Genomic DNA, 55894 nt, shown 5'->3' on the forward strand with positions numbered 1-55894 from the left:
AATTCTTGAAGAAAGAAAAGGGCTTTGCCGAACTTCTGTCGGCAGGGCCCTTTTCGTGTTTTGTGCGTCCCATAGGCGGCCATGCCGGCGCGCGATCCGATCCCTTTCCGGCGCCCACTGCCGACCCCGTGCACGCTGGGTGAGTGCTGCCGGGTAGGGTCAGGGGGTAGCGTCGGCACGGTTGCTCAGGAGGCCCACGGGTGGAGGTCCAGGAGACGCGGGTCCAGACGGATCGGGTCCTCACCATCCCGAACGTCCTCAGCATGGCTCGCCTGGTGGGCGTGCCGGTGTTCCTGTGGCTGATTCTCTGGCCCGAGTTCGGCGGCCCCAACCGCGATCTGTGGGCGCTGCTCATCCTCGCGCTGAGCGGAGTGAGCGACTACCTGGACGGCAAACTGGCCCGCAGGTGGAATCAGATCAGCAGTCTCGGCCGTATTCTCGACCCGGCCGCCGATCGGTTGTACATCCTCTCCACTCTGGTGGGCCTGACGTGGCGGGAGATTTTGCCGCTCTGGCTCACCGCCACTCTGCTGGCCCGAGAGCTGTTGCTGTTGGTCATGGTGTGGATCCTCGACCGCCATGGCTATGCCCCGCCGCAGGTCAACTTCCTGGGCAAGGCCGCGACCTTCAACCTGATGTATGCCTTCCCGCTGCTGTTGCTCAGTGACGGAAGTGGCTGGGTTTCATCACTGGCAGCGATTTTCGGATGGGCCTTCGCAGGTTGGGGTACTGCTCTCTATTGGTGGGCAGGGATCCTCTACGTGGTCCAGGTCCGCCGTCTGGTCAGGGCTGACACCGAGACGACCGACTGAAACCCGCCTTTCCTCGCTCCGGAGGTCGGTTGCCCTGATTACGCCTTTGTAGGTCATCCTGGAGGGGTCATGGTCGGGATGACCGTCGTCTGTACGAGGAGGACGCTTCCGAGATGAAGGCCGTCGTAATGGCTGGCGGCGAAGGCACACGCCTTCGCCCGATGACCGCGAGCATGCCCAAGCCGCTCCTGCCGGTGGTCAACAAGCCGATCATGGAGCATGTGCTGAAGCTGCTCAAGCGTCACGGGCTCTCCGAGACCGTTGTGACCGTGCAATTCCTGGCCTCGCTGGTCAAGAATTACTTCGGTGACGGCGAGGAGCTCGGCATGGAGCTCACCTACGCCAACGAAGAGAAGCCACTGGGAACGGCCGGCAGCGTCAAGAACGCCGAGGAAGCCCTGCGGGACGACTCGTTTCTCGTCATCTCCGGCGACGCGCTCACCGACTTCGACCTCACCGACCTCATCCGCTTTCACCGGGAACGCGGTGCGATGGTGACCGTCTGTCTGACCCGGGTGCCGAACCCGCTGGAATTCGGTATCACCATCGTGGACGACGACGGGAAGGTCGAGAGGTTCCTGGAGAAGCCGACCTGGGGCCAGGTCTTCTCCGACACGGTGAACACCGGCATCTATGTGATGGAGCCCGAAGTCTTCGACTACGTCGAGCCGGATGTGCCCGTCGACTGGTCCGGTGATGTCTTCCCGCAGCTGATGAAGGAAGGCAAGCCGATCTACGGCTATATCGCCGAGGGGTACTGGGAGGACGTCGGCACCCACGAGAGCTATGTGAAGGCTCAGGCCGATGTGCTCGAGGGCAAGGTCGACGCGGAGCGGGACGGCTTCGAGATCTCGCCCGGAGTCTGGGTCGCCGAGGGCGCCGAGGTGCATCCGGACGCCGTGCTGCGCGGTCCGCTGTACATCGGGGACTACGCGAAGGTGGAGGCCGGCGCCGAGATCAGGGAGCACTCCGTCATCGGCTCGAACGTGGTCGTCAAGAGCGGCGCCTTCCTGCACCGGGCCGTCGTCCACGACAACGTCTACATCGGGCCGCAGAGCAATCTGCGCGGCTGTGTCATCGGCAAGAACACCGACATCATGCGCGCCTCGCGGATCGAGGACGGCGCCGTCGTCGGCGACGAGTGCCTGATCGGCGAAGAATCGATCGTCCAGGGGAACGTGCGGATCTACCCCTTCAAGACGATCGAGGCCGGTGCGTTCGTCAACACCTCCGTCATCTGGGAGTCGCGTGGGCAGGCGCATCTGTTCGGGGCGCGCGGTGTCTCCGGCATCCTGAATGTGGAGATCACCCCGGAGCTGGCCGTGCGGCTGGCGGGCGCGTATGCGACGACGCTCAAGAAGGGCTCCACCGTCTGCACCGCGCGGGACCACTCCCGAGGCGCGCGCGCTCTCAAGCGGGCGATCATCTCCGCGCTCCAGGCCAGCGCCATCGATGTGCGCGACCTGGAGAACGTGCCGCTTCCGGTGGCCCGCCAGCAGACGGCGCGCGGCAGCGCCGGCGGCATCATGATCCGTACGACGCCCGGGGTGCCGGACTCGGTCGACATCCTGTTCCTCGACGAGCGGGGAGCCGACCTGTCCCAGGCCGCGCAGCGCAAGCTCGACCGGGTCTATGCCCGTCAGGAGTACCGTCGAGCCTTCCCCGGCGAGATCGGTGACCTCAGCTTCCCCTCCAGCGTCTACGACTCGTACACGGGCTCCCTGCTGCGTGCCGTGGACACCACCGGGGTCGCCGAATCGGGCCTGAAGGTCGTGGTCGACGCCTCCAACGGGAGTGCGGGGCTGGTCCTGCCGAGCCTGCTGGGCCGGCTCGGTGTGGACTCGCTGACGATCAACCCGGGGCTGGACGAGTCACGTCCCACGGAGTCGGCGGAGTCCCGGCGTGCCGGGCTGGTGCGGCTCGGGGAGATCGTCGCTTCGGCCCGTGCGGCGTTCGGGGTGCGCTTCGACCCGGTGGGGGAGCGCATCTCGCTGGTGGACGAGCACGGCAGGATCGTGGAGGACGACCGGGCGCTGCTGGTGATGCTCGACCTGGTCGCGGCCGAGCGGCGCAGCGGCCGGGTGGCGCTGCCGGTGACCACGACCCGGATCGCCGAGCAGGTCGCCGCCTATCACGGCACGCAGGTCGAGTGGACGACGACCTCGCCCGACGATCTCACCCGGGTCAGCCGGGACGACGGGACCGTCTTCGGCGGGGACGGGCGGGGCGGTTTCATCGTCCCCGAGTTCAGCTCCGTCTTCGACGGCGCTGCCGCCTTCGTACGGCTGATCGGACTGGTGGCGCGTACCCAGCTCACCCTCAGCCAGATCGACGCGCGCATCCCGCGTGCGCATGTGAGCCGGCGCGATCTGGCAACGCCGTGGGCGGTCAAGGGACTTGTGATGCGTACGGTCGTCGAGGCGGCGGGGGACCGGTCGGTGGACACCACGGACGGGGTGCGCGTGGTCGAGTCCGACGGCCGGTGGGTGATGGTGCTGCCCGACCCGGCGGAGGCGGTCACCCACCTGTGGGCCGAGGGTCCCGACGAGGCGTCGGCGCAGGCGCTGCTGGACGAGTGGGCGGCCGTGGTCGACAGCGCCGGTCACTGAGCAAGCGCCGGTCACTGGGCAAGGGTCGGGGCAGGTGCCGGCCACTGGGCAAGGGCCGGTCACGGAGCACCGCGGCGGGGCTCGCCCTCCTGGCGAGGGCAAGTCCCGCCGCTGGGCGCTGGGGTGGGTGCATTCGGCGCCGGGGATCTCGACGTGCGACGATGTGCGGCATGTCGCAGCAGCACCCCACCCGGAGCACCCCGCCGCGGTCCCCGCGGCCAGACGCTTCCATGTCGCTGCTGACCAACGTGATGGAGCACAGCCTCGACGACGGCTATGCGGAGGCGGCCGCCCGTAGGGGTGAGGTGGGGCGCTCGAAGATGCCGCGCACGCTGCGGGCCAAACTGGGGCTGGCGTTCGGACTGGTGCTGGCGGCGCTGGTGGTGACCGTGGGCGCAGCGCAGGCGCAGATCTCGGCGCCGAGCGTCGCCAAGGAGAAGCAGGAGCTGATCGAGCGGATCGAGTCGGGGGGCCACCGGGCCGACCGGCTCCAGAAGGACGTGGACAAGCTGCGGACCACGGTGGAGCGTCAGCAGCGGAAAGCCCTGGAGGAGCACGGCGACGAGCGGGGGAAGACCACGGCGCTGCTCTCCGGCGCGACCGCGGTCAAGGGGCCGGGCCTCAAGCTCGTGGTGGACGACGCCAAGGACACCGAGTCGGGCGACGGTGACGGGCCCCGGAAGACGGACGGGTTCTCCGACACGGGCCGGATCCGCGACCGGGATCTGCAGCGGGTCGTCAACGGGCTGTGGGCCGCCGGTGCCGAGGCCGTTTCGATCAACGGCCAGCGTCTCACGTCACGCTCGGCCATCCGGGCGGCCGGCGATGCGATCCTGGTCGACAACAAGCCGCTGGTCCCGCCCTATACGCTGCTGGCGATCGGTCCCGGGCAGCGATTCTCCCGGACCTTCCAGGACAGCGTCGACGGCCAGTACCTGTACATCCTGCACAAGGATTACGGTGCCAGGACCAGCATTTCCGTCCAGGACGAGGTGCGGCTGCCTGCTGCGCCGAGTCTGATTCTGAGAACAGCGAAACCTGTGCGGACAGGGAAGGGCAGCACATCGTGATCGCCGTACTGGGCCTCGTAGTGGGAGTCGTGGCCGGACTCGTCGTCCGGCCCGTGGTGCCGCTGGCGGTCGAACCGTATCTGCCCATCGCTGTCGTCGCCGCGCTGGACGCGGTCTTCGGCGGGTTGCGCGCGATGCTGGACGGTATCTTCGACGACAAGGTGTTCGTCGTCTCGTTCCTGTCCAACGTGGTGGTGGCCGCGCTGATCGTCTTCCTCGGTGACAAGCTCGGGGTCGGCGCTCAGCTCTCGACCGGTGTGGTTGTCGTTCTGGGGATCCGGATCTTCTCCAACGCGGCCGCCATTCGTCGCCATGTGTTCAGGGCGTGAGGCCGATGAGTGACGACAACACGCCGGAGAACGGACTTCCGCCGGAGCGCGGGCTGCCCCCGGAGCGCAGGCCCCCGGAGAACGAGCTGCCTCCCGAACGTGAGCGCCCTCCGGAGCACTCGTCCGCGCCCCGGGAGGCGTCGCAGGAGCGGGGGGAGGGTGGCGGCCGGCGGCTCACGGGACGGCAGCGGCTCGCCCAGGCCGTATGGCCCCCGCGGGTGACGCGCGCCCAACTCATCGTGGCGCTCCTGCTCTTCGTCCTCGGCCTCGGGCTGGCCATCCAGGTGCGCTCCACCAGCGAGAACAGTGCTCTGCGGGGTGCTCGGCGCGAGGATCTGGTCCGCATCCTGGACGAGCTGGACGACCGCACCAAGCGGCTGGAGGACGAGAAACGGAAGCTGGAGGGGCAGCGAACCGAGCTGGAGACCTCCTCGGACCAGGCCGAAGAGGCCCGTAAGCAGACCAAGGAAAAGGAGGCCCAGCTCGGTGTGCTCGCCGGTACGGTGGCGGCCGAGGGGCCCGGAATCCGTATGACGATCAAGGACCGGGCGGGAGCGGCCGATTCGGATACGCTGCTCGACGCGGTCCAGGAGCTGCGGGCCGCGGGAGCCGAAGCCATGGAGGTCAACGGTGTCCGGGTGGTCGCCAGCACGCATTTCACCGACAGTGGCGGCGGAGTCGACGTGGACGGGCATAGGATCAAGCAGCCTTACCGTTTCGAGGTGATCGGCAAGCCCGCCGATCTGGAGCCGGCGCTCAACATTCCCGGCGGTGTCGTGCAGACGCTGAAGAACAAGCAGGCCACGGTGGATGTGACCCGCTCGGGGAAGGTCACCGTGGACGCCTTGCGACAGGCGAAGCGGCCTGACTACGCTCGGTCGTCATCGCGCTGAGATGGTGATAGGAGTTTCGGGGGGTCGGCGGGCGAGTTGGGCACCGCGTGGTGGAAACTGTCTAGGGGTCACGGACGTTATCCCGGCGTCGAGAGTGACCAGTGAGAGCATCGAGGGTCTGTCCTGCCCCACGGGCGGGTCTGTTTCGTGCGAGGGGAATCGCCCGTGAGTTTTTTTTCGAAGTTGTTCGGCAAGGGCCGTCGGGGCGGCGACACGGGAACCGCACGGCACCGTGCCCACCAAGGCACCGACACCCCGGGCGGCGCCCCGGAGAGCGGCACCGAGCGCCCACTGTTCCGCGATGAGGTGGCCGGACCCGGAGGGGACAATTCGGGTGGTCACGGCGCGGTTTCTGTTGACCCTGGCACACAGGGACGCATAGGTTCCCAGGCACCGCCAACCTCAAATTCGGGTGGAGGTTCTGCCTTGCCGGTGTGTAACAGGTGTGGAGCCCGCGTCGCGGAAGCGAGCCGGTTCTGCTCCAACTGCGGCGCTCCACTGCGGGGCGGCGTGCCCGCGGAAGGGTCGTCCGAGACGACGTCCACGATCTCCATCTCGGGGCTTGAGGCGTACGACTCCGAATCGACCGGCCAGCACGCCTCCCCGGTGCTGCCGCCCGAGGCGCAGGCGGCGGTGGATGCGCTGCCCATGGGCTCCGCGCTGCTGATCGTGCGGCGCGGCCCCAACTCGGGCAGCCGGTTCCTGCTCGACGGTGAGCTGACCACTGCCGGGCGCCATCCGGAGAGCGACATCTTCCTGGACGATGTCACCGTCTCGCGCCGCCACGTCGAGTTCCGGCGCGGCCCGGACGGGGTCTTCACCGTCTCCGATGTCGGCAGCCTGAACGGCACCTATGTCAACCGCGAGCGGATCGAGACCGGAGTGCCGCTCAGCAACGGCGACGAGGTCCAGATCGGAAAGTACCGGCTGGTCTTCTACGCGAACCAGCGCACCTACTGACAGTCCCGGCAGGGAGGGTCATGCTGCACACGCCGTCCGGCGGTGCCCGAACGGGCACCGCCGCCGGGCCCGAGAGCGCTTCGATGAGCATCGGGGCCGTCCTCCAGGCGCTCCGTGCGGAGTTTCCCGAGGTCACCGTCTCCAAGATCCGGTTTCTCGAGGCCGAGGGGCTGGTCGAGCCGGCGCGCTCACCGTCCGGATACCGCAAGTTCCGGGCCGAGGACGTCGAACGGCTGGCCTATGTGCTGCGGATGCAGCGTGACCACTATCTGCCGCTGAAGGTCATCAGGGAGCACCTCGAAGCGGGCGGCGAGGCCGCCGCCCAGCCGCCCGCGCCGGTGGTGGGACCCCGTGACCCGGAGGGACCGGAGGCGATCCCTCCGGCTCCGGTCGTCCGCACCGGGCGCAAGGAGCTGCTCGGGCTCGTGGGCGCCGAGGAGTGGGAACTGGCCGAGTGGGAGGAGTACGGGCTGCTCGCCCCGGCCGAGGACGGCACCTACCGGCTCGGTGAGGTGACCGTGGCCCGGCTGGTCGCTGAGCTGGGCAGGCACGGAGTGGAGGCGCGTCATCTACGGGCGGTGAGGGCCACGGCGGACCGCCAGCTCGATCTCGTCGAGCAGCTGGTCGCCCCCCTCCGGCGCCATCCGGACCAGCGGACGAGGGAGCGTGCCGAGAGCACGGCGGACGACCTGGTCGATCTCTCCGTACGGCTCTACGGGGCCTTTGTGGAGTCCGCGGTGCAGGCAGCCGGCACGCGGGGTGACTGAATCAGCACACGGATGCCGGTGCCGGACGGCTGCCCGACTACCCAAACAGGCGCGGCACGGCCTAGGGTTGCTGTGTGAATGAGCTCGACGTCGTGGGTGTCCGGGTGGAAATGCCCACCAACCAACCGATCGTGCTCCTGCGAGAAGTGGGAGGCGACCGTTACCTCCCCATCTGGATCGGCCCTGGGGAGGCGACCGCGATCGCCTTCGCCCAGCAGGGCATGACCCCCGCACGCCCACTCACCCATGACCTGTTCAAGGACGTCCTGGAAGCAGTGGGTCAGGAGCTGACCGCGGTCCGCATCGTGGATCTGCGGGAAGGCGTGTTCTACGCGGAACTGGTCTTCGCCAGTGGTGTGGAAGTCAGTGCCCGCCCGTCCGACGCCATAGCGCTCGCTCTGCGCACCGGCACGCCGATCTACGGCAGTGACGGTGTGCTGGACGACGCGGGTATCGCGATTCCGGACGAGCAGGAGGACGAGGTGGAGAAGTTCCGCGAGTTCCTCGACCAGATCTCTCCGGAGGATTTCGGCACCAGCAGCCAGTGACGCTCCGCCGGGAGCCGCCGCCGGACCGGATGCCCGGGCCGGAGGCCGGGGAGGAGTGTGCGGTGCGGAGTGGCGCCGCTGACCATTCGGCCAGCAATTCCCCGGCCGGGGGTACGCGAAACCACCCTCTCGGGGAATATCACTCGCCGTGCCGAGTGTGGCGATCGTTGACGCACTCGGAGTGACTGCCTACCTTCATGTGGGCAGGTTCCGGGGGTAACCCGGGATGTGAAGGACGGAGGTCGGCGTGACAAGCACCGGCGGCGAAGGTACGGCGGCTGGCGACTCGTCCCTACTCGACGGCCCACCCCCGGCCTCCGGCCGGGAGGTCGCCCCAGGGCGGCCGTCCCCCGCACCGTCCCCCGGCCCGCTGCCGGGTGGCGCTTCGGGGCCCACGGCTGAATCCCCGGCCGAGCAGGTCGGCTACCGCGGCCCGACCGCCTGCTCGGCGGCCGGGATCACCTACCGCCAGCTCGACTACTGGGCCCGTACCGGGCTGGTCGAGCCCAGCATCCGCCCCGCCTACGGCTCGGGCACCCAGCGCCTCTACAGCTTTCAGGACATCGTCGTCCTCAAGATCGTCAAGCGGCTGCTGGACACCGGCGTCTCGCTGCAGAACATCCGCGCCGCTGTCCGGCACCTGCGCTCCAGGGGCCGTACCGATCTGGCGCGGATGACGCTGATGAGCGACGGGGCCACCGTCTACGAGTGCTCCTCGCCCGACGAGGTGGTCGATCTCCTGCAGGGCGGCCAGGGTGTCTTCGGCATCGCTGTAGGGGTGGTCTGGAAGGACGTCGAGGGCGCTCTCTCACAGCTGCACGGGGAGCGCGTCGACACCGGCGAGACGCTGGTCAGGGACCACCCCGAGGACGAACTGGCGCGGCGCAGGAACCGCGCCGGCTAGCGGGGCGGCCCCGCGCCGAACGAGGCTGCCCCTGGCAGGGCGCGGCCCCGTGCCGGGTGGCGGGCGGCCCGGTTGTCAGTGGTGTGCGGCACCATCAATGGCGTGAGAGCGTCGCCGACCATCCTGCATCTGGACATGGATGCCTTCTTCGCAGCCGTTGAGCAGGCATCCAAGCCCAGCCTGCGCGGGAAGCCGGTGGTGGTGGGTGGCCTGGGGCCGCGCGGAGTGGTCTCCACAGCCTCCTACGAGGCAAGGCGGTTCGGGGTGCACTCGGCCATGCCCACGGCGCAGGCCAGAAGGCTGGCGCCGAACGCGGCGTATCTGGGTTCGCGCTTCGGCCTCTACCGCGCGGTCAGTGAGGTGGTGATGGAGTTGCTGCACGAGCTGTCGCCGCTGGTGGAGCCCCTGAGCCTCGATGAGGCTTTTGTGGACCTGGAGGCCGGGGAGGCGCTGAAAGGGGCGCAGAGCGGCGCCGAGGGGGCGCGTCAGGTCGGTGAGCGGCTCCGGCGGGACATCAGGGCGGCGACGGGGCTGACCGGCTCGGTGGGGCTCGCGGGGTCCAAGATGCTGGCGAAGATCGCCTCGGAGCAGGCCAAGCCGGACGGCTTGGTGCTCATCCCGGTGGGCACGGAGCGCGGGATGCTGGCGCCGCTGTCCGTGCGGACGCTGCCGGGGGTCGGCCCCGCCACCGCGGAGGTGCTGCGCAAGGCCGGCATCACCACCGTCGGGGAGATCGTCGAGGCGGGAGAGGACGAGTTGCTGCGCCTGCTCGGGAAGGCCCATGGCACCTCGGTGCACGCGATGGCCCACGGCATCGACGACCGTCCGGTGGTGGCCGAGCGGGACGCCAAGTCGGTCTCCGTCGAGGACACCTACGACGTGGACCTCACCGACCGCACCCGGGTACGGCTCGAGGTGGAGCGGCTGGCCGAGCGCTGTGTGACGCGGCTGCGCGCCGCCGGCAGATCCGGGCGCACCGTGGTCATCAAGGTGCGCAGCTACGACTTCTCGACCCTCACCAGATCGGAGACCCTGCGGGGCCCGACCGACGACCCGGGGGTGGTCAGGGAGGCGGCGCTGCGGCTGCTGGACGGGGTGGACACCACGGCCGGAGTGCGGCTGCTGGGCGTGGGTGTCAGCGGGCTCGCCGACTTCACGCAGGAGGACCTGTTCGCTCAGGCCCAGGCGGCGCTGAGCGAGGAGCGGGCCGAGGGGAGGACGGAGGGGAGGACCGAGGGCGTCGGGCCGGCCGGGGCGGAAGAAGCCGAGGAAGGCCACAGCGGGGCCGAGGGGCAGCCGCGGGCGGCCCGCGCCGCGCTGGAGCCCGCCTCCGCCGTGGAGGAACCGGGCGCGGCCGTGCCCGCCGACCGGCGCTGGATTCCGGGTCAGGACGTGTGCCACTCCGTGTACGGCAGAGGCTGGGTGCAGGGCAGCGGAGTCGGCAAGGTCACGGTGCGCTTCGAGGAGCCGGACACGCCGCCGGGCCGGGTGCGCACCTTCTCCGTCGACGACCCCGATCTGCTGCCGGCCGAGCCGAGGATGCTGGACGCGGACGTGGCCGCTGTGCTGGCGGCCCAGCTCCCGGCGCCGGCTCAGTCCCCGGTGCCGGCTCAGTCCCCGGCGCCGGCGATCCGCCCGAAGTCCAGGTCCGGCGGCGGGGGAGTGTCCTCGTCCGCCGGGACGTCGAGCCCGTAGTGGCGGTAGAGCTGGAGCTCCTGCTGCGGGGAGAGATGCCGGCCGACGCCGAAATCGGGGGCTCCCTTGATCAGCGCGCGCTCGAACGGGACGCGCAGTCCTGTCTCGTCCAGGCTGGAGGGCTCCAGCGGTACGAAGGCGTCGCGGCTGAAGATGCCGGTGCGCAGCGCCGCCCACTCCGGCTCGCCCGTGGCGTCGTCGAGGTACACCTCGTCCACCGTGCCGATCTTGACACCCTCGCTGTCGAACGCTTTACGGCCGATCAGGCTCCGCGGATCTATCTCGGTCTGCACGGGTCTCCTCCCACAGGGTCGCAGCGTGCTCGCCACGCTCGTCCTCACCAAGCTCGGGCTCACCACGCTCGGGCTCACCACGCTCGTAATCTCCACGAAAAGCCACTTTTCGACGGATGGCTACTTGAGCGCACACCGGGTTACCACTCAAGGGGGCGCTGATACTCTCGAAGTGGCTGTCGACCCCGTGCGGGAGAGTCCTCCGGTGCAGCATCCGGAGGCGCCGAAGGAGCAACTCCTCCCCGGAATCTCTCAGGCTCACGTACCGCGCGGACGAGGTCACTCTGGAAAGCAGGGCGGGCCCCGGACCAGCGCCGAAGCCCCTCCTCACCGACGGTGTAAGCCGAGCGTCCCGCACCTGGGCGGCTCGGTGAAACTCTCAGGTCGAGATGACAGAGGGGGAGGCCGTCCGGGCACCCGTGGAAGGTGCCCCTCGCAGGTCGCAGAGACCAGGAGGCCCCCGCAGATGACTTCCCATCGCACCCCGCTCTCCGAGCTGGAGAGCGGCACTCCCTTCGAGAGCCGCCACATCGGACCCGACGCCGGCGCCCAGGCCAAGATGCTCGCGCAGGTCGGCTACGGGTCGCTCGACGAGCTGACCGCTGCCGCGGTTCCCGAGGTGATCCGCAGCACCGAGCGGCTCCGGCTCCCCGAGGCCCGGAGCGAGGCCGAGGTGCTGGCCGAGCTGCGCTCCCTCGCGCGCCGCAACCAGGTGCTGCACTCCATGATCGGCCTGGGCTACTACGGCACCGTCACACCGGCGGTGATCCTGCGCAATGTGCTGGAGAACCCCGCCTGGTACACGGCCTACACCCCCTACCAGCCGGAGATCTCCCAGGGCCGGCTGGAGGCGCTGCTCAACTTCCAGACCGTCGTCTCCGACCTGACCGGGCTGCCGACGGCCGGTGCTTCGCTGCTGGACGAGCCCACGGCCGCCGCCGAGGCGATGGCTCTCTCGCGCCGGGTCGGCAAGGTCGGCAAGAGCGGCGGGGACGTCTTCCTGGTGGACGCCGACTGCCTGCCGCAGACGATCGCCGTGCTGCGCACGCGCGCGGAGCCGACCGGTGTGGAGGTCGTGGCCGCCGACCTGAGCGACGGCATCCCCGAGGAGCTTGCCGGGCGCGGCGGTGTCTTCGGCGTACTGCTCCAGTACCCGGGCGCCTCCGGCGCGGTCCGCGACCAGCGCCGGGTGATCGAGCAGGCGCACGAGCTGGGCGCGGTCGTCACGGTCGCGGCCGACCTGCTGGCGCTCACCCTGCTGACCTCGCCGGGTGAGCTCGGCGCCGACATCGCCGTCGGGTCCAGCCAGCGCTTCGGTGTCCCGATGGGCTTCGGCGGGCCGCACGCGGGCTATATGTCCGTCCGAGAGAAGTTCGCCCGCAGCCTGCCCGGCCGGCTCGTCGGTGTCTCCAAGGACGTCGACGGCGAGCAGGCATACCGTCTCGCCCTGCAGACCCGCGAGCAGCACATCCGCCGCGAGAAGGCCACCAGCAACATCTGCACCGCGCAGGTGCTGCTCGCAGTGATGGCCGGGATGTACGCCGCGTATCACGGTCCCGACGGGCTGGCCGCCATCGCCCGGCGCACCCACCGCTACGCGACGCTGCTCGCCGCCGGGCTGCGGGACGGCGGCGTCGAGATCGTCCACGAGCGCTTCTTCGACACCGTCACCGCACGCGTCCCCGGCCGCGCCGCCGAGATCACCGAGCGGGCCCGCGAGGCCGGGATCAATGTGCGGCAGGTGGACGCCGACCACATCGGTATCGCCTGCGACGAGACCACCGGGCGCGAGCAGCTCACCGCGGTGTGGCGGGCATTCGGGGTGACCGTGGCCGGCGACCTGGACGCGCTGGACGCCGCGGTCGGGCAGGACGTGCTCCCCGACGATCTGCTGCGCACCGACGAGTACCTCACGCACCCGGTCTTCCACGAGCACCGCTCCGAGACGGCGATGCTGCGCTACCTGCGCCGCCTGGCCGACCGCGACTACGCGCTGGACCGCGGCATGATCCCGCTCGGCTCCTGCACGATGAAGCTCAACGCCACCACGGAGATGGAGCCGGTCACCTGGCCCGAGTTCGGCGCGCTGCACCCCTTCGCGCCCGCCGAGCAGGCCGAGGGCTATCTGACGCTGATCCGCGAGCTGGAGGAGCGGCTGGCCGAGGTCACCGGCTACGACAAGGTCTCCCTCCAGCCCAACGCCGGCTCCCAGGGCGAGCTGGCCGGGCTGCTGGCCGTACGCGCCTACCACCGGGCCAACGGCGCGCCGCAGCGCACCGTCTGCCTCATCCCGTCCTCGGCGCACGGCACCAACGCGGCCAGTGCCGTGATGGCGGGGATGAAGGTCGTCGTGGTCAAGACCAGCGACAACGGCGACGTGGACGTGGCCGACCTGCACGCCAAGATCGAGCAGCACGGCGACGAGCTGGCCGTCCTGATGGTCACCTACCCCTCGACGCACGGCGTGTTCGAGGAGCACATCACCGAGGTCTGCGCCGCCGTGCACGACGCGGGCGGTCAGGTGTACGTGGACGGCGCGAACCTCAACGCGCTGCTGGGGCTGGCCAGGCCGGGCCGGTTCGGCGCTGATGTCTCGCACCTCAACCTGCACAAGACGTTCTGCATCCCGCACGGCGGCGGTGGCCCGGGTGTGGGTCCGATCGGGGTGCGCGCGCACCTGGCGCCGTACCTTCCCAACCACCCGCTCCAGCCCGCCGCCGGCCCCGAGACGGGCATCGGGCCGGTCTCCGGGGCGCCGTGGGGCTCGGCCGGGATTCTGCCGATCTCGTGGGCGTACGTGCGGTTGATGGGCGCCGAGGGGCTGCGCAGGGCGACGCAGGTTGCGGTGCTCAGCGCCAACTACATCGCCAAGCGCCTGGAGCCGCACTACCCGGTGCTCTACACCGGGCCGAACGGCCTGGTGGCGCACGAGTGCATCATCGACGTACGGCCGCTGACCAAGCAGACGGGTGTGAGCATCGACGACGTCGCCAAGCGGCTGATCGACTACGGCTTCCACGCTCCGACGATGTCCTTCCCCGTCGCAGGCACGCTGATGATCGAGCCGACCGAGAGCGAGGACCTGACCGAGATCGACCGCTTCTGCGAAGCGATGATCGCCATCCGTGCGGAGATCGAGAAGGTCGGCACGGAGGAGTGGGACGCGCAGGACAATCCGCTGCGCAACGCCCCGCACACGGCCGCGATGCTCACGGGCGAGTGGCGGCAGGGGTACGGACGTGAGGAGGCCGTCTTCCCGGTAGGCGTCCGGGCCACCGACAAGTACTGGCCGCCGGTGCGCCGCATCGACGGCGCCTACGGTGACCGCAACCTGGTCTGCTCCTGCCCGCCGATGGCGGAGTACGAAGCGGGGTAGTCGGGCGCCGAACGTTTCGGCTGAGCCCGCCGGGAGGGCCGCCGGACTCTCGCGGCAGTGGTTGCGAGCTGTTGCGGCGGAGATGGTTCTGGGGGGGGTCACCCCCAGAACCATCACGTTCGGCCGGCCCGCAACCGCGGGCTACGCCGCGGTGATGACGTGGCGCGTGCCGAGCGGCTTGTGCGGAGCGATGATCTGGCCGTCCGGCAGCAGCTCTCCCGTGTCCTCGAAGAGCAGAACTCCGTTGCAGAGCAGGCTCCAGCCCTGCTCTGGGTGGTGGGCCACGGGCTGCGCGGCCTCCCGGTCTGCTGACTCCGCTGTCGGGCACGGTGGCTGGTGCTGGCACATTGTCGGTGTCGTCTTCCGTCGTGTAGTGGTGTCTGTTCTGCGGCTCTTGCTGTGCATGGCCGTTCCCCCGTAACCACGTACGTGCGTACGTTCCGGTCATCTCCCAGTGTTCCGCTGCTGGCTCGAATCCGCAGGGATTTCGCGTCAGCTCGTACCCAACCGCACAGACGCATCACCCGGGCGGGCGGTTGCGCCCAACTGCACGGTCATTCCGGGGGGTTCGGCTCTCGCGAAGACTAGCCCATCCGGAGGGGCGCACAGCGGTGAAAGGGCGAGTCGCAGGGCAGCCGCCGGTCGCACGACGGTCTCGGACGCCGGTTGCCCACCCCGCTCAGGCGGTGCGCAGCAGGGGAGCCGGCTGCGGGTCCGTCCCGGGGCCGTGCCCGGTCGCCGGGGTCGCGGAGGCGACCAGCCTGCGGGTCAGCACCGGCAGCAGCGCGTCCACGCGGTGCGCGGTGTGCGGGGCGATGCCGGGCGGCGCCGGGGCGAGCGGGATCAGCAGGTCGGCCGGATCAGGCGTGCCGCCGCAGGGGTCGGCCGCGGTGTCCGCGTGCAGCCACAGGGTGAGCATGTACAGCTCGGGCATCGACAGCAGCCGCGGCTGGTACGGCGCCGGCAGCAACTCGGCCTGGCGCATGGCCCGGACGGTCGAGAGGACGTAGGGGCCCTGCCGGAACTGGCCGAAGGCCCAGCCGTCCGCCGTCAGTACGGCTTCAGCTGTCCCGACGTACGCTCCCTGGGCCCCGTCGCCGCCTATGCCCTCGTCGGACAGCAGAAAGCGCCAGCCCGTCAGCCGGGTGCGCGGAGAGGCGGCCGCCGGTTCGTCGGCGCGTCCGGTGGAGCGCTCGCCGGCGTGTTCGGTAGTGCGCGGCGCGACGCGCGCCATCTCGTACGCCGGGAGCGGAAGTTCGGGACGCAGGGGGCCCTGAGCGGTGCGCAGTGTCATGGGGGCTCGGGAGCTCCGGACCGCGCTCGGGGAGCCGAGGGCGGTCAGGACACTGCGCAGGGCGGGGGCCGGGGCCGAGGGTACGTGCAGCGGCATGGCGGGTCGCCTCTCTTGGGAGACACAAGGTGCTGGCGGGGGCGCGACGGCTGTGTCGGCGCGGGAAGGCCGCGGAAGCGGCAGGAGGGGTCGACGGGGGCGGGCCGGGAACGCCAAGTCTCTGCCTCGTTCGCGCAGTTTATACGAGATGTGTTCGAGAGGTGTTTCTGCTAACGTGCCCCTTTGTTTCCCGTAAGGTCATATCCGGCCGAATCGGCAGGCTTTTCACCTGCGCCGATGGCGAGGGTGCGCGGATGACCTCGGATACTGGGGGAAACGCGGTCGGCCGGATGGCGTCGATGGATTTCCGGAGACCTGTCAGGAGATCGGTGCCGCGCGGGCTGGACGCCGCCGTATGCCTAGGGAATGTGCCGTGCGCCGTACGCCAGCCTAGCGGCAGTTACCCGCCGCGTCAGCCCTGCCAGGCGTTATCCGGGGCGCGGCAGGGCATCATCGGTGCACGCTCGGCCGGGACCTCCGGCAGCACCCACCAGCAGGGAGGAAGCCTCCGATGGGAGAGAAGGTCGTCGCCGACAGGTTCGACCTGTCCGATCGACGGCGATACCGGCAGAAGCTGCACAAGTGCCTCCAGGGACTGTGGCAGCTCCTGGAAGAGAAGAGGTTCGACCGGCCCAGGAATCTGATGGGGCTGGAGATCGAGCTGAATCTCGCGGACGCCCAGGGTCAGCCCCTCATGGTGAATGCGGAGGTACTCCAGCACATCGCCAGCTCGGATTTCCAGACCGAACTGGGGCAGTTCAACCTCGAAGTGAATATCGTGCCGCACACGCTGTCCGGTAGAGTTCTCGATCAGCTCGCCGAAGAACTCCGCACCGGGCTGGCATACGCGGACCGGCAGGCCAGTGAGGTCGACGCGCGTATTGTCATGATCGGCACCCTGCCGACGCTGACAGCTCGCGACCTGACCCTGGCCAACCTCACCGAGGGCGACCGCTACCGGCTGCTCAACGACCAGATCATGGCGGCAAGGGGCGAGGAGGTGGCCCTCGACATCGAGGGCGTCGAACACCTGGTGAGCACCTCGGAGTCGATAGCGCCGGAGTCCGCCTGCACCTCCGTGCAGCTCCACCTCCAGGTGACGCCCGGCCGGTTCGCCGACGTATGGAACGCGGCGCAGGCCGTCAGCGGTGCGCAGATCGCCATGGGCGCCAACTCCCCCTTCCTGTTCGGGCACGAGCTGTGGCGCGAGTCGCGCATCCCGCTCTTCCTCCAGGCCACCGACACCCGCCCCCCGGAGCTGACCGCCCAGGGCGTACGCCCGCGCACCTGGTTCGGGGAACGGTGGATCTCCTCCGCGTACGACCTGTTCGAGGAGAACCTGCGCTACTTCCCCGCCCTGCTGCCCATCTGCGACGAGGAGGACCCGCAGCGGGTGCTGGCCGCAGGCGGAGTTCCCGCGCTGCCGGAGCTGACCTTGCACAACGGCACCATCTACCGCTGGAACCGGCCCGTCTACGGAGTGATGGACGGCGCCCCGCATCTGCGGGTGGAGAACAGAGTGCTGCCGGCCGGTCCCACGGTGACCGACGTGCTGGCCAACACCGCCTTCTACTACGGGCTGGTGCGCGCCCTGGCCGACGATCCGCGGCCGGTGTGGAACCGGATGCCGTTCGAATACGCCGAGCGGAACTTCGACGCGGCCTGCCGGTACGGGATCGAGGCCGAGCTGTGGTGGCCGCGCTCGGGCCGGGGGGCCGGGCTGGTGCGGCAGCCCGCCACCCGGCTGGTGCGCGACGAGCTGCTGCCGCTGGCCGCCGCCGGGCTCGAAGCCTGGGGCGTGGAGGCAGCGGACCGCGACCGGTACCTCTCCGTCATCGAGGAGCGCTGCCGGCTGCGGGTCAACGGCGCCTCCTGGCAGGCGGCGGCCTACCACCGGGCTGTCGATTCCGGCCTCGACCGGGAGAAGGCGCTGGCCGCCGTGGCCCGCGCCTACTGCGACCGGGCGGCGGACGGCGCCGCGGTGCACACCTGGACGGAGGGGCCGTAGCGGAACACCAGCGAAGGGGCGACCAGGTGGCCGAGTCCGTCGCCGCGCCCGCCGTCCCTGCTGCCGGGACGGCGGGCCCCGCGTGTCCGGTCCGCCGGAGTCATCGGGCAAGCTGTGCCGTGGCATGACGGCTGTACTGCGGCCCGTGTGCCGCCAGTCGGCAGCGGGCCGGGGCCGGTGGGGGTGACAGGAGGAGACGGGATGGACACGGCGTTCGCTACGGGAGGTTCGCGTGCGCGCACAGGCGCCTGACGACCCACTGCCCGCACCGGCAGCCCCTGCCGACGGGTTGTCGCGACGGGGGCTCCGCACCGAGCTGCTGCTCGTCCTCGCACTCTCGCTGGGGGCCAGCGCCGTCTCGTCGCTGATCAGCTTCCTCGGAGCACTCACCCGGCCGGGCGGGCTGGCCGACCAGGCGGCCCGGCTCAACTCCTCGCAGGCGCCCGGGCGGCCCTGGCTCGACCTGGCCTGGCAGCTGTTCGGGATCGCCACAGCGCTGGTGCCCGTGGCGCTGGTGGCACATCTGCTGGTCCGCGAGGGCGCTGGCGGGCTGCGCGTACTCGGCTTCGATTTCCGTAAGCCGGCCTTCGACCTGAGCCGGGGCGCGGTGGTGGCGGCGGGCATCGGCGGCTGCGGGATCGGCCTCTACCTGCTGGCACAAGCCGGCGGCTTCAACCTCACCGTGGAGCCGGAGTCACTGCCTGCCGTGTGGTGGAAGTACCCCGTGCTGATCGCCTCCGCTGTGCAGAACTCCGTGCTGGAGGAGGTGATCGTCGTCGGCTATCTGCTGCGCCGGCTCGACCAACTGGGCTGGTCGCCGCTCGCCTCGCTCTCCACGAGCGCCGTGCTGCGCGGCTCGTACCACCTCTACCAGGGCATCGGCGGATTCTTCGGCAATCTGGCGATGGGCCTGGTCTTCGGTCTCCTCTACCGGCGCTGGGGCCGCGTGGGGCCGCTGGTGGCGGCCCACGCGCTGATCGACATCGTCGCCTTCGTGGGATACGCGCTGCTCGCCGGCCGGGTGGACTGGCTGCCCACGCCGTGACCAGCGGCTACAGCCCGGTGCGCAGCTCCGCGTCCAGCACGGTGATCGCCTGCCCGTTCAGCAGGGTCCGGTCGCCGCGCAGCGTCGTACGGACACGGCCGGTGCGCCGCGACGCCTGAAGGCCCATCAGCGTGTCGCGGCCGAGCCGCCCCGACCACAGGGGAGCGAGCGCGGTGTGCGCGCTGCCGGTGACGGGGTCCTCCGGCAGCCCCTGGGACGGCGCGAAGACCCGCGAGACGAAGTCGTGCCCGGGCTCGCCGGAATCGGACCTGTTCCGGGCCGGCTCTGCCGCGGCAGCCGTCACCACCACGACCGGGGCCGGGAGGGCGGCGACGGCGGCGGAGACGGGGGCCAGTTCCCACAGCGTCTTCTCGTCGGCGAGCTCCAGCACCAGCATGCCCAGCGTGCCGGTGTCCCAGGCCGCCACGGCCTCGGCACCCAGCGCCTGCCCGGCGCCGTCCGGCACCGGGACCCGTGTCAGCTCGGCGGTCGGAAAGTCCAGGGTGAGGGTGGAGTCCGGCTCGCGCGACGCGCTCAGCACCCCGCTGCGGGTACGGAAGCGCACCCGCTCGCCCTCGCGCAGCAGACCGTCCTCGGCGAGGAGTTGGGCGGTGGCGAGTGTGGCGTGGCCGCACATGTCCACCTCCGTCGTCGGCGTGAACCAGCGCAGCGCCCAGTCGGCGTCCGGGGCACCGGGCAGCGGATGGGCGTAGGCGGTCTCGGAGAGGTTCAGCTCGGCCGCGACGGCCTGGAGGCGGCTCTCCTCCGGGAAGCCGTCCCCGTCCAGGAGCACGACAGCGGCGGGGTTCCCGGTGTAGGGGCGGGCGGCGAAGGCGTCAACGGTACGGATTCTCATGCTCTGGCACGCTACGGCGCCGGGGCCGCCAACTGCAGGTCCAATCGGCACCGAGTGGCGTGGTGGCACCGCCCGCACACTGTCGGTCGGCTCAGCACCTGGGTATCAGCACCTCTTGTATCAGCACCTCTTGTAGAGGTACCCGTCCTCACCTTCGGGCCTCACGTCCAGGTCCCGGCGGACGATCGACAGCCGCTCGCCCCAGTTGCGGCACGCCGCCGCCAGCCCCTTGGCCGTGTACTCCACGTCCAGCACCCGGCCGTCGTACGCCTTCGCGTACTGCCCGCACTCCTTGTACTGCCCGCACTCCTCGGTCACCGCGAAGTCGAACCCCATCGCGGAGCGCCGCTCCAGCAGTTCCTGGCCGTTCTTCTGGCCGGCTGCCAGGCCGCTGCGGTGTGCGCGCCGGGTCAGCAGCGCGGCGAACTTCACGTTGTCGCCGCGCGTGAGGCGCTTGCCCGAGCGCTCGTAGGAGTCGAGGTTGTCCAGCTCGACCGCCTGGAACCCCTTCTCGGCGCAGCCCTCGATCCAGCGCCCGACGATACGGGCCAGCGCCTTGCGGCGGGCGGCGGTACGGGTGTCGAGCAGCGCCTCGTTCCAGTCGGTGTCCATCACCGGCTCGCCGTCCGCGTCGTGCAGCACCAGGTCGGGGTGGTTCTCCTGCCACCAGTCCAGGGCGCTCGGCTGGGCCTGGAATCCGTTGACGTAGCAGATGCTGTACCGCCCGGCGGCCGGCTTGTCCGAGCGGTCCCTTGACACCACCCGTACGCCGTCGGGCGGGGTGTAGCCGCCGCCGATCTGGTAGTCGAAGCCCGCGTGCACCGGCGGCAGGGCGGGCCGGTCCGCCGTGGACGCGCGTTCGTGGTCCGGGGTGCCACCGTCCGGGCCGCCGCCGCACGCGGCGAGGGCAGCCACTGCGAGGAGGGCGGCGACGAGCGCGTGGACCCGACGGCTGCGGGCTGCCGAGGCGACGGGCGTGGACATGCGGGTGGCTCCTGACAGTGCGCGGAAGGCGCCGACCGCCCCCCTGCGCACAGCTTACGGAGCCGTTCCTGGCGGCTGAGCCCCTGGTCGGCGCGGTGGCGGGCACGGTCGTGGCCGAGGGCGCTACGAGCGATGCCCGCACGTCACCGTGCGGGGCAGAGGAGGACTGAGCCCTGGTCTCCGCTCGCCGGCGTCCCTCGTCCGCTATGGCGGGCGGAGGTGAGCCGCCGTAGCGGACGGGCCGTGTCTCCTTCCCAGGGAGGAGACGTCCGACCTCCGTGCCCACCTTTGGGGGGACGGGCATATGCCACGGCACGTTGATGAATTCTCACAGGTGCGTGTGATGTGGTGGTTCGGTGCACAGCTCTACACCGCCCAGTCTCTCGGCCGAAGCGGGAGTCGACGCCGCCGTCGACCCGCAGGTCAGTGCTGCGCTGGCTGATGTGATCGCCACCGCGCGCCGCCGTGCGGCGCGGGACGGCGACCGGCAGATCGACACGGCGCACCTGCTGCACAGCCTGCTGGAGTCCGACGGCGGCACCTGGGAGCTGCTGGACGGCGGTGGCCCGCAGCTCGGCAAACTGCTCGGCTATCTCGTGCAGCGCAGCATCGGCTACGGCCTGCGCTGGCAGAGCACCGTGGAGGACTCCGGCGCCGTGCCCGCCGTATCCGACCAGCCCGGCGGTGTGCCCGGCTGGTCGCCCAGCGCGCAGGCGGCGCTGGAGCTCGCGGCGTACCGCGCCCGGCGGCTGTCCAAGGAGTGGACCGAGGGCGTCGACCTGTTCGCCGGGGTGGTGGCCGACCCGGAGTGCCGGGCGGTCGAGGTGCTGCGCCGCGCCGGAGTGGACGTGGCCCGGCTGGCCGGCCGGCTCGGGACGGGCGACGAGACCTGAGGCGGCGACACCTGCCCGGGGCTGCGATACCGGGCGCGGTGCTGATTGCAGCGCCGCTCGGGGCGCCGATCGCAAAGCGTCAACCTCAATGTCAGGGGTCTCGGGGATGACACTCCTGTCGTCCGCTGAGATGATGCGGCGATGCGAACCGACTCGTCCGCCATGGACGTCTCCCGCGCCCGGACCTCGGGCCTCGTGCTCGCCCTGGTCTCAGCCTGCGCGTTCGGCAGCTCGGGCGTCGCGGCGAAGCCGCTCATCGAGGCGGGTCTGGAACCTCTGCACGTCACATGGCTGCGGGCCACGGGCGCTGCGCTGGTGCTGCTGCCGCTCGCCTGGCGGCACCGCGCCCTGGTGCGGGAGCGGCCATGGCTGCTGCTGGGTTTCGGGCTGCTGGCGGTCGCTGGGGTGCAGGCTTTCTACTTCACCGCGCTCTCCCGTATCCCGGTCGGTGTCGCGCTGCTGATCGAATATCTCGCCCCGGCCCTGGTCCTGCTGTGGGTGCGGTTCGTCCAGCGCCGTGCGGTGACCCGGGCCGCCGCCGTCGGCATGGTGCTGGCGGTCGGCGGCCTCAGCTGTGTCGTCGAGGTATGGGCCGGGCTCCGGCTGGACGGACTCGGGCTGCTGCTGGCGCTGGGGGCGGCCTGCTGCCAGGTGGGCTACTTCGTACTCGCCGACCACGGCAGCACGGCCGAGGAGGGCGATACGGCCAAGCCGCCCGCCGACCCGATGGGGGTCATCGCCTACGGGTTGCTGTTCGGTGCGCTGGCGCTGACCGTCGTCGCCAGGCCGTGGGGCACCGACTGGTCGGTGCTGACCGGGAAGGCCACCCTGCACGGAACGCAGGTGCACGGGCTGGGACTGCTGGTCTGGATCGTGCTGGTGGCCACCGCCACCGCGTATCTGACCGGGGTGGTCGCGGTGCGGCGGCTCTCACCGGCGGTGGCGGGTGTGGTGGCCTGTCTGGAGGCCGTCGTCGCGACGGTGCTCGCCTGGGTGCTGCTCGGGGAGCACTTGAGCGCCGTCCAACTGGTGGGCGGCGTCGTGGTGCTGCTCGGTGCCTTCATCGCGCAGCGCTCCACGCCCAAGGCGCGGAGCGGCGAGGCCGCGACCGAAGGCTGCGCGGACCCCGCGGGTGCCGGTACCGCACCCGGAACCGGCGGTGCGGCGGAGGACGTCAGCGCGCGGTGAGGTAACCGGGGACGGGGGTGCCGGGTGCCAGGTCGTCCGCCGGTATCGGCGTGCCGTAGACGGGGGAGACGGGCAGAACGCCGCTCCAGTACGGCAGGCCGAGGTCTTCGGGCTCGTCGTTGGGTCCGCCCGCGCGGGACTTGACCGACACCTCCTCCAGGCCGACGCGTACGACCGCGGTCGCGGCCAGTTCCTTCGGGTCGGCCCTGCGCGAGTCGGCCGCCCGGCCCGGGATGGCGTTGTCCACGATGGCGTCCAGCGCCATCAGCCGCTCCTGGTGGTCCGTCACCTGGTGGGCGAGGCCGTGTACCACCACCGAGCGATAGTTGACGGAGTGGTGGAAGGCGGACTTGGCCAGCACCAGCCCGTCCAGGTGGGTCACCGTGACGCACACCGGCATCCCGCCGTCCTCCCGGCCCGCCTCGCGCAGCGGCCGGGACCCCGTGGAGCCGTGCACATACAGCCGGTCGCCCACCCGTGCGTACAGCGTGGGCAGGACGACGGGCGCACCGTCGCGGACGAAGGCGAGGTGGCACAGGTAGCCGTCGTCCAGCACGGCGTGCACCGACGCGCGGTCGTACGACATGCGGTCGCGAGCCCTGCTGCCGGTGGTGCGCGGGGTCCGGGGATAGGTGTCCGCACCGGAGGGCGAGTCGGTCATTTGCACTCCTTTTGAACTAGTGCATAATCTTGTTTGTGCTAGGAGACTACCGGATCAAAGGCCGGGGCGCAGCAGAGATCGCCGACAGCGTGGAGCACGGCGTCGGCAGCGGCGCCCTGCCGCCGGGCGAACCGCTGCCACCCCTGCGGGAGTTGGCGGCCGAACTGGGTGTGAACCCGAACACCGTCGCGGCGGCTTACCGCACACTCCGCGACCGCGGCGTCATCGAGACCGCCGGCCGACGGGGCAGCCGTGTGCGGCAGCGACCGGCCACCGCGCCGCGCGAAGCCGTTCGGGTCGAGCCGCCCGTCGGCGGCGTGGACCTCTCCACGGGCAATCCCGATCCCGCGCTGCTCCCTTCCCTCACCGAAGCCCTCGCCGTCTCGGCCGACCTGGCGGCACGCGCCCCGGTGCTCTACGGCGCCCCGGACGCCGACCCGCGGTTCGCGGCCCTGGCCCGGGAGGCGCTGGAGGCCGACGGGGTGCGGGCCGGGCCGCTCGCCGTCACCTCCGGTTCGCTCGACGCCATCGAACGCGTGCTGTCGACACACCTGCGGCCCGGCGACGCCGTCGCCGTCGAGGACCCCGGCTGGGGCTCCCTGCTCGACCTCGTCCCGGCGCTCGGGCTGCGCCCGCTCCCGGTGCCCGTGGACGACGACGGGCCGCTCCCCGCCGAGCTGGAGGGCGCGCTCGGCCGGGGGGCGCGCGCCGCAATCGTCACCGCCCGCGCGCAGAACCCGACAGGCGCCGCCGTCTCGGCGGCGCGCGCCCGCGAACTGCGCACCGTGCTGGCGGCACACCCCGGAACGGTGCTGATCGAGGACGACCACGGCCACGGCATCGTCGACCTCCCGCTGCATTCCCTCGCGGGCACCACCAGCCGGTGGGCGCTGGTGCGCTCCACGGCCAAGGCGTACGGGCCCGATCTGCGGCTGGCCGTACTGACGGGTGACTCGCTCACCGTCGACCGGGTACGCGGCCGCCAGCGGCTGGGCCCCGGCTGGGTCAGCCACCTGCTGCAGCGTGCCGTCGCGCACCTGTGGGAGACCGGCGCTGCCGACCCGGCGCGGGTGGCCGCCGCGTACGGTGCCCGCCGGACCGCACTGGTGGACGCGCTGACGGCGCGGGGCGTCCCGGCGCGAGGACGCAGCGGTATGAATGTGTGGGTGCCCGTGCGGGACGAGACCGGACCGGTGGCGCGGCTGCTCCAGACGGGCTGGGCGGCGGCACCCGGCGCCCGCTTCCGGCTCGCCTCGCCGCCGGGGTTGCGGCTGACCGTCTCACCGCTGTCCCCGGCCGACATCGAGTGCCTCGCCGACGACGTCGCCGCGGCGCTGCGCCCGGCGGAGGCTGCGCGGTACGACTGACGCCGGGACGGTCAGGGGCGGGGGCCGGGGGCCACCGCCCGGGCGGCCGGTTCACAGTTTGCGGAAGTCCCAGGAGACCACCGACTCGGGGGCCAGCCTCAGCCAGGCGTGCCGTCCGTCGTACGGCATCCGGTCCATGCCGAAGTACTTGGCCGGGAACAGCCGCTCCACCTCATAGAGTTCCGGACACGGCTCGCCCGTGCGCGGGGCCTCGCCGACGAACTCGGCGCGGCCGGACAGCTCGACCCCGCGCAGCTCCCCGTACTCCTCGCCGTCGTCCACCAGCACGGCCAGCCGCGGATCGTGGCGCAGCTGCGCCCATCTCCTGCTGCGGGTGAGCGAGTACATCCACAGCGCCCGGCCGTCCCAGCAGAACCACAGCGCGCCCACATGGGGCGCGCCCCGCCGGCCGACCGTGGCGACCCGGCAGGTGCGCCGGGTGCGCAGGAAAGCGTCCCGCTCCTGCGGCGTCATCATGATCCGGCGACCCCGCCGCTGCTGTACGTCGGCCATCTGTCCTCTTTCGTCGAGGCGAGTCGGTCTGACCGGTTGCTCATGACTGATTGACCGTCAGAAAACTATGAAGGGTCTTCTCGTGTCGCGCAATGCTCCCTATCCTGCGGGCGCTTCTCCTGCTGAGTGCTCCCGACTGTTCGCCCGCTGGGTGCTCCCACTGATGGTGTTCCGACGACGGAAGGGAGGGCGCATGTCCTCGCCCGACCCGCTCGCCGCCCAACTCGCCCCCGCCTCCACAGCGCTGCTGACCGTCGAATGCCAGCGAGGCGTGGTCGGCGCCGACAGCGCCCTGCCCGAACTCGCCCACCAGGTACGGAGCACGGGAGTGCTGGACCGTATCGCGGAGCTGACCGCCACGGCGCACCGGGCGGGCGTACAGGTCCTGCACGCCCTCGCCGAGCGCCGCCCGGACGGCAGGGGCGCCAACCGCAACGCGCGGCTCTTCCGCGCCGCCGAACGGCTGCCGGTACGGCAGTTGGCGGGCTCGTCCGCCGTACAGGTCGCCGAGCCCGTCCCGGTCGCGGAGGAGGACCTGGTCGTGCGACGGCTGCACGGCCTCTCGCCGCTCGCCGGCACCGACGTGGACGCCCTGCTGCGCAACCTCGGCGTGCGTACGCTCGTCGTCACGGGCGTCTCGGCGAATGTGGCGGTGCCGAACGCCGTCTTCGACGCGGTCAACCTCGGCTACACCGCTGTGGTGCCCGCCGACGCCATCGCCGGCGTCCCCGCCGACTACACGGCTGCGATGATCCGGCACACGCTGGCGCTCGTCGCGACGGTCACGACCGCCGACGAGGTGCGGGCACGCTGGACGGACTGACCCGCCGCGTCCGCCATCATGCCTCCCGGCAGACGGGCTCCGAACTACACGGTGGTGTAGCAGTAGGAGACGAGGGTCTTGCCCGGCTTCGCCTTGGTGACTTTCTGCTTCACGACCTTGCCGTTGACGAGTACCTGGCAGCCGATTTCCGCCTTGGGTTCCGAGGACGACGTCTGCATGTTCACCATGCGGCCAGACTCCAGCTTGAACTTCTTCGACCAGGGCGTCTTGATCCCGTCGATGTCCAGGTCCTCCCTGTCGACTCCCTTCCCGAGGACGCCCGGAACATAGACGTTTGCCGGGGAGTCGCCGGTCACCTTGATCTCGACGGTCACTGTGCCGTCGCCGCCGTCCGCTTTCGCATCGCTGCCACCGCTGCTGCTACTGCCGCCGCCACGCGCGGACTTCTTGCTGCCGTCACCGTCATCGGAGCAGCCCGCCAGCAACAGTGCTGTCGCGGAGAGAAGGCAGGCCGCGGCCCTGTGAATACGCATGGCGGGAATCGTGGCACGGGGAGATCACCGATGCCGGTGAATCCGGGAAAGTACTCCGCAGAACATCCCCACTGACCTGGGGATTCCCGCGGTGTTGCCCCGCCCTCGCGGCAGGATGCCCGCCCTTACGACGCCGCCACCGGGGGCGGGCAGGCGGACAGGTCACAAGCTTGCCAGCAGATCATCGAGCGGAGTCGGCACCTGCCCGGGGGCCAGGGCATCCACGAGGAGGTGGCCGTAGCGGATCTTGCGGCCTTTCTTCGTACCGAGGAACCGCCGCAGCTGCTGCTGCCGGGGCCGACCGTGCTGTGCGGGCTGGCGGACGAAGGTCTGCCAGGCGCGGAGGTCGCCCTCCGCTCGGATGATCTCCTCCACTTCCGCGGCGCCCAGGGCACGGATGAGCTCGTCCTCCAGGTCGGCCACGCATACGAAGAAACCCCGCTGTGGCACCCGTGCACGTCTCAGCCCCCGGTCGTAGAAGCCCTGTTCGCCCTCGTCGCACAGCCCCGTCAGACGCAGGCCGAGGCCGGGCGGTCCGAGGATTTCGGCGTACCGGCCGACGCTCATCGCCCCGCCCATCGGTACGACGCACACCCCCTCGGCGGCCAGGTCCCGCCCCCGCCGCGCGGCCAGCGTCTCAACGGCGGCGAAGTCGCTCGCTCCCTCCAGCAGCACGGCCGTCCGCACCCCGAGCCGCTCGGCCAACTCGCCGGCCGGCCCGCCGGAACCACCGCTCGCCCAGCCACCGACCGCGTCCCGGAACGCCCCCATGTCCGCCATGCGCCAAGTCTGCCCTCCCTCCTCACACCCGGCACCCGATATTCGACTGCTCCCTGTACGGCCCAACTGCACGGCCCGTGCCCGCTGCTGCGACCCGCGCTCACGGCGTGGGACCGGCCAGCGCGCCCACGCGTTCGGCTGTGCTGCGGGCCCAGCGGGTGGAGCCGATTGCGCCGAGGGCCACGATGTTCGCGCCGAGTGCGAGGGTCATCCACCACACGCCGTGCGCCGAGCCTGTGAACGCCGTTCCGCCGCGTGCGATCTGCGGTCCGATCACTGTGCCGGATATCGCGACGCCCAGCGTGGTGCCGGCCTGGCGGCCGGTGGACGCCAGGGAGCCGGCCAGCCCGGCCATCGAGCGGGGCATCCCGGAGATCGCCGAGTTGCTGATCGGCGGGTTGACAGCACCGAGGAAGACGCCGAACAGCAGGTAGACCGCCAGCACGGCCGGGAGGGGGGTGTCCGGCCGCAGTGTGAGTGACACGCCGCCGCCGAGGGCCAGGACGCTCCCGGCCGCCACCAGCGGCAGCCGCGGGCCGCGCCCGCCGACCATCCGCCCGGCGAGCGGGGAGACCACCACGACCGGCAGCCCGACCGGCAGCGGGCACAGCCCCGCCGCCACGGGCGGCAGCCCGCGTACGTCCTGCAGGTACTGGGTGGTCACGAACAAGAACGCGCCGAAGCCGCACAGGGCGCACAGCGCCGCCACGATCGCCGAACTGAACGGCACGCTGCGGAAGAGACGCAGCTCCAGAAGCGGGTCGGTACGGCGCGAGGACCGCACGAGCGGCGGCCGCCGCCGGTACCGGGCACTCGACCTCAAGTGGATCGTCGTCTGCACCAAACTGCGCGCCACCGGCATGCCCATCAGAGGCATTCGCCGCTACGCCGAACTTGTCACCGCGGGACCGGGCAACGAAGCCGAACGGCTCGCCCTGATGGAAGCCCACCGCGCCGATGTCCTGGCCGAACTGGCCGAGACCCAGGAGAACTTGCAGACGATCGACCGCAAGATCGAGACCTACCGGAAGAGCGTGGCCAAGGGCGACGCCGACCGGCTGTGGGCACCGGTGGAACCCGCTGAGCAGCGCTCCGCTTATGATTTCCTTCGGGAAACCAATAACGGAGAGGGCCGGGGGCCCGGGAGGGACCGAGCAGTTGTGTCCGAAGGTGAGAAGGTGGTCGCTCTCGCGGCGGGAGAGCCGGTCACGCCATTGGAAGACGCGCTGTCGCGTCTGCAGTGCGTGCTGGTCGCCCGGCGGTCGCACGACAACCCGGAGCAGGTCACCTGGCAGCAGTGGGACGCGCTGGAGACGCTGCGTATCCACGGTCCGATGAAGCCCTCGCTGCTCAGCGACTCCCTGGGGGCCTCCAGGCAGACCATGTCGAAGATCCTTCGGGTGCTCAAGGGCCTCGGACTTGTCGAGCAGACCACGGACGAAGGCGACCGTCGCGAGCACACCACGGCGCTCACCGACCGGGGCAGGGAGTTTCTCGCGCGTACCGCCCGGGGCAGGCGGCGGAACGCCGATGTGGCAGCCGACGCCCTCTCCCCGGGCGAGCAGGCGCTGTTCGCCGAACTCTGCCAGAAGGTCTCAGGGGCCCTGGAGGCGACGCTGCGCGGCCACTGACCCCTCGCTCGCCGATTCCGCTGCGGCACCTTGCGCCGCATCGGGCGCGGCCAGGTAGCTCCGCAGGTGGTCGGCGGTGAGGGACGAGGTCCGGTCCAGCAGCGCTGCCAGGGTGCCGCTGTGGACGACGCGACCGCCCCGGTCGCCCGGTCCGGGGCCGAGGTCGACGACCCAGTCCGCGTGCCGCACCACCTCGAGGTCGTGCGTGGCCACCACCAGACTGTTACCCGCGTCCACCAGGCGATCCAACAACCGCAGCAGCACCGCGGTGTCGGCCAGATGCAGGCCACTCGTCGGATCGTCGAAGACGAACAGCCTCCCGCTCTCCTTGAGATGGGCGGCCAGCTTGAGACGCTGCCGTTCCCCGCCGGAGAGGGTCGAGAGCGTCCTGCCCAGGGTGAGGTAGGACAGACCCACCTCCCCGAGGGGCCGCAGCGCTCCCGCCAGGGCCGGTGGCGAGGTGAAGGTCTCCAGAGCCTGCCCGACGGTCATGCCCAGCACCTCGGCGACGGTGCGCCCGTGCAGACGGTGCTTCAGGGCCTCCGGGCGGTAGCGGCTTCCCCCGCAGACCTCGCAGGTGCGTGAGACCGGCTCCAGGTATGCCAGGTCCGTCTCGACCTCGCCGCGTCCCCGGCACTGAGGGCAGGCGCCGGAAGAGTTGGAGCTGAACAGTCCCGCACCCGCTCCGCTCGCCTTGGAGAAGAGCTTGCGCAGCGCATCCATGGCGCCCGAATAAGTGGCCGCGGTCGCTCGCGGGGAGGCTCCGATCTCCGCCTGATCGATGAGTACGGCTGCGGGGTGCTGTTCGACCAGCGCTGTCAGAAGGCTGCTCTTGCCGGCCCCCGCGACGCCGGTGACCACGCACATCACACCCTCGGGCAGTTCGACGTGTTCTTCTCGCAGATTGGCGCGCCCTGCGCCGGAGACATCGAGGAACCTGTGGGGCGTTCGCGGACATTCCTTGTGGACGCGTGCGGCGCGCAGCGCTGCACCGGTGGTGGTGCGGGCCGCACGGAGCTGTGCAGGAGTGCCGGTGAAGACGATCTGCCCGCCGTGGGCACCAGCACCGGGCCCGAGGTCGATCACATGGTCGGCCAGGTCCATCACCGCGGGGTCGTGAGTGACGGCGATGACAGTGTTGCCGTTGTCCCGCAGCGCCAGGAGCACCTCTGCCAGCGCCTCCACGTCGGCCGGGTGCAGCCCGGCGGTGGGTTCGTCGAACAGGTAGGTGACATCGGTGAGGGAACTGCCGAGGTGGCGCACGCACTTCAGACGCTGCAACTCGCCTCCGGAGAGGGTGGTGGTGGCACGCGCCAGGCTCAGGTACCCCAGGCCGACCACCTGGATTCGGCGCAGCACCGTGAGGGCCTCGTCCGCCAGTGGTCCGGCGTCCGCTGCCCGGGCCCGGGTCAGGAGGGGAACGAGTTGGTCGACGGGCATGTCGGCGCACTCGGCGATGGTGTGTCCGGCCAGCCGGGAGGCGAGCGCCGCCGCGTTCAGCCGGGCCCCTCGGCAGACAGGACAGGTCTGCACACGGGTGACGCGGGCGAGCGCGACGCGCTCCCGTTCGCTGAGCGCGTCGGTTTCGCGGCGCAGGAAGCGGCGTTCGAGGCGGGGGACCACGCCCTCGTAGGCGTTCCGGTAGACCCCCGCGCCCGTACGGCGCTTGACGTGGAACCCATGCCCGTACAGCAGGAGTTCCCGCTCCTGACCGGTGAAAGCGCCCAGTGGCTTGTCCGCGTCGAACAGGCCGGATTCCGCGTACAACTGCCAGGTGGCGCTGCCCGGAGAGAAGGCGGGGAAGTCGATGGCGCCCTCGTTCAGGCTCCGGTCGCCGCGCAGCAGCCGATCGAGATCGAGTTCGCGTGCGGTACCGAGGCCGTGGCAGCGTACGCACATTCCGAGTGGGTCGTTGAAGGAGTAGACCTGCGCGGGCCCCGCGCTCGGAGTGGCGCAGCGGGAGAAGAGCACACGCAGCGCCGTATGCGCTTCACTCGTCGTTCCCACCGTGGAGCGGGTGTTCCCCGCTGGACGGCGCTGGTCGATGACCACCGTCATGGTCAGGTTCTCCAGCCGTCGGGCCCGCGGCCGTTCGCGCCCGGGGAGCCGATGGCGCACGAAGGCCGGAAAGGTCTCGTACAACTGCCGCTGCGCTTCGGCGGCCAGCGTGCCGAAGACCAGGGAGGACTTGCCCGACCCGGAGGGGCCGGTGACCACTGTGAGGGCGTGCTTGGGCAGCGTCACCGACACATCGCGCAGGTTGTTCTGCGCCACCTCGTGCAGGACGATCCGCGCACCGGCGGCACAGGATTGGGGAGAGGTGGTGACCACGGCGTCCTCTACTTCGCGTTGTGTTCCCGACGGCTTGTCGACGGCTTGATCCCGACAGGGCGATCGTAGCAAGTAGTTGCCGATGGTTAATCAAAATCCCTCCGCTGGGACCGCAGGAGTTGTCGTTGCCGAGGACCGATGGGATGTCAAGCGTCCAGTTATTTCTGATCGGCAACCACATCGGCCAGGATGTCGGGCTGCTGACCGCGGGGGCCGCCCGCCGGGAGCGGACACGGCACGGGGTCCGGCCCGTGTCAGCGCCTCCGACCCGATCGTCCCGGATGGCCGTATAACCTGGGGAAATGCTCCCCGAAGTCACAGCCACGCGCTACGTCACACCACTGCGCGAGGGCGGTTCGCTCCCCGGTCTGGTCGAGGCAGACGATCTGGGGACCTATGTCATGAAGTTCACCGGCGCAGGCCAGGGTCGCAAGACGCTGGTGGCTGAGGTGTTGTGCGGGCGGCTCGCGCAGCGGCTCGGTCTGCGGGTGCCCGAGCTGGTGCGGACCTGGCTCGATCCGGTGATCGGTCTGTCCGAGCCCGACGAGGAGGTGCAGGAGCTGCTGAAGGCGAGCGGCGGACTCAATCTGGGGATGGACTTTCTGCCCGGTTCGTTGGGCTTCGACCCGCTCGCCTACCAGGTGGGCTCCGGAGAGGCCGGCCGGGTGGTGTGGTTCGACGCGCTGGTCAACAACGTCGACCGCTCGTGGCGCAACCCCAACATGCTGGTGTGGCACGGCGATCTCTGGCTGATCGACCACGGGGCGACGCTGATCTTCCATCACAACTGGCCGACGGCGCGGGCCGCCGCCGAGCGGCCCTACGACGCGTCCGACCACGCGCTGGCCCCCTTCGCGCCGGACGTCGAGGAGGCCGCCGCAGCGCTGGCGCCACGGGTGACCGCTGAGCTGCTGGCCGAGTGTGCCGCCGAGATCCCCGACGAGTGGCTCGTCGACGAGCCCGGTTTCGCCGACGCGGACCAGGTGCGCGCCGCGTACACCGAGGTCCTGGCCTCCCGCGCCCCTACGATCCATGAGCGGATCGCGCTCGGCGAGCCGAGCAAGGACGGGCCCTCGCAAGCGCCGGGGTGGCTCACCGGGAAGGGCGGCGGTGCCAAGTGACGCGGATTCGTACGGCGGCAGGGGCGCGCGGGGCGCGCGGCGATCTCGATGTGTTCGAGTACGCGCTGCTGCGTGTCGTTCCCCACATCGAGCGCGGCGAGCTGATCAACGCGGGGGTCCTGGTCTACTGCCGGGCGCGTTCCTTCCTCGCCGCGCGCACCCATCTCGACGAGGACCGGCTGTTCGCCCTCGATCCGTGCGCCGATGTGCGGGGCGTACGAGCCGCGCTGCACGCCGTTGAGGGCGTCTGCAGCGGCGGTCCGCAGGCCGGGCAGGCGGCCGGGGAAGAGGTGGGGCGGCGCTTCCGGTGGCTGGTGGCGCCGCGCAGTACGGTCGTCCAGCCCGGCCCGGTGCACACCGGACTGACCGCCGACCCGGAGGCCGAGAGCGAGCGCCTGCTGGACCTGCTGGTGCGGTGACGGCCGCACGGGGCCGAGGGCTCACCGGCTGCTCGCCGGGGCGGGCGTTGACACCACATCGCCCGCCCCATAGCGTCACGACTGCTAAAGGTACTAAGCGGTTGCTCATCCACTCAGGCCGAGGAGAGACCAGCATGTCCAGCACCGAGCAGCGAGTCGCCATCGTGACGGGCGCCGCCCGAGGGATCGGCGCAGCCACGGCCGTCCGCCTGGCGGCGGAGGGCCACGCCGTCGCCGTCCTCGACCTCGACGAGGCCGCCTGCGCCGGGACCGTCGAGCAGATCACCGAGCAGGGCGGCAAGGCGCTCGCCGTCGGCTGTGACGTCTCCGACTCGGCGCAGGTCGAGACCGCTGTCGCACGCGTCGCGGAGGAGCTCGGCGCCCCCCTGGTGCTGGTGAACAACGCCGGGGTGCTGCGCGACAACCTGCTGTTCAAGATGAGCGACAGCGACTGGGACACGGTCATGAACGTGCACCTGCGGGGCGCGTTTCTGATGTCCCGCGCCTGCCAGAAGCACATGGTGGACGCCGGCTACGGCCGCATCGTCAACCTCTCCTCGTCCTCGGCGCTCGGCAACCGCGGCCAGGTCAACTACGCGGCGGCGAAGGCCGGTATGCAGGGCTTCACCAAGACCCTCGCCAAGGAGCTGGGCAAGTTCGGCATCACGGCCAACGCGGTGGCCCCGGGCTTCATCGCCACCGATATGACCGCTTCCACCGCCGAGCGCGTGGGCATGGGCTTCGATGACTTCAAGGCGGCGGCCGCCACCCAGATCCCGGTGCAGCGCGTGGGGGAGCCCGAGGACATCGCCAACGCCGTCGCGTTCTTCGCCGACGAGAAGGCCGGCTTCGTCTCCGGCCAGGTGCTGTACGTCGCAGGCGGACCCCTCAACTGACGGCCGGCGAGGAGCGGAAGAGATGACGGAGCAGACAGCGGGCGGACCGCGCCCGGACACCGGGAAGGTCGCCCTGGTCACGGGCGGCAGCCGCGGTATCGGCTACGGCATCGCCGAGGCGCTGGTGGCGCGCGGCGACCGGGTGTGCATCACCGGCCGGAACGAGGCCGCGCTCAAGGAGGCGGTCGAACGGCTCGGCGCGGACCGGGCGATGGGCGTCGCAGGCAAGGCGCACGACCCCGACCACCAGGCCGCCGCCGTCGAACGGGTGATGGCGGCCTACGGGCGTGTCGACCACCTGGTCAACAACGCCGGAACCAACCCGGTCTTCGGCCCCATGGCCGAGCTGGACCTGGCGGTGGCGCGCAAGGTGTTCGAGACGAATGTGATCTCGGCGCTGGGCTTCGCGCAGCGCACCTGGGCGGCCTGGCAGCAGGAGCACGGCGGGACGATCGTCAATGTCGCCTCGATCGCAGGCCTCTCCGCCTCGCCGTTCATCGGCGCCTACGGCATGAGCAAGGCCGCGATGATCAACCTGACGCAGCAGCTCGCGCACGAGTTTGCGCCGAAGGTCCGGGTGAACGCGGTGGCGCCCGCCGTGGTCAAGACGAAGTTCGCCGTCGCGCTCTACGAGGGGCGTGAGGAGGAGGCGGCCGCCCGCTACCCGATGGGCAGGCTCGGCGCGCCGGAGGACGTGGCGGGTGCCGCGCGGTTCCTGACCTCCGACGACGCGGGCTGGATCACCGGCCAGACGCTGACCGTGGACGGCGGCCTGTTCCTCAACGCCGGCGTCGAATAGTCGCTCTGGCTCGCCTGTTGCCCGGTCCGGCTTCGCACGTCGGGTGCCGGGCGGGCGCCGCCTTTCCTCCCGGTGAACGTCCTCTGGGCCGGATGTCCGGGTGCCGGACCGCAGGTACCGGCACCCGGACATCCGGTTCGGCTCCCTCACGGCTGTGGCTGGGGTAATGTCCAAACGTTTTCCCGCAGTTGGGTGACGCCCGAACACGGGCGCATCCCATGGGCACCGCACCAGCAGCACAGGCACCGCCGACTGAGGAGCGCATGTGTTCGACCGGAACGGGCTGACGAGAGCCGCAGCGACCATACTTTCCCTCGCACTCGTCTCCGGGTGCGGTTCGCTCCCCGGTGGTGGAGGGGACGAGGAACGCAAAATCGTGGTCGGCACCACCAGCGCGCCCAGTTCCCTCGATCCGGCTGCCGCCTGGGACGGCTCCTGGGAGCTGTACCGGAACATCTTCCAGACCCTGATGACCGTTCCCAACTCCGGAACCACGCCCGAGCCGGAGGCGGCCAAGGAGTGCGGCTTCACCGACTCGGCCAGCCGGGTCTACCGCTGCGTACTGCGCAAGGGACTGAAATTCTCCAGTGGCAGGCCGCTGGACGCACAAGCGGTCAAGCACTCCTTCGACCGCGTCACCTCCATCGACTCCCCTTCGGGCCCGGCGGCGCTGCTCGCCAACCTCCAGCAGGTCGAGGTCAAGGGCAGCCGTGTGGTGGTCTTCCGGCTCGAGAAGCCGGACGCGACCTTCCCCTACATTCTCTCCACCCCCGCGACGTCCCTCGTCGATCCGGAGGACTATCCGGACGCCACTCTGCACCCGGGCAACACGGCCACCGGCTCAGGTCCGTACGAACTCACCAGCTACGAGCCGGGCGAGCGGGCCGTGCTCACCAGGAACGACGACTACAAGGGCACCGCGAAGATCCGGAACGACACGGTCACCATCAGGTACTACAAGCGGTCGACGCAGATGGTCAGCGACTTGAAGGCCGGCCGGACCGACCTCACCTACCGCGGTCTGACCTCCGAAGAGATCCTGGAGTTCCAGGACGCCGCCACCGAGGGGGACACCTCCATCGACCTGAGTGAGATGACCGGCTCCGAGGTGCACTACCTGGTCTTCAACCCGAAGGACAAGCAGGCGGCCAAGCCCGCCGTGCGCCGCGCGATAGCCCAGATAGTCGACCGCGAGAAGCTGGTGCGCGAGGTCTACGACCGGACCGCCGATCCGCTCTACTCCATGGTGCCGACAGGCGTGACCGGGCACACCAACGCCTTCCTCGACCGCTACGGGGAGCCCGACACCAAGAAGGCCCGCAGGATGCTCAGGGAAGCGGGTATCACCGACAAGGTGCACCTCACCCTGTGGTACGCCAACGACCGCTACGGAGACTCGGCCGGCCGGGAGTTCGCCGAACTGAAGGAGCAGCTGGAGGACTCGGGCCTCTTCGAGATCACCCTCAAGTCGCGCCCCTGGGACGCGTTCCAGAAGGGCTACCTCGAAGGCGAGTACCCGGTCTTCGGCCGTGGCTGGTCCGGCGACTTCCCGGACGCCGACACCTACATCACCCCCTTCGTCGGTAAGAAGAACGCGATGGGTACCCCCTACCGGAACCCGAAGCTGACCGAGGAACTGCTGCCGTACTCGCGCCGGCAGAGCGACCGCGGCGCGGCCGGACAGTCGTTCGCGAGGGCGCAGCGCGTGATGGCCGACGACGTACAGCTGCTGCCGCTGTGGCAGGGCAATGTCTACATCGCGGCCGAGAAGGACGTCGCCGGTGTCGAGTGGGCGCTCGACGCCTCGGTGATCATGCGCATGTGGGAGCTGTACAAGAAGTCGAGCTGGTAGGCGGCCGATGGGCTGTCAGTGCCGGCGGGTACCTTCGGGACGATCAATGAGCACCACACCCAAGAGCACCACCGCAGCGGAGGTACCAGCGCGTGAAAGAGATGCTGCCCCAGTCCTGGCAGGGCGTCCTCGGCGAGGAGACCGAGAAGCCCTACTTCAAGGAGCTGGCGGAGTTCGTCGAGGAGGAGCGGGAGCGCGGGCCGGTCTACCCGCCCCGTGAGGAGGTCTTCGCCGCCCTCGACGCGACGCCGTACGAGCAGGTGAAGGTGCTCGTCCTGGGCCAGGATCCGTACCACGGCCCGGGCCAGGGCCACGGACTGTGCTTCTCGGTGCGCCCGGGCGTCAAGACCCCGCCGTCGCTGCGGAACATCTACAAGGAGATGCGGGACGAGCTGGGCCACCCCGTCCCCGACAACGGCTATCTGATGCCGTGGGCCGAGCAGGGCGTGCTGCTGCTGAACGCGGTGCTGACCGTGCGCGAGGGCGAGGCCAACTCGCACAAGGGCAAGGGCTGGGAGAAGTTCACGGACGCCGTCATCCGGGCCGTCGCCGACCGCCCCGACCCGGCGGTTTTCGTGCTGTGGGGCAACTACGCGAAGAAGAAGCTGCCGCTCATCGACACCGGGCGGCACGCGGTGGTGCAGGGCGCCCACCCCTCGCCGCTGTCGGCCAAGCGGTTCTTCGGCTCCCGGCCCTTCACCCAGATCAACGAGGCCGTCGTGGCCCAGGGGCACACCCCCATCGACTGGCGCATCCCCGACCTGGGCTGAGCCACGCGGGGCTCCTCCCGGGGTGAGCGCCATTGTCAGTGGTGGCCGTTAGCGTCGTGTGTGCTGGCAGATGGCGAACGGGAGGAGCCCCCTCGTGGCGGAGGCCCAGCAGGACGCGCCCCAGGGCGACCAGGACGCGACGATGGTCAGAATCGGCCAGGCGATCATGCTGCACCGCGGTGGAGACCGGGAAGAGGCCCGGAACCGCTTCGCCGCGCTGTGGGCGGAGACCGATGTGGAAGCCGACCTGTTCCACCGCTGCACCATCGCGCACTACATGGCGGACACCCAGGACGATCCGGCCGACGAGCTCGCCTGGGACCTGCGTGCCCTGGCCGCCGCCGACGCGCTGGACCGGGACCGGGTCAGCCGGGGCGAGCACCAGCTCGCGGTCCGCTCGCTCTACCCCTCGCTGTACCTCAACCTCGCCGCCGACCACGTCAAGCTGGGCGACGAGGAGGCGGCCCGCTGTGAGCTGGAGCGGGCACGGCGCAGGCTCGACGCGCTGCCCGCCGATGCGTACGGGGAGGGCATCCGGGCCGCCATCGAGCGCCTGGAGAAGCGGATCGCCGACGGCGCCGCCTCACCCGGCGAGGGAAGGGGCGGTCCGGGCGACGGCGCGGGCCCTGTGCTGTAGCAACTTGGTGCCGTCACCGCCCTTGTGCCGTCACCGCCCTTGTGCCGTGGCCGGCTTTCGGCCGTAGGCGGCTCTGTGCAGTGGCAGCGCTTCTGCCACGTCCCCGAGGGTGGCGGGGCCCGCGACGGTGAGGGAGCCCCGCGACAGTTGCCGAGGCCCGACGGTGGCCGGCGCCCGATCAGTGCGGCTCATCTCCCATACGCGTCCCGGCAGATCCGCGCCTGGGCGCTGTCCGCATCCCAGCGCCCGTAGGCTTCACCCAGCTCGCACACCCCGGACCCCGGCCGCGCGCCGGGCCGCGCGGGACCGTGGTGGCGGTGGTGCTCGTCACGGCCGCCTCCGCCGCCGTGCCGCTCGCCTCCCGGGTGCGCGTGCCCCCAGCCCCCGCCGCCGGCTGCCGGGCCTTGTCTCCGGTTGCGCGGCAGCGGCGCGGGACGCGGAGCGTGCTGCTGCCCCGAACCGGCTTCCGCGCCCCCGGCGGACCCGTTTCCGCCAGCGCGGGGGGCGGCCCCTCCCGTGCGTACGGTTCCGTCGCCCTGTCTGCCCGGGGAGGCGTCCTGGCGGGGAAGGCGGGACAGTCCCTCCTTCGTGGGCGGCCGTACCAGACGGGTCGGCGACGCACCCCGGCCGGGAGCGGAGGAGTGCTGGGGCGAGGGCCCGTCGCCGGGCCCGGCGGGGTTCCCGGAGACGGTGATGCACCCTGTCGCGGCCGAGAGCGCTACGCCCGCGACGGCCATGGCTTTCGTCATACGTGACACTCCGGCAACTCTTCCCACCCGCGCCCGGGTACGGAAGTCCCCCCACGGGTGATCGCGGAGCGCTCAGAAGCCGGTCGCTCCGTCGATGCGCTCCCGCCGCAGGTCGGCGGTGGCCGTGTGCGTGCGTACTCACCGATCATGTGCAGATAGACCCATCGCAGAGAGGCGGTCGACCTCGCGCCGCCAGACGGCCGGCGTCTCGGTGCCCGTCTCCGCGTCGCCGAGTCCGTCACACCTCGCGGCCGGGCCGAGGTGGCGTGCGGGGCGGGAGCTCTGCCCGTTCCCCGGCGCACGTATGCTGCGCAGGCGCAGTCAGCCGTGCCGCAGTGAGGGAGGGCCCGTGAGGATCGGTGTGATAGGTCTCGGCGACATCGCCAAGAAGGCGTACCTGCCGGTACTCATGGCCCAGCCCGGCCTGGAACCGCATCTGGTGACCCGTGATCCGGCCACGCTGGCGGCCCTCTCGGACGCCTACCGGGTGCCGGTCGCCCACCGGCACACCGGCCTTGAAGGGCTGCTCGCCGCGCGCCCCGACGCCGCCTTCGTGCACGCCGCCACCAGCGCCCACCCGGAGCTTGTGCGCCGGCTGCTGGACGCGGGAGTCCCCACCTACGTCGACAAGCCCCTCGCCTACGACCTGGCCACCTCGCGCGCCCTCGTGGAGCTGGCCGAGCGGCGCCGCACCAGCCTCGCGGTCGGCTTCAACCGGCGTCACGCGCCCGGATACGCGCAGTGTCTGGAGCACCCGCGGGATCTGATCCTCCTCCAGAAGCACCGGGTGGGCCTGCCCGAGGAGCCCCGCACGATGGTGCTGGACGACTTCGTCCACGTCGTCGACACCCTCCGCTTCCTTGCTCCGGCCGAGGCCGACCACATCTCCGTACGGGGCAGGGTCCGAACAGGGCTGCTGCACCATGTGGTGCTCCAGCTCGCCGGCGAGGGCTTCACCGCGCTCGGCGTGATGAACCGGCTCTCCGGGTCGGCCGAGGAGATCCTGGAGGTCTCCGGTCAGGACACCAAGCGCGAGGTACGCGATCTGGCTCAGATCACCGACCACAAGGGCCAGCCCAGTGTCCGGCGCCGGGGCGACTGGGTGCCCGTCGCCCGCCAGCGCGGCATCGAGGGGTGTGTGCTCGCCTTCCTCGACGCCGTACGCCAAGGGCGGACGCTGAGCGCGCGGGACGCCCTGCGCACGCACGAGCTGTGCGAGCGCGTCGTCACCGACGTGCTGGAACAGTCGGGCTGAACTCCGCCCGGCCCTGCCCCCGGCCGCCCTGGCCACTGCTGCGACGCCGGCTGTCGGCGCCGCGGCCACGCGCCGCTCGCACTCCCTCGACCGCGCCGTACGCCGCGAGCGAGATCAGCGCCAGCCACACCGTCCAGTCGCCGAGGCGGACATAGAGCGTCGTGCCCGTGGCCATCGGCACCTCGGTCAGCCGCGCCGCGCTGGTTTCCGTGCCCATCGGCGCCCCGGCCCGCTCGCCGTCGGGACCGTAGAGGGCGCTGACGCCGGTGAGCGTCGCGTGCACCATGGGCCGCCCCGACTCGGCGGCCCGCAGCGCCCCCAGCGTCGCGTGCTGCTCGGGAGCCCAGGTGTGCTGGAAGGTGGACGTCGAGGACTGCGCCACCAGCATCTGGGCGCCGTCGGCCGTCAGGTGCCTGCTCATGTCGGGGAACGCCGTCTCGAAGCAGACCAGCGGCCCGAACCGCAGCCCGTCGGCACGCATCACCACAGGCTCCTGGCCCCGCCGTCGGTCCTCGTCCGCCGCCCGGCCCACCGAGGTGGCCCAGCCGAGCAGCGACCTGGCGGGGACGTACTCGCCGAACGGGACCAGCCGCATCTTGTCGTAGCGCTGCCCGGTCAGGCCCTGCTCGTCGACGAGGATGGAGCTTTTGTAGATGCCGGGCCGGTCGGCCCGCCGCGAGTCGACGTTCACCAGCAGCGGCGCGTCCGTCAGCCGGGAGAGCGCGGCCAGCCTGCGGACCAGCGCGGGATGGCTCCCCAGGTCGTAGCCGACGCTGCTCTCTCCCCACACCACCAGGTCCGGGTGCCGGCCGGCCAGCTTCCGGGTCAGCTCCTCGCCGCGCTCGAACCGCTCCTGCCGCGACTGCGTCTCCCCGATCTGTACGACGGCGATCCGCGTGCTGCCCGAGGGCTCGGGCCGTGGGGCCCACAGCCAGACGGCGCCGGTGAGAACGGCGAAGGAGACCAGCGACACCACGGCGACCAGCCGGGCGCGCGGCACGGCAAGCAGAGCCGCGACCACGGTGTTCACCGCGACGGCCAGGAAGCTCACCAGCCATACGCCGCCCACCGAGGCCAACCGCAGCGCGGGTCGCACATCCCACTGGCTCGCCCCCAACAGCCCCCACGGGCCGCCCAGGTACTCCCAGGACCTGACCAGCTCCGCCAGCAGCCACCCCGAAGGGATCAGCACCACGGCCGCCGCCAGCCGCCCGCCACCGGGGGCGCCCGCCAGCAGCCGGTGCACCAGCCAGCCCCACGGCAGCCACAACAGCCCCAGCAGTGCCGCGAGAAGGAGGATGAACACATGCAGGCTCGGCATCAGCCAGTGGTGCATCGCCAGCATGAAACCCGTGCCGCCCAGCCAGCCCCCGAAGGCGGCGGCACGGCCCGAGGGCGCGGCGCGCAGCAGCAGCAGCCACGGCACCAGCGCCACGTACGCCAGCCACCACAGCGCGGGTTCGGGGAACGCCAGCACGGGCAGCGCGCCCGCCACCAGTGGCAGTGCCGGGCGCGCCCATCGGGGCGCCGGCCACGCACGCATGGACCCCCTCCTTCATCCGGCGATCATCCGGTCTCGATCACCAGTGTGCGGGAGGGTACGCGTGCGAGCGAGAGGGCGCACAGACCCGCTACGGCGCGGGCACCGGCCGGCGGCCGGCAGGGGCGCGAGGCCCCGGGACGACCACGCCCGGCACCGCCGCCTGCGGCGCGTGCCGCGAGGCGAACTCCGCCTCCGCGGTACGGGCCCCTCCGTGGGACTTCCGCCCGTGCCGCTCCGGCCGCTGTGCGTGCGGAGTCTCCTCCGCACGCGCCTGCCGTGCGCTGTCGGAGGTCAGGACTACCAGGCCCCAGGCGGCCACCGCGCCGGCGCCGACGGCCAGCACCGTGCCCACCGCGCCGTACCGGAAGCCCTCGCCCAGCAGCAGAATCCCCGCGGCCGCGGCGACCACGGGGTTGGCGACGGTGGCGGTGGCCAGCGGGGTGGCCAGGCCACCGTCCCGGTAGGAGGCCTGCGAGCTCGCCAGACCGGTCACTGCCAGCGCCACCGTGAGCGCGGCGAGCGGCACGGAGGCGGCCAGGGGCTCGGAGGTCCAGCTGTCGGCGAGTGTCTTGACGAAGACCGAGGCGGCGCCGTACGCGATCCCGGCGGCCAGTGCGAGGGAGACGCTGCGCAGCGCGACCACGCGGTTGCCGGGGCGGCTGCCTCCTGTCCGCCGCGCCGCCACCGCTGTGCTCACCAGCAGCGCGACAGAGCCCAGCACCCAGGCCGCCAGGGCCAACTGGCCGCCGCCGTCCAGGGAGCCCGTGCCCCGGTCGCTGGTGAGCAGCAGAATCCCGGCCAGCCCGGCCGAGACCAGAACGATGCCCCGCCACGCGGCCGGGGTCACCGGCCGCCGCCCCAGGAGGGCGGCCATCGGGGCTGCGAGGACGAGTGTCAGTACGCCGAGCGGCTGGACGACCGTCAGCGGCCCCAGACCGAGCGCCACCACGTGCAGGAGCGCGCCCGAGCCCTGCAGCACGGCCGCGGTCCACCACATGCCGGAACGCAGCAGCCCCCACCGGCTCGCTGCCGTCGTCGTGGCGAGCCGCTCCTGCACTATCGCGGCGAGCGCGTAGCTGATGGCGGACACCAGGGACAACAGCACCGCCATGGTCAGCGCGCTCATATCCGGTCCGTGCTACGCGGATTGGGCATCGGATTCATGGCTTCCACGATTCCGTGCCCACGGTGATCTGTCGTCACCTGTCAGGATCGTCTTGATGTACAGCCGAAGGAGTACGACAGGTGGTCGTATCCCCCTGCCAGGTGACATCCGGGTGTGGGACCAGGGTCGTAGAGACGCCGGCTAGGGCTGTGCCGGGAGCGGCCCTTCGCCCGAGACCTCGACCGGCCCGAACCCGCTGCCCAGCAGGGTGACCTGGCAGACGCGCCCATCGGCCAGCCGCAGCCGCGCCGTGTCGCCCTCCAGTTCGGTCCACAGCGGCTCGCTGCCCTCCGGCCTGATGGTGCCTGACCAGGCGGTTCCGGGGCCGGTGGTCTCCGTGAACAGCGCCGCGTCGACAGGCACCTCGGCGGCTCCGGTCAGCAACGTCGCGGGACCACGGTAGAAGTTGTCCATACGGCCAGTGTGGCAGTCCGTGTCCCACCTGGCACTGTGGTGACAGGGTGATCGCTCGCTGCGAACCGGCCAAACCCGCTTTCCCACCCGCGGTGGACGGGCCATTTCTGCCCGCCGTGGACGCGCCGTTCGGCTGCCTGCCCGCCGCGCGGACGGGTGAACCCGGCTCCCCGCCTGTCGCGGACTGACGGAACCCCGCCGCCCGCGGTGCGGGAGACGGGGCCCGACTGCCGACGTGCTGTATGTGACCTGCTGTTCGGCCGAAGCCTCAGAACTTGTTCTTGCAGTAGTTCTGCGCGGCCGGGCTCAGTAGCGGGAGGAGGACGGGATTGCCGCAGACGTTGGTGCCCACGTTCACCGGGATCTGGATGTTGTCCCCGGACAGGGTTCCGGGTGATTTACCGGTCTTGCCCACGACCGGATCGTCGGCGACGGCCGTGCCGGCGGTGGAGCCGAGCAGGGCGGTGGCGCAGAGCGCGCCGACTGCGAGGGTGGTACGAATACGCATGGTCTCTCCCAGAGAGAGGTGGTTGTTGTCTCCACGCCCACCGTGTGCGGCTCCGAAGGCGCCGCGCATTTCGGACTACTCCGGACGGGTGTTCGTGTTGGTACCGTGCGTGGCCGCGGGGAGTCGTGCGGGGTACGGAAAGGGGGCTGCAGGTGAACGGCGACCTGGGCATGGACAACAGCGCAGGTCAGGAAGCAGATGAGCCGACTGTGCTGCCCGGCAGTGAGCCGGTGTCCGGGCGGCGGGTGCTGTGCCGGATGTGCGGCCAGCCGCTGCGCGACCGCGCCTCCCGGCTATGGGGCCTGGGCCCCGACTGCCGACACAAACTCGCCCTGCGGACCGCTCCCGCACCGCCATCGCAGGAGGTCGACCAGGACGCGCTGCCCGGACTGTGATCCGGAATTCCCGCCGGTGATCTGGTTCCCGCCCGTGAACCGGTTCGCGCGAGCGGCCTGGTACTCGCCTGGGACCCGGCTTCCGCGTGTGCTCCCGGATTCCGGGGACCCGGTGGGAATCATGGGGGAGTCCACCGGCGAAAGGCAGCACCGTGTCCCAGCCCCCGCAGCCAGGACCGCACCGCGACGGCGGCCCCCGATCCCGCCGTCGCCCCCGCTCCGGTACGGAGCCCGTGACCGCGCGCAGCGACATCTGGCTGCGCACTTTGCTGTCGTCCATCGGGGTGCCGTTCTTCGCCGCGGCCACGGCGCTGTTCGCCTGGTGGGCCGCCGCCTCCGACAGCCACAGCACCCCCAGCGACCGGCTGCTGACCGTGCTGGCCGCCGTCTGCGGGGCGCTGACGCTGGGCGCGGCCGTCGATCTGCTGGTGCTCAAGCGCCGCCGACGGCAGGAGCGCGAGGAGCGCGGATGACCGTGCACCGTGCGCGGCGCCCGACAGCTCGGCTTCGCGGCGCCCGGCCGTTCAGCTTCGCCGGACGGGGCCGCTCAGCCGACCGACTCGCCCGCGTGCGGGCTGAGCACTCCCGCCGCCATCAGCGCGAACAGCGCCAGCCCCAGCAGGACGCGGTAGATGACGAACGGCATGAAGCTGCGGGTCGAGATGAACTTCATGAACCAGGCGATGACGGCATATGCCACCACAAAGGCCAGCGCGGTGGCGAAGAGCGTGGGCCCCCAGGAGACATGGCCCTCGCCGATGTCCTTGAGTTCGAACAGGCCGGAGGCGAGCACAGCGGGGACCGCCAGCAGGAACGAGTAGCGTGCCGCCGCCTCGCGCCGGTACCCCATGAACAGGCCGCCGCTGATGGTGGCACCCGACCGGGACACGCCGGGTACCAGCGCCATCGCCTGCGCGCAGCCGTAGAGCAGGCCGTCGCGCACGGTCAGCTGCTCGAGGGACTTGCGCTCGGGGCGTGCCCGGTGGCGGCCGCCCTTGGTGTCGCGGGCGGCCATCCGGTCTGCCACGCCCAGCACGAGGCCGATGCCCACCAGAGTGGTGGCGATCAGCCGCAGATCGCGGAACGGGCCCTCGATCTGGTCCTTGAAGGCCAGCCCGAGCACCCCGATCGGGATGGAGCCGACGATGACGAGCCAGCCCATCCGCGCGTTGTGGTCGGCGCGGGCCTCGCGGTTGTAGAGCGAGCGGAACCAGGCGGCGAGGATGCGGCCGATGTCCTTGCGGAAGAAGATCAGGACGGCGGTCTCGGTGCCGATCTGGGTGACGGCGGTGAAGGCCGCGCCCGGGTCGTGCCAGCCGGCGAACGCCGCGACCAGCCGCAGATGGGCGCTGGAGGAGATCGGGAGAAACTCTGTCAGTCCCTGGACGAGTCCGAGGACAAAGGATTCAAACCAAGACATCTGCGGCGGGGCTCGTCCCTGTGGTAGTCGGAGGTCAGTGCGGGGAGACCGGCTCGCGCACGGCCGGCGAGCAGGCTTCGGGCGGGGCCGCCGACCGGGTGCTCTCCCGCGCGGCCGGGCCCCGCAGCTGGGCCCGTTTGCGCCAGGCGACCACGCCGCCCGCCAGCCCGGAGAGCGCGATGAAGCCGAACGAGGCCAGGAAGACCGGCGAGGTGGGCTTCGCCGCGCTGCTGCCCGCGATGACGTAGGCGGCGGTGTTGGGAACCGAGCCGAGCGCCGTCGCGCTCAGGAAGGCGGGCCAGCTCATCCGGGACACGGCGGCGCCGTAGTTCGAGGCCGCGAACGGCACACCGGGCAGCAGCCGGATCACCAGCATCGAGCGGAAGCCGTGCCTGCTCAACTGCCGGTCGGCCGCCGTCAGCCAGCGGCCGCGCAGCAGTCTGCGCAGCGCGTCCTGGCCCAGCAGCCGGCCCAGCCCGAAGGCGATGCCCGCGCCGATCACCGTGCCTGCCGTCGCCGAGAAGGTGCCTGCCTGGGCGCCGAAGAGGACACCAGCCGCCACATTGAGCACCGGGCGGGGCACGAAGGCGGCGGTGCACAGCCCGTAGGCGGCGCCGAAGAGCGCTACCGCCACACCGCCTGCGGCCTCGGGCGGCCAGCCGTGGGCGAGCAGGCGCTGGGGCTCGTACAGCAGCATCGTCGTCGCCGCCCCGCACAGGAGTACGGCCAATAGGGCGAGGCGCGACCATGGTGAGAGCAGCGTCTTGGTGAGACGGCAGGGGAGTCCGTCTGGCTGCACGGCGGGGACGGGCACGCTGGGAGCGTAACCGACGAATGGACCCTTCCGCTGTTCGGTGCTGTACGTAAAGCCCGAAAGATGCCTGTCCGAAGTGGTGTTCGCTCGCCGTCCACCTCCGCTTTCACCTGCGACGGAAGGTGTGTGCGCCGGACCGGTCCGGTCGGGTGAGACCACTGTCGAAAACCGTTCGACCGGGGATGGTTGAGCGAGCGATGATCGTTCGGTGTTCCGGCAGCCCCTGTTCTGCGCTCCGGCCGCCGTCGCGGCCGCCGCACGGGCTGCCCTCTTCCCGATCCCCGGCGGGTGTGTGTCCCCGTCCCGGAGCGTGTGCGCGGTGATGACCAGGGGCGTGCCCGCCCTTCACCTCCCTCCCGGCGTCCGGCTGCGCCGACGCTGACCCTTCCCGGACCGCCCGAGGACCCCACAGGGGGAGGGTCGGTCATTCCGTGGGGTCCGGCCTCGTCCCGTACCGGCCCAGGAGGGCACCCATGTCCGGCCACACCCACTCGTCCTGCATCCCGCACCCGATCCCGCACCTGACCATCGGCACCTTGGGTCACCGAGGCCATGGCAAGACCACGCTGGCCGCGGCGTTGGCGGCGGCGCGAGACCCTGCGGCCGCGTACGGCGCCCCCCTCCGCTCTGATCCGCGACGACGGCGATTCCGCCGCGCGACCGGAACGCGCAGCTTCCGGTACGCCACCGACACCCGGCGCTATACGCTGCTGGACCCGGATCCCGTCGAATGTCCAGGAAAACCTGGATGTCCTGAAGGTCCTGGCAACCCCGGAATCTCCGAAATACCCGACGGCCCCGGAAGTAACGGAAGCCCTGGAAGTCCCGGAAGCCCTGAAAGTCCCCTCGGTCCCGAGGCCCTGCGCGGGCTCGACGGCGCGGTGCTCGTCGTCTCCGCCCTGGAGGGCGTCCGGCCCGGCACCGCCGGCCAGCTGGCCCTGGCGCGCCGCAGCGGTCTCGCCCACCTGGTCGTGGCCCTCACCATGGCCGAGGCGGGCAGCGACGAGCTGACCGAGCTGGTCGAGACCGAGGTACGGGAGCTGCTGACCCGGCACGGCTACGCCGGCGAGACGCTCCCGGCCGTCCGGGTCTCGGCCCGCAGCGCGCTCCAGGGCGATCCGCGGTGGCAAGGCACCATCGAGGCGCTGCTGGACGCCGTCGACACCTATGTACCGCTGCCCGAGGTGCTGTGAGCCCTCGAACGGGCCGCACAATGGAGCCGTGGACACCGACGCCGACGGGGAGCAGATACCCCGCATCCGAGCCGTCGCGGGCGGCACCGCCAAACTGCTGCCGGACATCGACCGCGAGCGGGCGTGGCTGATGACCCTGGACGGAGCCCCGCAGTCGTACGTCGATCTCGACGCTCCCGAGCACCTGGAGTTCGAGTACGCGCGCCGGGTCGGTCACCTGCTGGATGTGACGGCGCCGCACGGAGCGCCGCTGGACGTGCTGCACCTGGGCGGGGGAGCGCTCACGCTTCCCCGCTACCTCGCGGCGACCCGGCCGGGCTCCCGGCAGCGGGTGGCCGAGCCGGACGCGGAGCTGACCGCGTTCGTCGTCGAACACCTGCCGCTCCCCGAGGGGGCCGGGATCGAGGTGGAGGCGGTGGACGGAAGGGCGCTGCTGGAGTCCGCACCGGACGGGAGCGCTGATGTGCTGCTGTCCGACGTCTACGGCGGATCGCGGGTCCCGGCACATCTGACCACGCTGCCGTACGTGCGGGAGGCGGCCAGGGTGCTGCGGCCAGGTGGGAGCTATGTGGCCAACCTGGCCGACGCCGCGCCGTTCTCCTTCCTCGCCTCGCAACTGGCCACGGCCGCCGCTGTCTTCGAGCAGCTCGCGCTCGTGGCCGAGCCTGCGGTGCTGCGCGGGCGGCGGTTCGGCAACATCCTGCTGCTCGCCTCGCACGACGAGCAGCCGTTGTCCGAGCTGGCCCGCCGCTGCTCGGCCGACCCGTTCCCGGCGCGGGTCGAGCGCGGCGCCGCGCTGGAGCGTTTCACGCGCGGCGTGCGGCCGGTCGACGACGGTGATGCCGTACCGTCCCCCGAACCGCCGGACGGCGCCTTCAGCATCGGCTGAGGGCGCCGTCCCTGGCCTGGACCGCGCGGAGCGGTGCCGGGTCAGCCGCGGGGCTCGTCCCCGCCGCCGTCGTAGGTGCGGAGGCTGCCCATGATCTTCTTGATGGTGGCGTCCGAGAGTTCGTCCTTGACGCCCGCGTCGGTGTAGAGCACCCAGATCGCCAGGTCACCGTTGGAGTTGATCCAGGAGACGGTGACGACCTTGCCCGCGCTGGTGGAGCACTTGTCCGCCTTGGGCGCTCCGGTGATCTTGGCGGTGGCGGTGTGGCCCTTGATGCCGTGCTTGTTCTCGAACGGCTTGGGCTTGGAGACCTTGAGGGTGCCCTTCTGCTTCTGGTCGTAGCCGGCTATCGCGAAGTTGCCCGCCGCGATCTTGGCCGCCTCCTTGGTGTTCTTGGAGCCCTGCCCGCCCTTGGTGCCGACGGCGGCGCGGGTGGACTCCTTGCACCAGTTGTCCTTGTAGTAGGCGGGCGCGGACATGGCGACCAGGACCTTGCCCTTGTCGTTCTCGAAGCCGGTGATGGTTCCCTGGCTCGCGAGCGTCCAGTCCTTGGTGTCGGGGACGTCGAAGGCGGAGTACCACTTGGGGTTGATGACGGTCTGCCACCCGGCGATCACCGGGTCCGACGGGTCCTTGGAGGCCCCGCCGCCGCCCGGTTCGCCCTTCTTGCTCTTCTCCGGTTTCGTCTTCACCGAGGGCGAGGCGGACTTGTCGGCTTCGTTCTTCTTGCCGCCCGAGTCGTCACCCCCCAGTACGATGACACCGGCCACCGTCGCCGCGATCACCGCCACAGCGGCGACGATCGAGATCACGATCGTCTTCTTCTTGCCGCCGCCTCCGCCGCCCTTGGGCGACTGCGGGCCGCCGGGCATGCTCCCCGGACCCCACTGGCCCGACTGGCCGGGACCGCCCGGCTGCTGGCCGTAGGGGTACGGCGGGGTGCCCTGCTGCCCGTAACCGGACGGCTGGCCGGCCGGCGGCTGCCCGTAGCCGGGCTGCTGACCTGACGGCGGTTGTCCGTAACCGGGCTGCTGGTACGGGTTCGGCTGCCCGTAGCCGGGCTGTTGATACGGGTTCGGCTGCTGCGGGTTCTGCTCGCCCCCGGGCTGCTGCTGTCCTGGCCACATGGCTGATAACCCTATGGTGCGCTGTCCATGGCGGCCACGGCCGCCCACCGATCGGTACGCACCCGCTACATGAATGGGCCAGGAGTGCGAAAGAGCGCCCCTCCCGGCATCGGTTACTCGGTGGTAACGTGCGACCATGACCACACAGTCGCAGCCGGACATCGGCGAGCTGATGAGGGCCTCCGTGCCCATGGCCCGCACGCTCAACCTGGAGTACCTGGAGACCTCGCCGGAGCGGGTCGTCGTCTCGCTGCCCGACCAGAGCGAGTACCACAACCACGTCGGCGGCCCGCACGCCGGAGCGATGTTCACCCTCGCCGAATCCGCGAGCGGCGCGATCACCCTGGCCGCGTTCGCCGACCAGCTCTCCCGGGCCGTTCCGCTCCCGGTGCACGCGGAGATGGACTTCAAGAAGATCGCCAAGGGCGTCGTCACCGCCACCGCCGAACTCGGCCGTCCGGTGGCCGACGTGGTCGCCGAGCTCGACAGCGGACAGCGCCCGGAGTTCCCGGTCAAGGTCGCGCTCGCTCGCCCCGACGGTGCCGTCACCAGCGAGATGACCATCGTGTGGACCCTGCGGCCCAACGACTGACCCCGCACGGAGCGGCCCCGGGCCTCGGCACGGGCCGAGGCGCGGTCGAGTAGGCTTCCGGACGCGTGCCGGCATGACAGCTCATGCCCCGATGACGTGAGAGGAAGCCGCAGTTGCACATCCAGGAGTGGCTGGAGAGCGTCCCGGCCATCAGCGTGTACCTCCTGGTGGGGGTGGTCATCGGGCTGGAGAGCCTGGGGATTCCGCTGCCCGGGGAGATCGTCCTGGTCAGCTCCGCGCTGCTGGCCTCGCAGCAGGGCCACATCGACCCGCTGATCCTGGGCACCTGCGCCACCGTCGGCGCCGTGGTGGGTGACTCGATCGGGTACGCCATCGGCCGCAAGGGCGGCAAGCCGCTGCTGGAGTGGCTGGGCAGGAAGTTCCCCAAGCACTTCGGTCCCAGCCATGTGGCCACCGCGGAACACTCCTTCCAGCGGTGGGGCATGTGGGCGGTCTTCTTCGGCCGGTTCATCGCCCTGCTGCGGATCTTCGCCGGGCCGCTCGCGGGCGTGCTGAGGATGCCGTACTGGAAGTTCCTGACGGCGAACGTGCTGGGCGGAGTGTTGTGGGCCGGAGGCACGACCGCCGTCATCTACTACGTCGGCATCGTCGCCGAGGCGTGGCTCAAGCGCTTCTCCTGGCTCGGACTGGTGGTGGCCCTGCTGTTCGGGCTGGGCTCCATGGTGATCGTCAAGCGCCGCGCGGCGAAGGCGGCTGCTGCCGCCACCGAGGAGCTCGTGGAGGCCGCACCGGCGCCGGCCGCCGACTAGCGGGTGCACCCTGAGGCAGCAGCACCCCGAGAAGGAGAACAGACGTGGCACAGGGCGGACTGATCGTGAACGTCGGCGGGCACGAACCCCGGCTGGACCCCACGGCGTTCCACGCCCCGACCTCCGTGATCGCCGGGCAGGTCACCATGGCCGCCGGTTCCAGCCTGTGGTACGGCGCCGTCATGCGTGCCGACGCGGGCCCCATCGTGCTGGGCGAGGAGAGCAATGTGCAGGACAACTGCACCGTGCACGGCGATCCCGGCTTCCCCGTCACCGTCGGCGCCCGCGTGACCGTGGGCCACAACGCGGTGCTGCACGGCTGCACCGTCGAGGACGATGTGCTGATCGGGATGGGGGCCACCGTCCTCAACGGCGCCCGGATCGGCGCCGGGTCCCTCGTCGCCGCGCAGACCCTGGTGCCGCAGGGCACCGTGGTACCGCCCGGCTCGCTGGTCGCAGGCGTGCCCGGAAAGGTGCGGCGCGAGCTGACCGACGAGGAGCGCGAGAGCGTCCGCTTCAACGCTCTGACGTATGTGGAGCTTGCCGAGCGGCACCGCGCCGCGTCCGCGGCCGCCGGCCCCTCGCCCTCCTGAGCCGCAGCGGCGAGGTTACTCGTGAGGAACTTCATGGCGGCAGGAGAGCGGTGGAGCGCTACGGTGACGGCGTGCCCTCCCTCAAGAACACGTTCTCGTCCCTCACCTCCCGCGCCGTGCACGGCATCTGGCGCCGGGCGCAGCGCGCGGGAGCCGTCACGGCCGAACGCCCCGGGCCGTACGCGTTCCGCCGCCTGGGGACCGGAAGCCGGCTCGCCTTTCCGCAGGGAACGCTCTTCGGCACACCGTGGATCGAGATCGGTGACCACTGCATCGTCGGCCAGGACGTCACGCTGACGGCCGGGATGATGCCGGACCTGGACCTGGGCCCCGAAACCGTGCTGCGGCTGGGCAACGGCGTGGTGCTCGGGCGGGGCAGCCACGTCATCGCGGACACCAGGGTCAGCCTCGGGGACGATGTGTTCTGCGGGCCGTACGTCTACATCACCTCGACCAACCACTCCTACGACGATCCGGCGCAGCCGGTCGGCAAGCAGTGGCCGCGTACCGCGCCCGTCGAGATCGGCTCCGGGAGCTGGATCGGTGCGGGCGCCGTCGTGCTGCCGGGCGCGACGCTGGGGCGGAATGTGGTGGTCGCGGCCGGCGCCGTGGTGCGCGGCGAGGTGCCGGACCACGCGGTGGTCGCCGGTGCCCCGGCCAAGGTGGTGCGCCGCTTCGACCCGGAGGAGGGGTGGCAGCCGCCGCTGCGCACCCCGCCGCCCGTTCCCGTCCCGGAGGGTGTCACTCCGCAGGAGCTGCTGGCCCTGGCCGAGCTGCCCCGCCCGCACGGCCCCCGGGACGGGACCCTCAGGGGCGAGAAGGGCACCTCGCCGGGCGGCGACGGGACCTTCCGGGGCGACCGGGACGGCGGCGCGGATGGTGGCTGAGCGCGGGAGCCGTCAGCCGGAGGCGAGCAGTACGGTGCCCAGCAGCGCCAGTGAGGCACCCGCTGTCTGCAGGGCCCGCAGCCGTTCGTGCAGAACGCCCCGGGCGGCCAGCGCGGTGACCACGGGATACAGCGAGGCGAGCACAGCGGCCACGGTGACCGGGCCGTGCTGCGCGGCGACGGCGTATGTCCCGTTGGCGGCGACATCGGCGAGACCCACGAAGGCCAGCGCGGGCAGCATCCGCCACACCGCCCGTATCCCCTCCTCGGGGAGCGCGGGGCTGCCGCGCCGCACCGAGGCGTACAGCGCGCCGCCGCCCACCACCACGTTGACCACGCGCTGGACGAACAGCGTCAGGAAGAGCCCCGCGACCGTGGTGGACGCCTCGGCGACCAGGCTCATCGTCGCGCCGAAGCCGAAGGCCGCGACCAGGGTGAGCAGGATGGTGCGCTGTTGCACGGGCGCTCCGCCACCGCCCACACCGCCGGCCAGCACCACGCCTGCGACCGCGACCAGGGTGCCCACCGCCTGCACAGGGCCGGGCCGTTCGCCGTGCAGCACCATGCCGACGGCGACCGGTACGGCCACGCTGCCGAGAGTGGCGACGGGGGACACCACGCCCATCGGGCCGATGGCCAGTGCCCGGTAGAAGCAGAGCATGGACACCGGTCCGATGGCCCCGGCCGCCACCGCGCACCACAGCAGGCGGGCGTCCAGCGCGCTCCAGGCGCCCGTGGACAGCACGATGACGCCGAGTACCAGGCAGGCCGCGCCCTGGGAGACGAGCACCACGGTCAGCTCGCGCAGCCGCTTGCTGAGCAGCCCGCCGCCGAAGTCGGCCAGCCCCCACAGCAGACTGGTGGCCAGGGCGAAGACAGCGGTCATGGCGGAATCCCTCGCAGTACAGTGTGGTGAACGCTCAAGTCCACCACACCGTAGTTCACGGAAATGCACTCTGCAATCTAATATTTTGGATGGTGCCGAACACAGTGACGGACCTCGACCACCTCACGCAGGCCCTGGCCCGCAATCTCAAACACCTGCGGGCCGAGCGCGGCTTCACCCTCGACGCGCTCGCCGCGCGGGCGGGAGTCAGCCGGGGCATGCTCATCCAGATCGAACAGGCCCGCACCAACCCCAGCGTCGGCACCGTCGTCAAGATCGGCGACGCGCTCGGGGTCAGCATCACCTCGCTGCTCGACTTCGACCAGGAGCCACAGGTCCGGCTGGTCCCCCCGGAGCAGGCCGTACGGCTGTGGGCCACCGAGGCGGGCAGCCACAGCACGCTGCTCGCGGGCACCGAGGCGCCCGGTCCGCTGGAGCTGTGGCACTGGAAGCTGGTGCCGGGCGACGCCAGCAGCTCCGACCCGCACCCCATCGGCACCACCGAACTCGTCCACGTCACCGCCGGCACGCTCACCCTGGAGGTGGACGGTGACACCTACACGGTCCCGGCCGGCACCTCCGCCTGCTTCGAGTCGCACGTACCGCACGGCTACCGCAACGACGGAACGGAAGACGTCGAGATGACCATGGCCGTCTCGGTCCCCGAACCGCGCTGACCCCGCGGCGGCGGCTGGCTAGGCTGCCGGTATGCGAGCGCCCATCGGAAACTTCGACAACGCCCGTCCGGCCGCCGAGCTGCTGGATCAGCTGGCCGCTCCTGTCGCCGCCGCCGTGCGCGACTGGGAAGGCCCCGTTCCCGTCGACCAGTTGCTCCACGTCGACACCGAAGCGGAGAAGGCCGACACGGCCGTCTTCCTGGAGACCTACGGCCAGGACCTGCTGGAGACGTCGGCCAACTGCGTCGTGGTGGCCGCCAAACAGGGCGGAGTGCGCACCCTCGCCGGGTGCGTGGTCCTCTCGTCCTGCCGGGTGGACGTCAACGGGGCGGTGCGCCGCGGCCTCGGTGCCCGGACGGTGTCCTTCGCACCGCACCAGACCGCCGTCGGCGAGACGGGCATGGAGTACGGCGGCATCACCCCCATCGGGCTGCCCGCCGGCTGGCCGCTGCTGCTGGACGCCGAAGTGGCGGCGCTGCCCTGGGTGCTGATCGGCAGCGGCAGCCGCAGGGGCAAGCTCATCGTCCCCGGCAAGGCGCTCGCGACGCTCCCCGGTGCCGAGATCGTGGAGGGGCTGGGAGTGCGCGGCTAGCTCGGTGCTCAGGCCCGGGGAGGCCGGGCAACATCCAGGGTGCTCACATCCAGGGACAAGGGGACGGAGTGCTCGGCGAAGCCGAAGGACCGGTACATCGCCTCGGCCTCCGGCGGACGCCAGCGCACCGGCACTCATCCCAGCCGGGGGATTTCGATGGCCGGACAGCGGTCCATCACCATCGCCAGACCGGCAGCCCTGGTGCGCTCGTACGCCGCCTCGTCCACCACTCCGAGCTGGAACCACACGGCCTTGGCGCCGACCGCCGCCGCCTCGTCGGCCACCCGGCCCGCCAGCTCGGAGTTGACGAAGACGTCCACGACGTCCACCGGGAAGGGGATGTCCGCCAGGCTCGGGTAGCCGCGCTCGCCGTGCACCGTCTCCGCCTTGGGATGGACGGGCACGACCCGCTTCCCGTAGCGCTGGAGCACCTCGGCCACCCCGTGCGCGGGCCGCGCGGTGTTGCCGGAGAGTCCCACCACCGCCCAGGTGTCACCCAGCTCGGTGAGAATCCTGCGTACCGTCCCGGAATCGCCGTACATCGCTCTCTCCTCCGTCAGCAGGCCCACGGCGGGCGCACACCCCCGCACAACGGTGCGCACCCCGTGGCGATTCCCGCAGTGTGCGGCCATAGGCTGGCATGATGCAGCACGACCAGCACGACCAGCACGACCAGCACGACCAGCACGCACAGCAGGAGCGGCCCGACGGGCCGGCCGCGTACCTCACCGTGGCGGCGGAGGGCGTGCACGAGACCGAGGTCAACCGCTCCCGCTTCCTGTGCGCCCTGGCACCGGCCGCCACGGAGGCCGCGGCGCAGGAGTTCATCGCCCGCGTCCGCAAGCAGCACCCCGGCGCCAACCACAACTGCTCGGCCTACGTCATCGGCGCCGACGCGAGCGTCCAGAAGGCGAACGACGACGGCGAGCCGGGCGGCACCGCGGGCGTGCCGATGCTCCAGATGTTGCTGCGCCGCGAGGTTCGCTACGCCGTCGCGGTCGTCACCCGCTACTTCGGTGGCGTCAAGCTGGGCGCCGGCGGTCTGATCCGGGCGTACGGCGGCGCGGTGGGCGAGGCGCTGGACGCCATCGGGACCGTCACCCGGCGGCGCTACCGGGTGGTGACCGTCACCGTCGGGCACGAACGTGCCGGGCGGCTGGAGAACGAGCTGCGGGCTGCCGGACACCAGGTGCGGGACGTGCGGTACGGCGCCGAGGTCAGCATCGAGCTCCAGCTCCCCGACGCCGATCTCGCCGGCTTCCCTGGCCGACTGGCCGACGCCACAGCGGGGACCGCGCGCCTCGAGGTGGGCGGCGAGGCGTTCGGCACCGGCTGAGCGAGCGCGGCCGGCCCGCCCGTGCGCTGCGCGTGCTGCCAGGGGCCGGCACGCGCTGTCAGTGCTGGGGCTTAAGGTCGTTGACCATGCGTCTGCTGCACACCTCGGACTGGCATCTGGGCCGGAGCTTCCACCGCGTGACCCTCCTCGATGCCCAGCGCGCCTTTCTCGACCACCTGGTGGCCACCGTCGAGGAGCGCGCGGTGGACGCCGTCCTGGTCTCCGGCGACATCTACGACCGTGCCGTCCCCTCCCTCGCCGCCGTCGAGATGTTCGACCAGGTGCTGAACCGCCTCGCGGACCTCGGCGTGCCCACCGTGATGATCTCCGGCAACCACGACTCGGCACGCCGCCTGGGCGTCGGCTCGAAGCTGCT

At 71.2% G+C, this 55894-nt stretch carries 57 protein-coding genes, 2 pseudogenes and 1 riboswitch (1 of these 60 cut by a window edge); of the genes and pseudogenes, 39 read left to right on the forward strand and 20 right to left on the reverse strand.

What is annotated here, in order from left to right; all coding sequences use genetic code 11:
- Window positions 1–200: 200 nt before the first annotated feature.
- From clsA to JW592_RS24145, 11 genes and pseudogenes are all read left to right on the forward strand, one after another.
- Complete coding sequence (gene clsA / locus JW592_RS24100; RefSeq protein WP_209267314.1) at window positions 201–812, forward strand: cardiolipin synthase ClsA; 612 nt, start codon at window positions 201–203, stop codon at window positions 810–812.
- Window positions 813–925: 113 nt separating this feature from the next.
- On the forward strand, window positions 926–3421 hold the full coding sequence (locus tag JW592_RS24105) for a mannose-1-phosphate guanyltransferase (protein WP_209267315.1): 2496 nt from the start codon (window positions 926–928) through the stop codon (window positions 3419–3421).
- Window positions 3422–3591: 170 nt separating this feature from the next.
- Window positions 3592–4491 carry a DUF881 domain-containing protein gene (locus JW592_RS24110; protein ID WP_209267316.1) on the forward strand — a complete coding sequence of 300 codons (900 nt, stop codon included), beginning with the start codon at window positions 3592–3594 and terminating at the stop codon, window positions 4489–4491.
- Complete coding sequence (locus JW592_RS24115; RefSeq protein ID WP_019358093.1) at window positions 4488–4820, forward strand: small basic family protein; 333 nt, start codon at window positions 4488–4490, stop codon at window positions 4818–4820. Before JW592_RS24110 ends, JW592_RS24115 begins: the two co-directional genes overlap by 4 nt.
- A gap of 5 nt (window positions 4821–4825) precedes the next feature.
- Window positions 4826–5713, forward strand: a complete 888-nt coding sequence (locus tag JW592_RS24120; RefSeq protein ID WP_209267317.1) for a DUF881 domain-containing protein — start codon at window positions 4826–4828, stop codon at window positions 5711–5713.
- 432 nt (window positions 5714–6145) lie between these two features.
- A pseudogene (locus JW592_RS33630) lies at window positions 6146–6208 on the forward strand (zinc-ribbon domain-containing protein); the annotation flags it as partial.
- A 15-nt stretch (window positions 6209–6223) separates the two neighbouring features.
- Window positions 6224–6673 (forward strand): FHA domain-containing protein, encoded by a 450-nt coding sequence (locus tag JW592_RS33635; RefSeq protein WP_347568545.1) that lies wholly within the window; start codon window positions 6224–6226, stop codon window positions 6671–6673.
- A 20-nt stretch (window positions 6674–6693) separates the two neighbouring features.
- On the forward strand, window positions 6694–7440 hold the full coding sequence (gene ftsR, locus JW592_RS24130) for a transcriptional regulator FtsR (protein WP_209267318.1): 747 nt from the start codon (window positions 6694–6696) through the stop codon (window positions 7438–7440).
- 74 nt (window positions 7441–7514) lie between these two features.
- Entirely contained in the window at window positions 7515–7988 is a 474-nt protein-coding gene (locus tag JW592_RS24135) for a bifunctional nuclease family protein (protein ID WP_026004895.1), read from the forward strand.
- A 247-nt stretch (window positions 7989–8235) separates the two neighbouring features.
- Entirely contained in the window at window positions 8236–8892 is a 657-nt protein-coding gene (locus JW592_RS24140; protein WP_209267319.1) for a MerR family transcriptional regulator, read from the forward strand.
- A gap of 102 nt (window positions 8893–8994) precedes the next feature.
- Window positions 8995–10587, forward strand: coding sequence for a DNA polymerase IV (locus tag JW592_RS24145; protein WP_209267320.1), 1593 nt, complete (start codon window positions 8995–8997; stop codon window positions 10585–10587).
- On the opposite strand, the gene JW592_RS24150 is transcribed toward JW592_RS24145, so the two are convergent.
- Entirely contained in the window at window positions 10503–10880 is a 378-nt protein-coding gene (locus tag JW592_RS24150) for a PRC-barrel domain-containing protein (protein WP_209267321.1), read from the reverse strand. The genes JW592_RS24145 and JW592_RS24150 overlap by 85 nt on opposite strands.
- Window positions 10881–11060: 180 nt before the next feature.
- Window positions 11061–11158: riboswitch (glycine riboswitch) on the forward strand.
- A gap of 188 nt (window positions 11159–11346) precedes the next feature.
- Here JW592_RS24150 and gcvP point away from each other — a divergent pair.
- Window positions 11347–14256: an aminomethyl-transferring glycine dehydrogenase gene (gene gcvP, locus JW592_RS24155; RefSeq protein WP_209267322.1), complete on the forward strand. Its 2910-nt coding sequence runs from the start codon at window positions 11347–11349 to the stop codon at window positions 14254–14256.
- A gap of 141 nt (window positions 14257–14397) precedes the next feature.
- On the opposite strand, the gene JW592_RS24160 is transcribed toward gcvP, so the two are convergent.
- Window positions 14398–14604: a DUF5999 family protein gene (locus JW592_RS24160; protein ID WP_243087178.1), complete on the reverse strand. Its 207-nt coding sequence runs from the start codon at window positions 14602–14604 to the stop codon at window positions 14398–14400.
- Window positions 14605–14935: 331 nt separating this feature from the next.
- Window positions 14936–15646: a hypothetical protein gene (locus JW592_RS24165; protein WP_209267324.1), complete on the reverse strand. Its 711-nt coding sequence runs from the start codon at window positions 15644–15646 to the stop codon at window positions 14936–14938.
- Window positions 15647–16157: 511 nt separating this feature from the next.
- Here JW592_RS24165 and JW592_RS24170 point away from each other — a divergent pair.
- Complete coding sequence (locus JW592_RS24170) at window positions 16158–17654, forward strand: glutamate-cysteine ligase family protein (protein ID WP_209267325.1); 1497 nt, start codon at window positions 16158–16160, stop codon at window positions 17652–17654.
- A 232-nt stretch (window positions 17655–17886) separates the two neighbouring features.
- Window positions 17887–18699: a CPBP family intramembrane glutamic endopeptidase gene (locus tag JW592_RS24175; RefSeq protein WP_372446564.1), complete on the forward strand. Its 813-nt coding sequence runs from the start codon at window positions 17887–17889 to the stop codon at window positions 18697–18699.
- Between the two features lie 7 nt (window positions 18700–18706).
- On the opposite strand, the gene JW592_RS24180 is transcribed toward JW592_RS24175, so the two are convergent.
- Window positions 18707–19555, reverse strand: a complete 849-nt coding sequence (locus JW592_RS24180) for a PhzF family phenazine biosynthesis protein (RefSeq protein ID WP_209267326.1) — start codon at window positions 19553–19555, stop codon at window positions 18707–18709.
- Window positions 19556–19675: 120 nt separating this feature from the next.
- Window positions 19676–20539: an endo alpha-1,4 polygalactosaminidase gene (locus JW592_RS24185; protein ID WP_209267327.1), complete on the reverse strand. Its 864-nt coding sequence runs from the start codon at window positions 20537–20539 to the stop codon at window positions 19676–19678.
- Window positions 20540–20895: 356 nt separating this feature from the next.
- Between JW592_RS24185 and JW592_RS24190 the strand changes: the two genes are divergently transcribed.
- Entirely contained in the window at window positions 20896–21432 is a 537-nt protein-coding gene (locus JW592_RS24190) for a Clp protease N-terminal domain-containing protein (RefSeq protein ID WP_209267328.1), read from the forward strand.
- 162 nt (window positions 21433–21594) lie between these two features.
- The gene (locus JW592_RS24195) at window positions 21595–22620 is read left to right on the forward strand and encodes an EamA family transporter (protein WP_209267415.1); all 1026 of its coding nucleotides are present in this window, start codon (window positions 21595–21597) and stop codon (window positions 22618–22620) included.
- Here the strand turns inward: JW592_RS24195 and JW592_RS24200 are convergent.
- Complete coding sequence (locus JW592_RS24200; RefSeq protein WP_209267329.1) at window positions 22607–23281, reverse strand: pyridoxamine 5'-phosphate oxidase family protein; 675 nt, start codon at window positions 23279–23281, stop codon at window positions 22607–22609. The genes JW592_RS24195 and JW592_RS24200 overlap by 14 nt on opposite strands.
- Window positions 23282–23316: 35 nt before the next feature.
- Between JW592_RS24200 and JW592_RS24205 the strand changes: the two genes are divergently transcribed.
- Complete coding sequence (locus JW592_RS24205) at window positions 23317–24648, forward strand: aminotransferase class I/II-fold pyridoxal phosphate-dependent enzyme (protein WP_209267330.1); 1332 nt, start codon at window positions 23317–23319, stop codon at window positions 24646–24648.
- 51 nt (window positions 24649–24699) lie between these two features.
- Here the strand turns inward: JW592_RS24205 and JW592_RS24210 are convergent, their stop codons facing one another.
- The gene (locus tag JW592_RS24210) at window positions 24700–25161 is read right to left on the reverse strand and encodes a pyridoxamine 5'-phosphate oxidase family protein (protein ID WP_209267331.1); all 462 of its coding nucleotides are present in this window, start codon (window positions 25159–25161) and stop codon (window positions 24700–24702) included.
- 193 nt (window positions 25162–25354) lie between these two features.
- On the opposite strand from JW592_RS24210, the gene JW592_RS24215 reads away from it, so the two are divergent.
- A complete protein-coding gene (locus JW592_RS24215) occupies window positions 25355–25984 on the forward strand; it encodes a cysteine hydrolase family protein (RefSeq protein ID WP_209267332.1) in 630 nt (209 codons plus the stop codon).
- 44 nt (window positions 25985–26028) lie between these two features.
- On the opposite strand, the gene JW592_RS24220 is transcribed toward JW592_RS24215, so the two are convergent.
- The 3 genes from JW592_RS24220 to JW592_RS24230 all read right to left on the reverse strand — a co-directional run bounded on the left by JW592_RS24220 (window position 26029) and on the right by JW592_RS24230 (window position 28012).
- Entirely contained in the window at window positions 26029–26478 is a 450-nt protein-coding gene (locus JW592_RS24220; protein ID WP_209267333.1) for a hypothetical protein, read from the reverse strand.
- A gap of 162 nt (window positions 26479–26640) precedes the next feature.
- A complete protein-coding gene (locus JW592_RS24225) occupies window positions 26641–27258 on the reverse strand; it encodes a TOPRIM nucleotidyl transferase/hydrolase domain-containing protein (protein WP_209267334.1) in 618 nt (205 codons plus the stop codon).
- A gap of 100 nt (window positions 27259–27358) precedes the next feature.
- The gene (locus JW592_RS24230; RefSeq protein ID WP_307805531.1) at window positions 27359–28012 is read right to left on the reverse strand and encodes an MFS transporter; all 654 of its coding nucleotides are present in this window, start codon (window positions 28010–28012) and stop codon (window positions 27359–27361) included.
- Between JW592_RS24230 and JW592_RS32925 the strand changes: the two genes are divergently transcribed.
- Entirely contained in the window at window positions 27915–28889 is a 975-nt protein-coding gene (locus tag JW592_RS32925; RefSeq protein WP_307805522.1) for a MarR family transcriptional regulator, read from the forward strand. The genes JW592_RS24230 and JW592_RS32925 overlap by 98 nt on opposite strands.
- Here the strand turns inward: JW592_RS32925 and JW592_RS24245 are convergent.
- Complete coding sequence (locus tag JW592_RS24245; RefSeq protein ID WP_307805523.1) at window positions 28854–31220, reverse strand: ATP-binding cassette domain-containing protein; 2367 nt, start codon at window positions 31218–31220, stop codon at window positions 28854–28856. The two genes, JW592_RS32925 and JW592_RS24245, sit on opposite strands and share 36 nt — an antisense overlap.
- Window positions 31221–31522: 302 nt before the next feature.
- Here JW592_RS24245 and JW592_RS24250 point away from each other — a divergent pair, with 302 nt between their 5' ends.
- From JW592_RS24250 to JW592_RS24285, 8 genes are all read left to right on the forward strand, one after another.
- On the forward strand, window positions 31523–32341 hold the full coding sequence (locus tag JW592_RS24250) for a HipA family kinase (protein ID WP_209267335.1): 819 nt from the start codon (window positions 31523–31525) through the stop codon (window positions 32339–32341).
- The gene (locus JW592_RS24255; RefSeq protein WP_307805524.1) at window positions 32338–32760 is read left to right on the forward strand and encodes a DUF3037 domain-containing protein; all 423 of its coding nucleotides are present in this window, start codon (window positions 32338–32340) and stop codon (window positions 32758–32760) included. Before JW592_RS24250 ends, JW592_RS24255 begins: the two co-directional genes overlap by 4 nt.
- A 134-nt stretch (window positions 32761–32894) precedes the next feature.
- Window positions 32895–33656, forward strand: coding sequence for a 3-oxoacyl-ACP reductase FabG (gene fabG, locus JW592_RS24260; protein WP_209267336.1), 762 nt, complete (start codon window positions 32895–32897; stop codon window positions 33654–33656).
- Window positions 33657–33678: 22 nt separating this feature from the next.
- Window positions 33679–34455 (forward strand): SDR family oxidoreductase, encoded by a 777-nt coding sequence (locus JW592_RS24265; protein ID WP_209267337.1) that lies wholly within the window; start codon window positions 33679–33681, stop codon window positions 34453–34455.
- Between the two features lie 265 nt (window positions 34456–34720).
- On the forward strand, window positions 34721–36307 hold the full coding sequence (locus tag JW592_RS24270; RefSeq protein WP_209267338.1) for an ABC transporter substrate-binding protein: 1587 nt from the start codon (window positions 34721–34723) through the stop codon (window positions 36305–36307).
- A gap of 92 nt (window positions 36308–36399) precedes the next feature.
- Window positions 36400–37077, forward strand: coding sequence for a uracil-DNA glycosylase (locus tag JW592_RS24275; RefSeq protein WP_307805525.1), 678 nt, complete (start codon window positions 36400–36402; stop codon window positions 37075–37077).
- A gap of 94 nt (window positions 37078–37171) precedes the next feature.
- Complete coding sequence (locus tag JW592_RS24280) at window positions 37172–37714, forward strand: hypothetical protein (RefSeq protein WP_307805526.1); 543 nt, start codon at window positions 37172–37174, stop codon at window positions 37712–37714.
- Window positions 37715–38812: 1098 nt separating this feature from the next.
- On the forward strand, window positions 38813–39718 hold the full coding sequence (locus JW592_RS24285; RefSeq protein WP_209267339.1) for a Gfo/Idh/MocA family protein: 906 nt from the start codon (window positions 38813–38815) through the stop codon (window positions 39716–39718).
- On the opposite strand, the gene lnt is transcribed toward JW592_RS24285, so the two are convergent.
- The 4 genes from lnt to JW592_RS24305 all read right to left on the reverse strand — a co-directional run bounded on the left by lnt (window position 39690) and on the right by JW592_RS24305 (window position 43348).
- Window positions 39690–41261 carry an apolipoprotein N-acyltransferase gene (lnt, locus tag JW592_RS24290; protein ID WP_209267340.1) on the reverse strand — a complete coding sequence of 524 codons (1572 nt, stop codon included), beginning with the start codon at window positions 41259–41261 and terminating at the stop codon, window positions 39690–39692. The two genes, JW592_RS24285 and lnt, sit on opposite strands and share 29 nt — an antisense overlap.
- 88 nt (window positions 41262–41349) lie before the next feature.
- Window positions 41350–42387, reverse strand: coding sequence for a DMT family transporter (locus JW592_RS24295; protein ID WP_209267341.1), 1038 nt, complete (start codon window positions 42385–42387; stop codon window positions 41350–41352).
- Between the two features lie 180 nt (window positions 42388–42567).
- Window positions 42568–42840 carry a hypothetical protein gene (locus JW592_RS24300; RefSeq protein ID WP_209267342.1) on the reverse strand — a complete coding sequence of 91 codons (273 nt, stop codon included), beginning with the start codon at window positions 42838–42840 and terminating at the stop codon, window positions 42568–42570.
- Window positions 42841–43108: 268 nt separating this feature from the next.
- Window positions 43109–43348, reverse strand: coding sequence for a chaplin (locus JW592_RS24305; protein WP_209267343.1), 240 nt, complete (start codon window positions 43346–43348; stop codon window positions 43109–43111).
- A 152-nt stretch (window positions 43349–43500) separates the two neighbouring features.
- Here JW592_RS24305 and JW592_RS24310 point away from each other — a divergent pair, with 152 nt between their 5' ends.
- The gene (locus tag JW592_RS24310) at window positions 43501–43743 is read left to right on the forward strand and encodes a DUF6011 domain-containing protein (protein ID WP_372446565.1); all 243 of its coding nucleotides are present in this window, start codon (window positions 43501–43503) and stop codon (window positions 43741–43743) included.
- A 233-nt stretch (window positions 43744–43976) separates the two neighbouring features.
- Entirely contained in the window at window positions 43977–44216 is a 240-nt protein-coding gene (locus tag JW592_RS24315) for a hypothetical protein (RefSeq protein ID WP_209267344.1), read from the forward strand.
- A 74-nt stretch (window positions 44217–44290) separates the two neighbouring features.
- Here JW592_RS24315 and JW592_RS24320 read toward each other — a convergent pair whose 3' ends face one another.
- Window positions 44291–45163 carry an undecaprenyl-diphosphate phosphatase gene (locus JW592_RS24320; protein ID WP_209267345.1) on the reverse strand — a complete coding sequence of 291 codons (873 nt, stop codon included), beginning with the start codon at window positions 45161–45163 and terminating at the stop codon, window positions 44291–44293.
- 34 nt (window positions 45164–45197) lie between these two features.
- A complete protein-coding gene (locus tag JW592_RS24325) occupies window positions 45198–45977 on the reverse strand; it encodes a TVP38/TMEM64 family protein (protein WP_209267346.1) in 780 nt (259 codons plus the stop codon).
- Window positions 45978–46846: 869 nt separating this feature from the next.
- Here JW592_RS24325 and JW592_RS32930 point away from each other — a divergent pair.
- A pseudogene (locus JW592_RS32930) lies at window positions 46847–47161 on the forward strand (GTP-binding protein); the annotation flags it as partial.
- A 37-nt stretch (window positions 47162–47198) separates the two neighbouring features.
- On the forward strand, window positions 47199–48059 hold the full coding sequence (locus JW592_RS24335; protein ID WP_307805527.1) for a spermidine synthase: 861 nt from the start codon (window positions 47199–47201) through the stop codon (window positions 48057–48059).
- Between the two features lie 41 nt (window positions 48060–48100).
- Here the strand turns inward: JW592_RS24335 and JW592_RS24340 are convergent, their stop codons facing one another.
- The gene (locus JW592_RS24340) at window positions 48101–49186 is read right to left on the reverse strand and encodes a DUF1720 domain-containing protein (protein WP_209267349.1); all 1086 of its coding nucleotides are present in this window, start codon (window positions 49184–49186) and stop codon (window positions 48101–48103) included.
- Between the two features lie 136 nt (window positions 49187–49322).
- On the opposite strand from JW592_RS24340, the gene JW592_RS24345 reads away from it, so the two are divergent.
- From JW592_RS24345 to JW592_RS24360, 4 genes are all read left to right on the forward strand, one after another.
- Entirely contained in the window at window positions 49323–49778 is a 456-nt protein-coding gene (locus tag JW592_RS24345; RefSeq protein WP_209267350.1) for a DUF4442 domain-containing protein, read from the forward strand.
- 113 nt (window positions 49779–49891) lie between these two features.
- A complete protein-coding gene (locus JW592_RS24350; RefSeq protein WP_209267351.1) occupies window positions 49892–50548 on the forward strand; it encodes a DedA family protein in 657 nt (218 codons plus the stop codon).
- Window positions 50549–50592: 44 nt separating this feature from the next.
- Window positions 50593–51141 (forward strand): gamma carbonic anhydrase family protein, encoded by a 549-nt coding sequence (locus tag JW592_RS24355; RefSeq protein WP_209267352.1) that lies wholly within the window; start codon window positions 50593–50595, stop codon window positions 51139–51141.
- Window positions 51142–51212: 71 nt separating this feature from the next.
- Window positions 51213–52028: an acyltransferase gene (locus JW592_RS24360; RefSeq protein WP_209267422.1), complete on the forward strand. Its 816-nt coding sequence runs from the start codon at window positions 51213–51215 to the stop codon at window positions 52026–52028.
- A gap of 12 nt (window positions 52029–52040) precedes the next feature.
- Here the strand turns inward: JW592_RS24360 and JW592_RS24365 are convergent, their stop codons facing one another.
- On the reverse strand, window positions 52041–52913 hold the full coding sequence (locus JW592_RS24365; RefSeq protein ID WP_209267353.1) for a DMT family transporter: 873 nt from the start codon (window positions 52911–52913) through the stop codon (window positions 52041–52043).
- Between the two features lie 89 nt (window positions 52914–53002).
- On the opposite strand from JW592_RS24365, the gene JW592_RS24370 reads away from it, so the two are divergent.
- Complete coding sequence (locus JW592_RS24370) at window positions 53003–53590, forward strand: helix-turn-helix domain-containing protein (RefSeq protein WP_209267354.1); 588 nt, start codon at window positions 53003–53005, stop codon at window positions 53588–53590.
- Between the two features lie 31 nt (window positions 53591–53621).
- Window positions 53622–54182: a YbaK/EbsC family protein gene (locus JW592_RS24375; protein ID WP_209267355.1), complete on the forward strand. Its 561-nt coding sequence runs from the start codon at window positions 53622–53624 to the stop codon at window positions 54180–54182.
- Window positions 54183–54316: 134 nt separating this feature from the next.
- On the opposite strand, the gene JW592_RS24380 is transcribed toward JW592_RS24375, so the two are convergent.
- Entirely contained in the window at window positions 54317–54724 is a 408-nt protein-coding gene (locus tag JW592_RS24380; protein ID WP_209267356.1) for a CoA-binding protein, read from the reverse strand.
- Between the two features lie 98 nt (window positions 54725–54822).
- Between JW592_RS24380 and JW592_RS24385 the strand changes: the two genes are divergently transcribed.
- Both JW592_RS24385 and JW592_RS24390 read left to right on the forward strand, forming a co-directional pair.
- Window positions 54823–55518 (forward strand): YigZ family protein, encoded by a 696-nt coding sequence (locus JW592_RS24385; protein WP_229376726.1) that lies wholly within the window; start codon window positions 54823–54825, stop codon window positions 55516–55518.
- A gap of 86 nt (window positions 55519–55604) precedes the next feature.
- A protein-coding gene (locus JW592_RS24390) for an exonuclease SbcCD subunit D (protein WP_209267357.1) crosses the window boundary here: on the forward strand, window positions 55605–55894 show its 5' end (the start). Its footprint extends 991 nt past the window's final position; only the first 290 of its 1281 coding nucleotides appear in the window; its start codon is at window positions 55605–55607; its stop codon lies off the right edge, out of view.

The sequence above is a fragment of the Streptomyces spirodelae genome (assembly GCF_017676385.1).
Taxonomy (GTDB): Bacteria; Actinomycetota; Actinomycetes; order Streptomycetales; family Streptomycetaceae; genus Streptomyces; species Streptomyces spirodelae.

Coding starts and splice junctions, on each gene's coding strand:
- JW592_RS24185 (WP_209267327.1), bottom strand. CDS start 20,539: ATGTCCACGCCCGTCGCCTCGGCAGCCCGCAGCCGTCGGGTCCACGCG.
- JW592_RS24320 (WP_209267345.1), bottom strand. CDS start 45,163: ATGTCTTGGTTTGAATCCTTTGTCCTCGGACTCGTCCAGGGACTGACA.
- JW592_RS24215 (WP_209267332.1), top strand. CDS start 25,355: ATGTCCTCGCCCGACCCGCTCGCCGCCCAACTCGCCCCCGCCTCCACA.
- JW592_RS24105 (WP_209267315.1), top strand. CDS start 926: ATGAAGGCCGTCGTAATGGCTGGCGGCGAAGGCACACGCCTTCGCCCG.
- JW592_RS24345 (WP_209267350.1), top strand. CDS start 49,323: ATGACCACACAGTCGCAGCCGGACATCGGCGAGCTGATGAGGGCCTCC.
- JW592_RS24375 (WP_209267355.1), top strand. CDS start 53,622: ATGCGAGCGCCCATCGGAAACTTCGACAACGCCCGTCCGGCCGCCGAG.
- JW592_RS24265 (WP_209267337.1), top strand. CDS start 33,679: ATGACGGAGCAGACAGCGGGCGGACCGCGCCCGGACACCGGGAAGGTC.
- gcvP (WP_209267322.1), top strand. CDS start 11,347: ATGACTTCCCATCGCACCCCGCTCTCCGAGCTGGAGAGCGGCACTCCC.
- JW592_RS24340 (WP_209267349.1), bottom strand. CDS start 49,186: ATGTGGCCAGGACAGCAGCAGCCCGGGGGCGAGCAGAACCCGCAGCAG.
- JW592_RS24225 (WP_209267334.1), bottom strand. CDS start 27,258: ATGGCGGACATGGGGGCGTTCCGGGACGCGGTCGGTGGCTGGGCGAGC.
- JW592_RS24380 (WP_209267356.1), bottom strand. CDS start 54,724: ATGTACGGCGATTCCGGGACGGTACGCAGGATTCTCACCGAGCTGGGT.
- JW592_RS24305 (WP_209267343.1), bottom strand. CDS start 43,348: ATGCGTATTCGTACCACCCTCGCAGTCGGCGCGCTCTGCGCCACCGCC.
- JW592_RS24370 (WP_209267354.1), top strand. CDS start 53,003: ATGGTGCCGAACACAGTGACGGACCTCGACCACCTCACGCAGGCCCTG.
- JW592_RS24365 (WP_209267353.1), bottom strand. CDS start 52,913: ATGACCGCTGTCTTCGCCCTGGCCACCAGTCTGCTGTGGGGGCTGGCC.
- JW592_RS24250 (WP_209267335.1), top strand. CDS start 31,523: ATGCTCCCCGAAGTCACAGCCACGCGCTACGTCACACCACTGCGCGAG.
- ftsR (WP_209267318.1), top strand. CDS start 6,694: ATGCTGCACACGCCGTCCGGCGGTGCCCGAACGGGCACCGCCGCCGGG.
- JW592_RS24160 (WP_243087178.1), bottom strand. CDS start 14,604: ATGTGCCAGCACCAGCCACCGTGCCCGACAGCGGAGTCAGCAGACCGG.
- JW592_RS24220 (WP_209267333.1), bottom strand. CDS start 26,478: ATGCGTATTCACAGGGCCGCGGCCTGCCTTCTCTCCGCGACAGCACTG.
- JW592_RS24170 (WP_209267325.1), top strand. CDS start 16,158: ATGGGAGAGAAGGTCGTCGCCGACAGGTTCGACCTGTCCGATCGACGG.
- JW592_RS24200 (WP_209267329.1), bottom strand. CDS start 23,281: ATGACCGACTCGCCCTCCGGTGCGGACACCTATCCCCGGACCCCGCGC.
- JW592_RS24300 (WP_209267342.1), bottom strand. CDS start 42,840: ATGGACAACTTCTACCGTGGTCCCGCGACGTTGCTGACCGGAGCCGCC.
- fabG (WP_209267336.1), top strand. CDS start 32,895: ATGTCCAGCACCGAGCAGCGAGTCGCCATCGTGACGGGCGCCGCCCGA.
- lnt (WP_209267340.1), bottom strand. CDS start 41,261: ATGCGTGCGTGGCCGGCGCCCCGATGGGCGCGCCCGGCACTGCCACTG.
- JW592_RS24210 (WP_209267331.1), bottom strand. CDS start 25,161: ATGGCCGACGTACAGCAGCGGCGGGGTCGCCGGATCATGATGACGCCG.
- JW592_RS24110 (WP_209267316.1), top strand. CDS start 3,592: ATGTCGCAGCAGCACCCCACCCGGAGCACCCCGCCGCGGTCCCCGCGG.
- JW592_RS24195 (WP_209267415.1), top strand. CDS start 21,595: ATGGACGTCTCCCGCGCCCGGACCTCGGGCCTCGTGCTCGCCCTGGTC.
- JW592_RS24295 (WP_209267341.1), bottom strand. CDS start 42,387: ATGAGCGCGCTGACCATGGCGGTGCTGTTGTCCCTGGTGTCCGCCATC.
- JW592_RS24180 (WP_209267326.1), bottom strand. CDS start 19,555: ATGAGAATCCGTACCGTTGACGCCTTCGCCGCCCGCCCCTACACCGGG.
- JW592_RS24385 (WP_229376726.1), top strand. CDS start 54,823: ATGATGCAGCACGACCAGCACGACCAGCACGACCAGCACGACCAGCAC.
- JW592_RS24120 (WP_209267317.1), top strand. CDS start 4,826: ATGAGTGACGACAACACGCCGGAGAACGGACTTCCGCCGGAGCGCGGG.
- JW592_RS24165 (WP_209267324.1), bottom strand. CDS start 15,646: ATGCCGCTGCACGTACCCTCGGCCCCGGCCCCCGCCCTGCGCAGTGTC.